Annotated in this window: 57 protein-coding genes (1 of these 57 running past the window's edge); 30 read left to right on the top strand and 27 right to left on the bottom strand. The window is 41.9% G+C overall.

The genetic code is table 11. The features are described from left to right. The first annotated feature begins 520 nt into the window (after window positions 1-520). On the top strand, window positions 521-1519 hold the full coding sequence (gene ilvC, locus NKMY2_RS07620; protein ID WP_042686653.1) for a ketol-acid reductoisomerase: 999 nt from the start codon (window positions 521-523) through the stop codon (window positions 1517-1519). Here ilvC and NKMY2_RS07615 read toward each other — a convergent pair whose 3' ends face one another. After that, complete coding sequence (locus tag NKMY2_RS07615) at window positions 1520-1942, bottom strand: cobalamin B12-binding domain-containing protein (RefSeq protein WP_042686651.1); 423 nt, start codon at window positions 1940-1942, stop codon at window positions 1520-1522. It abuts the gene before it with no gap. Between the two features lie 33 nt (window positions 1943-1975). Then, the gene (locus tag NKMY2_RS07610) at window positions 1976-2317 is read right to left on the bottom strand and encodes a P-II family nitrogen regulator (protein ID WP_042686649.1); all 342 of its coding nucleotides are present in this window, start codon (window positions 2315-2317) and stop codon (window positions 1976-1978) included. 99 nt (window positions 2318-2416) lie between these two features. Here NKMY2_RS07610 and NKMY2_RS07605 point away from each other — a divergent pair, with 99 nt between their 5' ends. The 5 genes from NKMY2_RS07605 (at window position 2417) to mce (ending at window position 8299) form a co-directional block, all read left to right on the top strand. Further along, window positions 2417-4906: a M1 family metallopeptidase gene (locus tag NKMY2_RS07605; RefSeq protein ID WP_042686764.1), complete on the top strand. Its 2490-nt coding sequence runs from the start codon at window positions 2417-2419 to the stop codon at window positions 4904-4906. A gap of 5 nt (window positions 4907-4911) precedes the next feature. Continuing rightward, window positions 4912-5319: a hypothetical protein gene (locus tag NKMY2_RS07600; protein ID WP_052347605.1), complete on the top strand. Its 408-nt coding sequence runs from the start codon at window positions 4912-4914 to the stop codon at window positions 5317-5319. A 68-nt stretch (window positions 5320-5387) separates the two neighbouring features. Then, a complete protein-coding gene (gene meaB, locus NKMY2_RS07595) occupies window positions 5388-6308 on the top strand; it encodes a methylmalonyl Co-A mutase-associated GTPase MeaB (RefSeq protein WP_042686760.1) in 921 nt (306 codons plus the stop codon). Window positions 6309-6313: 5 nt separating this feature from the next. Further along, window positions 6314-7897: an acyl-CoA mutase large subunit family protein gene (locus NKMY2_RS07590; RefSeq protein WP_042686647.1), complete on the top strand. Its 1584-nt coding sequence runs from the start codon at window positions 6314-6316 to the stop codon at window positions 7895-7897. Further along, complete coding sequence (mce, locus tag NKMY2_RS07585; protein ID WP_042686645.1) at window positions 7898-8299, top strand: methylmalonyl-CoA epimerase; 402 nt, start codon at window positions 7898-7900, stop codon at window positions 8297-8299. A gap of 47 nt (window positions 8300-8346) precedes the next feature. Here the strand turns inward: mce and NKMY2_RS07580 are convergent, their stop codons facing one another. Continuing rightward, entirely contained in the window at window positions 8347-8775 is a 429-nt protein-coding gene (locus NKMY2_RS07580) for a universal stress protein (RefSeq protein WP_042686644.1), read from the bottom strand. 338 nt (window positions 8776-9113) lie between these two features. Between NKMY2_RS07580 and NKMY2_RS07575 the strand changes: the two genes are divergently transcribed. Beyond that, window positions 9114-9395 carry a hypothetical protein gene (locus NKMY2_RS07575; protein WP_042686643.1) on the top strand — a complete coding sequence of 94 codons (282 nt, stop codon included), beginning with the start codon at window positions 9114-9116 and terminating at the stop codon, window positions 9393-9395. Between the two features lie 33 nt (window positions 9396-9428). Here NKMY2_RS07575 and NKMY2_RS07570 read toward each other — a convergent pair whose 3' ends face one another. After that, window positions 9429-9752 (bottom strand): hypothetical protein, encoded by a 324-nt coding sequence (locus NKMY2_RS07570; protein WP_042686642.1) that lies wholly within the window; start codon window positions 9750-9752, stop codon window positions 9429-9431. Window positions 9753-10093: 341 nt separating this feature from the next. Between NKMY2_RS07570 and NKMY2_RS07560 the strand changes: the two genes are divergently transcribed. Then, entirely contained in the window at window positions 10094-10618 is a 525-nt protein-coding gene (locus NKMY2_RS07560) for a hypothetical protein (protein WP_042686639.1), read from the top strand. Window positions 10619-10744: 126 nt separating this feature from the next. Continuing rightward, window positions 10745-11224, top strand: a complete 480-nt coding sequence (locus tag NKMY2_RS10785; RefSeq protein WP_157832491.1) for a hypothetical protein — start codon at window positions 10745-10747, stop codon at window positions 11222-11224. Between the two features lie 14 nt (window positions 11225-11238). Here NKMY2_RS10785 and NKMY2_RS07545 read toward each other — a convergent pair whose 3' ends face one another. Next, window positions 11239-11796 (bottom strand): CBS domain-containing protein, encoded by a 558-nt coding sequence (locus NKMY2_RS07545; RefSeq protein WP_042686633.1) that lies wholly within the window; start codon window positions 11794-11796, stop codon window positions 11239-11241. Between the two features lie 88 nt (window positions 11797-11884). After that, window positions 11885-13177, bottom strand: coding sequence for an ergothioneine biosynthesis protein EgtB (gene egtB / locus NKMY2_RS07540; RefSeq protein ID WP_042686631.1), 1293 nt, complete (start codon window positions 13175-13177; stop codon window positions 11885-11887). Window positions 13178-13355: 178 nt separating this feature from the next. Here egtB and egtD point away from each other — a divergent pair, with 178 nt between their 5' ends. From egtD to NKMY2_RS07525, 3 genes are all read left to right on the top strand, one after another. Beyond that, window positions 13356-14375, top strand: coding sequence for an L-histidine N(alpha)-methyltransferase (gene egtD, locus NKMY2_RS07535; RefSeq protein WP_076613414.1), 1020 nt, complete (start codon window positions 13356-13358; stop codon window positions 14373-14375). Window positions 14376-14471: 96 nt separating this feature from the next. Beyond that, window positions 14472-14753, top strand: a complete 282-nt coding sequence (locus tag NKMY2_RS07530) for a DUF427 domain-containing protein (RefSeq protein ID WP_042686629.1) — start codon at window positions 14472-14474, stop codon at window positions 14751-14753. Window positions 14754-15015: 262 nt separating this feature from the next. Further along, window positions 15016-15405, top strand: coding sequence for a response regulator (locus tag NKMY2_RS07525; protein WP_042686627.1), 390 nt, complete (start codon window positions 15016-15018; stop codon window positions 15403-15405). Here NKMY2_RS07525 and ppdK read toward each other — a convergent pair. The 6 genes from ppdK to NKMY2_RS07495 all read right to left on the bottom strand — a co-directional run bounded on the left by ppdK (window position 15394) and on the right by NKMY2_RS07495 (window position 23390). Then, a complete protein-coding gene (gene ppdK / locus NKMY2_RS07520) occupies window positions 15394-18111 on the bottom strand; it encodes a pyruvate, phosphate dikinase (RefSeq protein WP_042686626.1) in 2718 nt (905 codons plus the stop codon). The genes NKMY2_RS07525 and ppdK overlap by 12 nt on opposite strands. Window positions 18112-18131: 20 nt before the next feature. Beyond that, window positions 18132-18806, bottom strand: a complete 675-nt coding sequence (gene tpiA, locus NKMY2_RS07515; protein WP_042686624.1) for a triose-phosphate isomerase — start codon at window positions 18804-18806, stop codon at window positions 18132-18134. Between the two features lie 44 nt (window positions 18807-18850). Then, on the bottom strand, window positions 18851-19774 hold the full coding sequence (locus NKMY2_RS07510) for a TrmB family transcriptional regulator (RefSeq protein ID WP_238549804.1): 924 nt from the start codon (window positions 19772-19774) through the stop codon (window positions 18851-18853). Window positions 19775-19864: 90 nt separating this feature from the next. Beyond that, on the bottom strand, window positions 19865-20776 hold the full coding sequence (locus tag NKMY2_RS07505; protein WP_042686622.1) for a type II secretion system F family protein: 912 nt from the start codon (window positions 20774-20776) through the stop codon (window positions 19865-19867). Window positions 20777-20778: 2 nt separating this feature from the next. Beyond that, window positions 20779-21699 (bottom strand): type II secretion system F family protein, encoded by a 921-nt coding sequence (locus NKMY2_RS07500; RefSeq protein ID WP_238549803.1) that lies wholly within the window; start codon window positions 21697-21699, stop codon window positions 20779-20781. Further along, window positions 21696-23390 (bottom strand): type II/IV secretion system ATPase subunit, encoded by a 1695-nt coding sequence (locus tag NKMY2_RS07495; RefSeq protein WP_238549802.1) that lies wholly within the window; start codon window positions 23388-23390, stop codon window positions 21696-21698. Before NKMY2_RS07495 ends, NKMY2_RS07500 begins: the two co-directional genes overlap by 4 nt. Window positions 23391-23568: 178 nt before the next feature. On the opposite strand from NKMY2_RS07495, the gene NKMY2_RS07490 reads away from it, so the two are divergent. The 5 genes from NKMY2_RS07490 to NKMY2_RS07470 all read left to right on the top strand — a co-directional run bounded on the left by NKMY2_RS07490 (window position 23569) and on the right by NKMY2_RS07470 (window position 28431). Further along, a complete protein-coding gene (locus NKMY2_RS07490) occupies window positions 23569-24645 on the top strand; it encodes a TackOD1 domain-containing metal-binding protein (protein ID WP_042686621.1) in 1077 nt (358 codons plus the stop codon). Continuing rightward, on the top strand, window positions 24642-25154 hold the full coding sequence (locus NKMY2_RS07485) for a hypothetical protein (protein ID WP_042686619.1): 513 nt from the start codon (window positions 24642-24644) through the stop codon (window positions 25152-25154). Before NKMY2_RS07490 ends, NKMY2_RS07485 begins: the two co-directional genes overlap by 4 nt. Further along, a complete protein-coding gene (locus NKMY2_RS07480) occupies window positions 25151-25822 on the top strand; it encodes an archaellin/type IV pilin N-terminal domain-containing protein (protein ID WP_042686616.1) in 672 nt (223 codons plus the stop codon). Before NKMY2_RS07485 ends, NKMY2_RS07480 begins: the two co-directional genes overlap by 4 nt. Window positions 25823-25829: 7 nt before the next feature. Next, entirely contained in the window at window positions 25830-27563 is a 1734-nt protein-coding gene (locus NKMY2_RS07475; protein WP_042686615.1) for a hypothetical protein, read from the top strand. A 508-nt stretch (window positions 27564-28071) separates the two neighbouring features. Continuing rightward, a complete protein-coding gene (locus NKMY2_RS07470) occupies window positions 28072-28431 on the top strand; it encodes a hypothetical protein (protein ID WP_157832490.1) in 360 nt (119 codons plus the stop codon). Between the two features lie 114 nt (window positions 28432-28545). Here the strand turns inward: NKMY2_RS07470 and NKMY2_RS07465 are convergent, their stop codons facing one another. From NKMY2_RS07465 to NKMY2_RS07450, 4 genes are all read right to left on the bottom strand, one after another. Continuing rightward, a complete protein-coding gene (locus tag NKMY2_RS07465) occupies window positions 28546-31071 on the bottom strand; it encodes a hypothetical protein (protein ID WP_042686610.1) in 2526 nt (841 codons plus the stop codon). A 30-nt stretch (window positions 31072-31101) separates the two neighbouring features. Continuing rightward, window positions 31102-31728 carry an archaellin/type IV pilin N-terminal domain-containing protein gene (locus NKMY2_RS07460; RefSeq protein ID WP_052347603.1) on the bottom strand — a complete coding sequence of 209 codons (627 nt, stop codon included), beginning with the start codon at window positions 31726-31728 and terminating at the stop codon, window positions 31102-31104. Between the two features lie 78 nt (window positions 31729-31806). Then, entirely contained in the window at window positions 31807-34353 is a 2547-nt protein-coding gene (locus NKMY2_RS07455; protein ID WP_042686609.1) for a DNA-directed DNA polymerase I, read from the bottom strand. Between the two features lie 6 nt (window positions 34354-34359). Next, complete coding sequence (locus NKMY2_RS07450) at window positions 34360-34872, bottom strand: deoxycytidylate deaminase (RefSeq protein ID WP_042686607.1); 513 nt, start codon at window positions 34870-34872, stop codon at window positions 34360-34362. Window positions 34873-35018: 146 nt separating this feature from the next. Here NKMY2_RS07450 and NKMY2_RS07445 point away from each other — a divergent pair, with 146 nt between their 5' ends. Next, window positions 35019-36521 carry a DEAD/DEAH box helicase gene (locus tag NKMY2_RS07445; protein WP_042686605.1) on the top strand — a complete coding sequence of 501 codons (1503 nt, stop codon included), beginning with the start codon at window positions 35019-35021 and terminating at the stop codon, window positions 36519-36521. Between the two features lie 2 nt (window positions 36522-36523). On the opposite strand, the gene NKMY2_RS07440 is transcribed toward NKMY2_RS07445, so the two are convergent. From NKMY2_RS07440 to NKMY2_RS07430, 3 genes are read right to left on the bottom strand one after another with little or no spacing between them, the layout of a single operon-like run. After that, window positions 36524-36802, bottom strand: a complete 279-nt coding sequence (locus NKMY2_RS07440; RefSeq protein ID WP_042686603.1) for a peptidylprolyl isomerase — start codon at window positions 36800-36802, stop codon at window positions 36524-36526. 31 nt (window positions 36803-36833) lie between these two features. Beyond that, the gene (locus tag NKMY2_RS07435) at window positions 36834-37232 is read right to left on the bottom strand and encodes a pyridoxamine 5'-phosphate oxidase family protein (RefSeq protein WP_042686601.1); all 399 of its coding nucleotides are present in this window, start codon (window positions 37230-37232) and stop codon (window positions 36834-36836) included. Continuing rightward, on the bottom strand, window positions 37229-37513 hold the full coding sequence (locus NKMY2_RS07430; protein WP_042686599.1) for a hypothetical protein: 285 nt from the start codon (window positions 37511-37513) through the stop codon (window positions 37229-37231). Before NKMY2_RS07430 ends, NKMY2_RS07435 begins: the two co-directional genes overlap by 4 nt. A gap of 84 nt (window positions 37514-37597) precedes the next feature. Here NKMY2_RS07430 and NKMY2_RS07425 point away from each other — a divergent pair, with 84 nt between their 5' ends. Genes NKMY2_RS07425 through NKMY2_RS07415 form a run of 3 tightly spaced genes read left to right on the top strand, consistent with a single transcriptional unit; the run spans window position 37598 to window position 40046 of the window. Continuing rightward, window positions 37598-37999 carry a DUF2203 domain-containing protein gene (locus NKMY2_RS07425; RefSeq protein ID WP_042686745.1) on the top strand — a complete coding sequence of 134 codons (402 nt, stop codon included), beginning with the start codon at window positions 37598-37600 and terminating at the stop codon, window positions 37997-37999. A gap of 19 nt (window positions 38000-38018) precedes the next feature. Then, complete coding sequence (locus NKMY2_RS07420) at window positions 38019-38921, top strand: prenyltransferase (protein WP_076613409.1); 903 nt, start codon at window positions 38019-38021, stop codon at window positions 38919-38921. Window positions 38922-38945: 24 nt separating this feature from the next. Then, complete coding sequence (locus NKMY2_RS07415) at window positions 38946-40046, top strand: aldo/keto reductase (protein ID WP_042686596.1); 1101 nt, start codon at window positions 38946-38948, stop codon at window positions 40044-40046. Here the strand turns inward: NKMY2_RS07415 and NKMY2_RS07410 are convergent. Further along, window positions 40043-40738 carry a hypothetical protein gene (locus NKMY2_RS07410; RefSeq protein ID WP_157832489.1) on the bottom strand — a complete coding sequence of 232 codons (696 nt, stop codon included), beginning with the start codon at window positions 40736-40738 and terminating at the stop codon, window positions 40043-40045. The genes NKMY2_RS07415 and NKMY2_RS07410 overlap by 4 nt on opposite strands. A 143-nt stretch (window positions 40739-40881) precedes the next feature. Between NKMY2_RS07410 and NKMY2_RS07405 the strand changes: the two genes are divergently transcribed. Further along, window positions 40882-41793, top strand: a complete 912-nt coding sequence (locus tag NKMY2_RS07405) for a tRNA dihydrouridine synthase (protein ID WP_052347612.1) — start codon at window positions 40882-40884, stop codon at window positions 41791-41793. Between the two features lie 48 nt (window positions 41794-41841). After that, on the top strand, window positions 41842-41988 hold the full coding sequence (locus NKMY2_RS07400; RefSeq protein ID WP_042686592.1) for a YHS domain-containing protein: 147 nt from the start codon (window positions 41842-41844) through the stop codon (window positions 41986-41988). Here the strand turns inward: NKMY2_RS07400 and NKMY2_RS07395 are convergent. Then, window positions 41985-42929: an asparagine synthase-related protein gene (locus tag NKMY2_RS07395; protein WP_238549801.1), complete on the bottom strand. Its 945-nt coding sequence runs from the start codon at window positions 42927-42929 to the stop codon at window positions 41985-41987. The genes NKMY2_RS07400 and NKMY2_RS07395 overlap by 4 nt on opposite strands. Before the next feature lie 142 nt (window positions 42930-43071). On the opposite strand from NKMY2_RS07395, the gene NKMY2_RS07390 reads away from it, so the two are divergent. Next, the gene (locus NKMY2_RS07390; protein WP_042686590.1) at window positions 43072-43488 is read left to right on the top strand and encodes a transcriptional regulator; all 417 of its coding nucleotides are present in this window, start codon (window positions 43072-43074) and stop codon (window positions 43486-43488) included. Here NKMY2_RS07390 and NKMY2_RS07385 read toward each other — a convergent pair. Together NKMY2_RS07385 and NKMY2_RS07380 are read right to left on the bottom strand one after the other, a co-directional pair. Continuing rightward, on the bottom strand, window positions 43485-43793 hold the full coding sequence (locus NKMY2_RS07385) for an AlbA family DNA/RNA-binding protein (protein WP_042686735.1): 309 nt from the start codon (window positions 43791-43793) through the stop codon (window positions 43485-43487). The genes NKMY2_RS07390 and NKMY2_RS07385 overlap by 4 nt on opposite strands. Window positions 43794-43854: 61 nt before the next feature. Beyond that, window positions 43855-44358, bottom strand: a complete 504-nt coding sequence (locus tag NKMY2_RS07380; protein WP_042686588.1) for a DNA-directed RNA polymerase subunit K — start codon at window positions 44356-44358, stop codon at window positions 43855-43857. A 51-nt stretch (window positions 44359-44409) separates the two neighbouring features. On the opposite strand from NKMY2_RS07380, the gene NKMY2_RS07375 reads away from it, so the two are divergent. Continuing rightward, complete coding sequence (locus NKMY2_RS07375) at window positions 44410-44796, top strand: cyclophilin-like fold protein (RefSeq protein ID WP_042686586.1); 387 nt, start codon at window positions 44410-44412, stop codon at window positions 44794-44796. Here the strand turns inward: NKMY2_RS07375 and NKMY2_RS07370 are convergent. Continuing rightward, window positions 44781-45095, bottom strand: a complete 315-nt coding sequence (locus NKMY2_RS07370) for a winged helix-turn-helix transcriptional regulator (protein WP_042686584.1) — start codon at window positions 45093-45095, stop codon at window positions 44781-44783. The two genes, NKMY2_RS07375 and NKMY2_RS07370, sit on opposite strands and share 16 nt — an antisense overlap. A gap of 144 nt (window positions 45096-45239) precedes the next feature. Between NKMY2_RS07370 and NKMY2_RS07365 the strand changes: the two genes are divergently transcribed. Then, the gene (locus NKMY2_RS07365) at window positions 45240-45611 is read left to right on the top strand and encodes a hypothetical protein (RefSeq protein WP_042686582.1); all 372 of its coding nucleotides are present in this window, start codon (window positions 45240-45242) and stop codon (window positions 45609-45611) included. Window positions 45612-45641: 30 nt separating this feature from the next. On the opposite strand, the gene NKMY2_RS07360 is transcribed toward NKMY2_RS07365, so the two are convergent. Continuing rightward, a complete protein-coding gene (locus tag NKMY2_RS07360; protein ID WP_042686580.1) occupies window positions 45642-46025 on the bottom strand; it encodes a response regulator in 384 nt (127 codons plus the stop codon). 107 nt (window positions 46026-46132) lie between these two features. Next, on the bottom strand, window positions 46133-47005 hold the full coding sequence (locus NKMY2_RS07355) for a CBS domain-containing protein (protein ID WP_042686578.1): 873 nt from the start codon (window positions 47003-47005) through the stop codon (window positions 46133-46135). Between the two features lie 161 nt (window positions 47006-47166). Between NKMY2_RS07355 and NKMY2_RS07350 the strand changes: the two genes are divergently transcribed. Continuing rightward, window positions 47167-47379, top strand: a complete 213-nt coding sequence (locus tag NKMY2_RS07350) for a hypothetical protein (protein WP_042686577.1) — start codon at window positions 47167-47169, stop codon at window positions 47377-47379. A gap of 410 nt (window positions 47380-47789) precedes the next feature. On the opposite strand, the gene NKMY2_RS10900 is transcribed toward NKMY2_RS07350, so the two are convergent. After that, entirely contained in the window at window positions 47790-47954 is a 165-nt protein-coding gene (locus NKMY2_RS10900; protein ID WP_177316530.1) for a hypothetical protein, read from the bottom strand. A 638-nt stretch (window positions 47955-48592) separates the two neighbouring features. Here NKMY2_RS10900 and NKMY2_RS07345 point away from each other — a divergent pair. The 3 genes from NKMY2_RS07345 to NKMY2_RS07335 form a co-directional block, all read left to right on the top strand. Next, a complete protein-coding gene (locus tag NKMY2_RS07345; RefSeq protein WP_042686733.1) occupies window positions 48593-48928 on the top strand; it encodes a hypothetical protein in 336 nt (111 codons plus the stop codon). 98 nt (window positions 48929-49026) lie between these two features. Then, window positions 49027-49968, top strand: coding sequence for a sensor histidine kinase (locus tag NKMY2_RS07340; protein ID WP_052347597.1), 942 nt, complete (start codon window positions 49027-49029; stop codon window positions 49966-49968). A gap of 134 nt (window positions 49969-50102) precedes the next feature. Next, window positions 50103-50957, top strand: partial view of a threonine--tRNA ligase gene (locus tag NKMY2_RS07335; protein WP_042686728.1) — the 5' end (the start) only. The gene runs 1032 nt beyond the window's last position; the window shows 855 of its 1887 coding nt (coding positions 1-855); it begins with the start codon at window positions 50103-50105; the stop codon falls past the right edge of the window.

Here is a 50957-nt window from a genome sequence, read left to right as displayed (position 1 = left end):
ATTTTTGTCGTCAACTCGACATGATCCGTTTTTCCCTGCTCTAGCATCAGCCACCCAATTTCAGAATGCCACTCTACGGCATTTTGAGCATTATCTGTAATGCCATACGCTAACGATGTATTAACGAACATGACAGCTGCAAGCGATGCAGCCGTGACCCCAAACGCCTTCATTACGGACTGAGATAGCTAAAACTATTTATGAATATCTGCTCGTTTTAGTCAGACAATTGTCAAATTGATCCTTGTTCGGTGTTTTCATCTTGCTTACAAAGGCAAAGCCTGACAAATTAATCAAAAAGCCTCAACGACAATTCGTGCAAAAATAAGCAGACAAGATCCTATAATTATCAGTCCGTCTATTCTTTTTCATGAAAGGCCTCAGAGCGTGTCCTATTTGCCCAAAATGCGGCTCAAAAAAGTTTGAACGACTAGTCGGAGAAGACGTGCAGGTAAGATGCCTTGGATGCAACAAGGTTATTTCGATTTAGTTTTTATTTCGAGTGTTTTTAGGTCTAGATATGGCAAAAACATGGAAGGATTCAGATATCAATTTAGATCCTATAAAAAATCAAACAATTGCAGTAATCGGCTACGGCATTCAAGGCGATGCCCAGGCAAATAACCTCAAAGACTCTGGATTAAAGGTAATAGTCGGGCTAAAGGAAGGCAGCCCGACTTGGAACAAGGCCAAAAATGACGGCCACCAAGTAATGTCAGTCGCGGAGGCTACAAAAAAAGCAGACATTGTTCACGTCCTGATTCCTGACATGATTCAGGCCAAAGTTTACAGAGATGAGATTGAACCAAACCTTTCGGCAGGAAAGGCATTATCGTTTTCACACGCAGCTGCAATCCACTGGGAGTGGATAAAAGCACCAGATAACGTGGACATCATCATGGTTGCACCAAAGGGCCCCGGCTCAAAGGTCCGCGAAACATATCTTGATGGATTTGGAACTCCTGCAATTGTCGCAGTGTACCAGGACAAAACAGGCTCCGCATGGAACAGAACACTTGGATTGGCAAAAGGAATCGGCTCTGCAAGAGCTGGATTGATCCAGACGACATTCAAAGAAGAGGTGGAGACTGACTGGTTTGGGGAGCAGGCTGATCTCTGCGGAGGATGTGCATCGATGGTTACAAACGCATTTGAGACGCTAGTAGAAGCAGGATACCAGCCAGAAATCGCATACTTTGAGGTACTGCACGAACTAAAACTAATTGTAGACATGATCCAGCGATACGGAATCAACGGCATGTGGAGACGTGTCAGCGAGACTGCAAGATATGGCGGACTGACAAGAGGCCCGATGGTCATGGACAAAGACGTCAAGGCAAAGATGAAAAAAGTCCTAGACATGATTCAGGACGGAACGTTCAACGAGGAATGGATCTCAGAATACCACAAGAACGGCAAGAACGCATTTGACAGATACATGAAACAACTTGACTCGCACCAAATAGAACAAGTCGGCAAAAAGATGCGACAAATGATGTGGCCTGACTCTAAAGAATAATCACAGCTTTCTTAGTTTTGCAACGCCTGCATTGATGTGATCAATTATTGTAGCTAGTGGCGTTCCAGGACCAAACACGCCTGAGACTCCTGATTTTTCCAGTCCCTGTCTGTCCTCTTCTGGGATTACCCCTCCACCCAATACGAGCACGTCCTTGATTCCCTTTTTGTGCAATTCCTTGACAACCCTTGGGAACAGCGTATTATGAGCACCGTTTAGAAGGCTTAGGGCCACTGCGTCAACGTCCTCATCCTCTGCAATCTGTGCAACGCGTTCAGGCGTGGCAAAAAGACCAGAATAAATGACCTCCATTCCTGCGTCTCTAAACGCCCTGCACAGAACTAGCGCACCCCTATCGTGCCCGTCAAGGCCTAGCTTGGCAACTAAAATCTTGATTCTCCTTGGCGCTAGTTTCTGCTTCATTGATTGGTTAACGTAGGTGTGTATTTTAAAACTTTATACTGCCTGCTCGTTTGTCTTGCCGTTTTTTATTTTGATTAGATGCGCTAGCGGATACACATAGACTATGCCGTCTCCGACCTGACCCGTTCTTGCTCCCTTGGATATTGCCTCGGTTATGGCGTCTTTGTCCTTGTCCCTGCAAATTATTTCTATTTTCGTTTTAGGAATTAGCGCACTTGTCTTGAATGTTCCCGGCCTTCCGCCAGATGTCTGCCCGTGAGACAGTCCTGACATTTCAACTTTAAATGTGGAAAACGCCGTAATCCCAATCTGCTCCAGCTCGTTTTTTACTTGCTGCAGTTTGGTGCTTCTGATTACTGCCTCGATTTTTAGCATGTGATATGTAATTTTCAGATCATACTAATTAAAACTGATCCTGTTCTCGGGAAAAAATCAATCCTAAATATACATAAAGGCAGTCAATTTACCAAACTCATGCAGGTATCCCCAGTACACTATGACCTGACATTTGAGCCAAACCTTGACGACTTTACGTTTTCTGGAAAAGAAATAATCGATGTCAAAATATCAAAACCTACAAATACAATTTTACTTGATTCAGCGGAGCTCAAAATAAAATCCTGCCACGTAATATCAAACAACCAAAAATTCAGCGCAAAAACAAGGCTGGATGAAAAAAACGAATCCCTCACAATCCTAATTCCAAAGAAAATCTCAGGTGCTGCAAGAATCTTTATCGATTACACTGGAATCCTAAATGACAGGCTTGTCGGCTTTTATCGAAGCCAGTACAAGGACAAAAGCGGAAACACCAAGTACTTGGCCACGACCCAGTTTGAGGCAGCAGACGCGCGACGCGCGTTTCCTTGCTGGGATGAGCCTGCGGCAAAGGCAACATTTGGGATAACACTGGTCACAGAAAAAAACTACACCGCAGTCTCCAACATGAATATCATATCAAAGAAAACACTGGGCAAAAAAACAGCCTATGCGTTTGCAAAAACACCCGTCATGTCAACATACCTCCTGTATCTCGGAGTGGGAGAATTCGAATACCTCTCAAGCAAGCAAGGCAAGGTCCAATATAGGATAATCACGACAAAGGGCAACAGCAAAAAGGGAAAGTTTGCACTAGACCTGTGCAAAAAACTTGTCACATCGTATGAAAATTATTTTGGAATCAAATATCCGCTACCAAAGCTTGACCTGATTGCAGTGCCCGACTTTGCGTCTGGGGCAATGGAGAACTGGGGGGCAATCACGTTTCGCGAGACCATACTGCTGTATGACCCAAAGACGTCATCGACGCAAACAAAGCAATACATCGCAGAGGTGGTCTCACACGAAGTGGCACACCAGTGGTTTGGCAATCTTGTCACCATGGAGTGGTGGAACGACCTGTGGTTAAACGAATCGTTTGCGACATTTATGGCAACAAAGTTTGTTGACAAGTTCTATCCGTCGTGGAAGCTTTGGGACCAATTCCTAGAGGACACGATGAACGTTGCAATGGGGCTTGACTCACTGCATTCTTCGCATCCAATAGATGTCAAGGTAAACAAGCCTTCTGAAATCCGCGAAATCTTTGACGCGATATCCTATGACAAGGGCGGGTGCGTCCTGAGGATGCTTGAGGGCTTTGTCACGGAAAAAAACTTCCGCGCAGGCCTGAGGGTGTACCTGAAGAAGTTTTCGTACAAGAATGCAAAGGGTGATGACTTGTGGAACGAGATAGGCACGGCTGCAAGGATGCCTGTCAGAACCATGATAAATTCCTGGATAAAGCAGGTCGGATTCCCGATGGTTGATGTAAAGCGGCAAAACTCCAAACTCGTTTTGGCGCAAAAGCGATTTGTCCTAGAGCAAAAGGGAAGAGAAAAAGGACTCTGGCACATCCCCGTATCTGTCACGCAGGACAGGACAACAAGAAACAAGCTTGTGACAAAACAATGTGATGTCATCCCAGTCGGTCCCTCTGATGTTATGATAAATTCCGGAAGACATGGATTCTACAGGGTCAAGTACTCGCCTGATCTCCTCGATTACCTAAAGGGATTGGTCTTGCAAAAATCCATCTCGCATGTGGACAGGTGGGCACTACAAAACGATCTCTTCGCACTATGCGTGTCTGGGGATGACACTGCAAAAAACTATCTTGACTTTTCAAAGTCATATGAAAACGAAGACGACTATATCACACAGTCAAACGTTGCAGGAAACCTGTACGCTCTGTACAATAGAACCGTTGAAGAACGGTTCAACTATGAAATCAAGGAAATCACCCATGATTTTCTAAAAACAGTTTTTGCAAAAATTGGATGGGATGCAAAAAAAGGAGAGCCATACACAAACGCATTGCTCCGGGGATTTGTAATTGGCGCACTTGGCAAGCTTGACGATGAGGAAATAACCGTTGAAGCGCAAAAAAGATTTGCCGCATATCTGAAAAACCCCCTGTCGTTAAACCCTGACCTGCAAGACGCCGTATTTTCGGTAGTGGCGTGGAGCGGAGACTCTAAGACATATCAAAAGATGCTTGACTTGTACAAAAAAGTAAAAACCCAGGAAGAAAAGCTTCGATTCCTTGGGGCGCTTTGCAACTTTAAGGACGAAAAACTGCTGCTAAGGACGCTTAATTTCTCGCAAACAAAGGACGTCCGCTCGCAAAACATGCACGTTCCAATAATCCGCGTGGCCGGAAACCGCTATGGGAAAAAGATTTTCTGGCCGTGGCTCAAAAAGAACTGGAAGCCGTTGCACAAGAAGGTGGGCGTTGGAAGCCCTCTTCTAAACAGAATAGTTGCAAGCATATCTACAGTGGCCGACTCTTCTATGGAAAAAGAAATAAAACAATTCTTCAAGAAAAACCCGACCCCTGGAACGGAAAGAACGCTTGACCAAACCCTTGAGAGAATCCGAATTCACACAAATCTTTTGCAAAGACTGCGACTGGAATTTGCCTGATCCTGATGAACAAAAAAACCACACTTGCAGTAGTTTTTACAATTATCGCATTTGGGATTGTGCTCTCCGTCGTACAAAACATGCAGAACTCTGAAAAGTATTCCGGAGTATTTTACCTTGATGCGACATTTTACAATGACAAAAAATATGTTGAGATAAAATTCGATGACTTGACACAAAAAACCACGTCCTCTGTTTTGGAAATTCAAGGAATGGAGACAAGCTTTCAAAAGACTTTTGCCGGATCTAACTTTACAATCCAGGTTCCATTTGACAGTGTTCCAAAGTATGGCTGGAAGACGATGCCTGTTACGCTGATAGTGGAGCATTCCGAATTTGGCAAGGTTGGAGTAAAGGTAGACATTCATGATTTCGGTGAGCCGTCAGGCAACCTGATATTTAGTGAACCATGATTGTGTAGTATGGTGCAATGTAGATTGCTTATTGCAACAAGAATTTATTGCAGAATAAAGGCTTGATTTTGTTGGAACTTTTATCTGATCTAAAAAAAGGCAAGCGGGGCGCGATTGCAAAGGCAATATCGATAATAGAAAATGACGAAAAAGAGGCACGAAAACTAGTCAAGAAAATATTCAAACAGTCAGGACATTCAACCATAATTGGCATCACCGGCCCTGCAGGCGCAGGAAAAAGCTCGCTTATCAACAAGACATCCATTGCATTAAAAAAACTAAAACTAAAACCGGCAGTACTTGCAATCGACCCAACAAGCCACGTGACAGGCGGCGCTATTCTGGGCGACAGGGTCAGGATGACTGAATCAACTGACTCTGGAACGTACATTCGAAGCATAGCGTCCCGTGGGGCAACAGGCGCAGTATCTCACTCCATTCGAAACAGCATCAGGGTTCTGGAATATGCCGGATTCAATCCGATAATAATCGAAAGCGTAGGCGCCGGCCAAACCGAAGTGGAAATTGCAAACATTGCAGACATCACAGTAGTGGTGTTTAATCCAAACACCGGGGACAGCATCCAGACAATAAAGGCAGGATTAACGGAAATTGGCGACATCTATTTGGTAAACAAGTCAGACCTTGACGGCGCATCCCAGCTATACCAAGCTGTACTTGAGTTCATCGGCATGACTGAACGAAACCCAGTCGTACTTCAGACGTCAACTACGAAAAACAAGGGAATTGACGAATTTGCAAAAAAACTAAAGGATCTGATGGCTGATAAGAAAAAATCCAAAAAAGAACACGACGTGGCGCGACTTGAAATTGAGCTAAAGGATATTATTTTAAATAATGTACGGCACAAACTTGATTCGGTCTTGGAATCTGACAAAAATTATTCAAAATACCTAAAAAAACTCCAATTAAGACAAATCGACCCGTTCGAGGCAGCAGACAAGATATCTAGCTCAATACTAAAGTGATACACATGGAAAAAAAAGAGAAAAAACCAGAAATTCTAACCGATTCTAACTTCCCAGTAAAGCGCGTTTATCATCAGACTAAAAAACTAGCAAAAGAAGAGCCCGGCAAGTATCCATACACCCGGGGAATCCACTCAGAGATGTACCGGGAAAGACTGTGGACCATGCGCCAGTATTCGGGGTTTGGCGACGCAAAGCAAACCAACGAGCGATTCAAGTTCATGCTTGAAAAAGGACAAACAGGGCTATCTATGGCATTTGACCTGCCAACGCAGATAGGCCACGACCCGGATTCGCAGCAAGCCGAAGGTGAGGTTGGCAAAGTCGGCGTGTCAATTGCGTCCCTCAAAGACATGATGACTGCATTTGACGGAATACCGCTGGGCAAAGTAAGCACGTCTATGACAATTAATTCTACGGCATCTACGCTTCTGGCCTACTATATCGCGGTAGGCGAGTCCCAGGGATTCAAAAGCGTGGATCTTAGGGGAACGACCCAAAACGACATTCTCAAAGAATACATTGCAAGAAACACCTACATCTATCCGCCAATCCCGTCAATGAGACTGATCGGCGACATGATTGCATACTGTGCAAAGCACGTTCCGCAATGGTACCCGATTTCAATATCTGGATACCACATGAGGGAGGCAGGATCTACTGCAACGCAGGAAGTCGCATTTACTATTGCAAACGCAATTGCGTACATTCAGACCTGTCTTGACAGGGGACTGAAGATTGATGACTTTGCGCCACGACTGTCGTTCTTTTTCTGCTGTACCATAGAATTCTTTGAGGAGATTGCCAAGTTCAGAGTGGCAAGGAAAGTCTATGCAAAAATTCTAAAAGAAAAGTTCCACGCAAAGGATCCCAAGTCAATCCAGCTAAAATTCCACACCCAGACAAGCGGCGAATCGCTAACTGCACAACAGCCAGACAACAACATCGTCCGAGTGTCGATACAGACGATGGCAGCAGTGCTGGGTGGAACCCAATCGCTTCACACCAATTCCCGTGATGAGGCACTTGCATTGCCAACTGCAGAGTCTGCCAAAATTGCGCTTAGAACACAGCAAATTGTCGCATACGAGTCAGGCGTTACAAAAACCGTTGACCCGCTTGCCGGCTCTCATTACCTGGAATATCTGTGCGACGAGATAGAGGCTGGCGTCTGGAAATACCTAAAGCAGGTTGAAAAAATGGGCGGCGCGCTAAAGGCAATCGAAAAGGGATTCTTCCAGTCAGAAATCAGGCAAAACGCTTACCGGCTCAAAAAAGAGGTTGACTCTAGCCAGAGGGTCCTAGTCGGCGTAAACAAGTTTTCAGAGGAGGCAAAGTCAAAGCAGGACCTTTTGCGAATCGACGACACTGTGGAAATAAAGCAAAAACAGGCGCTAAAGAAATTGCGCTCAGAGCGTGACAACAAAAAAGTTGAGCAGGCCTTGTCAAAAATGAAATCAGCTGCAGAAAAAGACGAGAACCTGATGCCGTTCATTTTGGATTCTGTAAAATCATACGCCACAACTGGCGAAATAAGCAATACATTCCGTGAGGTGTTTGGAGTGTATCGTCCAAAGGAAGTGTTCTAGTTGAAAATTGATCACATTGCCATTGCGGTAAATGACGTAGAGTCTGCAGCAAAACAGTACCAGCAGGCACTTGGAGTTGACAATGTAGTCTTTGAGACCGTGGAATCAGAAGGAGTAAAGCTTGCCATATTGAAACTAGAAAATGGAAGAATCGAACTGATGGAACCGACCCGTGATGACTCGCCGATTAGAAAGTTTTTGGACAAAAAAGGCGAAGGACTACACCACATGGCACTTGCAACTGATGACATAGAAAACGAATTTCAAAGAATGGAAGGGTGCGGAGTCCAGTTCTTGGGAAAAATTCGCAACGGCTCTGAGGGAACAAAAATCGCGTTCATTCACCCAAAATCACTTTTCGGCGTTCTGGCAGAGCTCTGCTCGCATCCAAAAAGCCACTAAAGCCTAGTCGAAATATAAAAAACGGAATTGGTAAATTACAAAATAATTTACTTTACCACAACAACTGGAACGTTTGTTTTGTGCAGTACGTGATTTGATGTGCTTCCTAGGAAGATCTCTTTTGCCGCACCTCTTCCCCTGGAGCCGATTACTACCAAATCAAAGTGTCCCGTGTTTGCGGTTCTGACGATTTTGTCTCCGGGATCGCCCGTTTCTATTTTTGGCTTGAATGCAACTCCGTGCCTTGTAGCTATTTTTGTGGCCTCGTCAATTATTGATTCTGCATATCTGATCTCTTTTTTTCTCGTCTCTGGACTGATTCTGATTGCAGCGGCCGCTGGGATGTTGACCACATACAAGCCTGTAATCTCTGCATCAAACTGCTTTGCAAACATGATTGCGTTTTGCAAACCTCTCAGTGAATTTGTTGATCCGTCAAGAGGGGCCAGAATTTTGTTGATTTTTTTAGCAACCATGTATGGTTAGGACCTAAATCAAGTTATAATTAGTTTGCAAATTATCATGGCTGAGAATAACTGCTGTGAATTGAAATTATTTGTAATTGATACTGCAGAAAAATAATTCATAGGATCAGGATGCCTGCCAAAAATAATCTCTCTTTCTTCCTAATCTGGATTCTTGACTTTGTAATTTTTTATAAAATTATTATGGCTATTTTATAATTGAACTCAGTTGACAATCAAAGAATTGGTAGATTTGATAAATCTAAGTTGGTTTGCATAAAACCAAATATGATTCTTAATCTTGAATATTGTGTTACCATGATATATAATTAAATTCTGAAGAACTATCAATGGTAAGCCAAACTACCGTATTCATCACTCTACTGATTGGTTTTGCTGTAACGATAATGGGCGTGTTTGTCTGGCCGTTCTGGAATCTAATTCCTGAATACGTAACTGAAGAAGTCAAGGTAGTATACGTAGATGATCAAGGCAGGTGCGTTGTACAAACAATGCCGGATAACTTCCTTATACCAATTGGAAAATGTAACGCAAATCCGGGCGATGTGATATCTGCAGAATATGATGTCAAAGTCAAAGAAAGAATGATACAGTCAATCAGACGACTGTGATTTTTTTATTTTTTTAAGCATAAAAAAACAAGCTCAGGGTGTAACCAAATCTACTTTTTCCTGAACTTTTTGGAAATATCCGCTTTGGTAGATGGCCGGTACGTTGTAGGAGAATTCAATCACATCTCCAGACTTTGCGCTGCATGGGCTCACAGTTATCGGGTATCCGAAACTAGAGTCAACTACACAGCCTGCCTCTACGTTTGCAATGACCACGGCATTTTCGGTAACACTGACTGGAAACCAATATCCTATTGGATATATCGTAGTCAGTATGAGGACTGAAAGCACTGTCAGCGCCAGCCCTGTATACCAAATCCATGGTGTTTTTGTGTCTTTTTGTATTTGTTCTTGCATGTTAGCTCGATTAGTATGTGGTCGAAATTGCATATAATCAACAGGAATCTAGTGCAAGCGTTTGCAATTTAGCTTCTACTTCTTGGCTTTGTGCGCATGATGGTCCTGCAACAGGGGCATCTTGTTTCCTGCCAGTTCAAAAATAAGCCGCAATGTGAGCATCTCTTTTGCCCGCTTTGGTATTTCCTACCGTTTTCTGTCCCCTGGCTTTTGTACCGTATGCAGATCCCCTTGCATGAAAATGCCATGCTTGATGTTGTACTGATGGAAGATTAAACAAGGACGAATGCTTTGCACTCAATTGCAGTTAAACTGATAAGATACAGTGCCTGCACCAATACGTGAGCGGTAAAAAGACATCCAGTATTACTTTTAGAATAGACGAAAAGTATGACAAGATTTTACGAAAATTGGCCGAAGAAAAACGAGTCAGTCTAAACACCCTGGCAAACCAGATTTTTGGCAATTTCACCGAATTTGATTTCTATACTCGGAAATTTGGAACCTTGCTGATGAGCAATGATACTTTTAGAAGAATACTGTCTGTGATTCCGGAAAAAGACCTGATCCTGACTGCTTCGAACTGTGGAAGCGAGGAGGCAAAGGAGTTCATTTTGTTCAAGTGGAAGGAACTGAACCTGAGTAATGTTCTTGATTTTATTCGAATGTATTTTGATTATTGCGGCTATGGGCGATGCGATATAGAAACAACGGAAAGCAAATACAAGATAAGCGTTCATCACGACTTTGGGGCAAAAGGCTCTACATTCCTAAAACACTTTTTGGAGGGATTGATAATGTCTGCGTTGAACAAGACCTGTAAGACAATCACTACAAAAGACAGCGTGTCATTGAGCTTTTCTTAATCAGTTTATTGAGAACCAGTACTTGAAGCTGGGATCGGTATTTTTAATTTGTTTTTTAGAAAAGATTTTGTGGAAAAATGTCTCTCCTTTAGCAAGTGTTTTATCTCAGCTTTATACTGTTCTTGTGTGACATTTTGCCCTTCTTGTGGGAAAGAGTTTGCGGCAGATGAGAATTTCTGCTCAGGATGCGGCAAGCCCAGATTCTCACAAACTCTGAAGACTGGAACCCCTACTGGCATAATCGTACTTGGAATGCTCCAAATAATTTTAGGAATAATCCTAGCCGTCTTTGCCGTAATGGTTATGGTGATGTCAAGTATGATGGGAAATTATTCGTATTTTGGTGATATGACGTCGATAATAGGAGGTGCGGTTACCGTAGTACTGATGGTGCTTGCGGCATTTTCGTTTTTGATTGCAAGTGCCTTGTTTTCAGGCAAAAAATGGGGGCGAACAATAGTAATTGTGTTTTCTATAGTAAACCTAGTAATGGATGCTGCATCCATGATGGTGGGCAACGTGTTTGGAATCGGCGGAATGATCCTAAACGGAATTGTCTTGTACTATATGTGGCGACCGCATGTGATTGCATATTTTAGCAAATAATTTCATACTTGATGTCATTCTAACATCTTTAGCGTATCGGATGCGGTGATTATTCCGACTATTTTTCCCGCCTTTGCCACAAGAATGCATTTTGAGTATCTGATGAGCGGAACTAGCGTTTTAGCTGGGGTCTGCTGATCAACTATTGGCGGTCGCGCCTCCATCACATCTGCAAGCCTTATCTTTTTCCACGATGACTCGTCACTGTCTGCCAGGTGTTTTACTACTCCGTCTTCTGTTATTATCCCAACTGGCTCGGTTTTGTTGAAAATCGGAATCTGACTAATTGACATTTTTTGCATCTTTGTTATGGCATCGTGCAGCGAATCTGTGGGTTTTAGTTTGACTATTTCTTTACTGCATATGTCCCCTGCCTTGTTTGGGTCTGCCCTTCCCTCAAGTGTTGCCAAACTGTCGAACATTCTCTTTGCAGTCTCATAGCTTGGCTGGCTCCGCCCAGACTCTATCTGGTTTATCATAGATGTGCTGACCCCCGTCATCCTTGCAAGCTCTTTTTGGGTTATTCCAAGCTTGGTTCGCTGTTGCTTGATGTTGTCTAGGCGCGGTAACATGACATGTGTAATCTGGGATGTGCTATGAATTTTACTCAAATCTTGCAACAATTTGCTGTGACTGCGTATGTTCCGTCCTTTCTGCCTTCTAAATGTCTTCGACACATCTAAAGCCTGAAAACATCCATCTTTCATCTAGGCGAAAGAAATTCCTGTAGCTTGCACGGATTGATCTTTTCGGAGTAGCAAAGGAACCACCACGTAGAACTTTTTGGTTTGTAAACCACTTGTCGTTATACTCTTGGAATCCGGACTTGAATCCCGGATATCCTACAAATTCAGACGATGTCCACTCCCATACGTCTCCGATCATCTGATAGCATCCGTAATGACTCCTTCCCATCGGATAGGAGCCTATCTCGCTTGCACTCCACATGTGTGATTCCAATAGATTTGCATGTTCGACAGTGGGCCTGTCGTTTCCCCACGGGAAAACCGTCTTTGCCTTTTTTTCTTCGTTCCAACAAGCCGCCTTTTCCCACTCTGCTTCCGTTGGGAGTCTTTTTCCAGCCCACTTGCAATATGCGTCAGATTCGTAAAAGCTAACGTTGCAAACAGGCTCGTTTGGATTTATTTTCCGCATTCCTATGAAGTCGATCACGTGCCACGCATCATCGATTTTTTGCCAGTACATTGGCGCCTTCCAGTTGTTTTGCTTGACTGTCTTCCATCCATCCGAAAGCCAGTATTTGTATTCAGAATATCCTCCCGACTCGACAAATTCAAGATATTGGCCTGCAGTAACAGGGTGCGAGTCAATTTTAAAATCCTTCAGGTACACTTTGTGCTCTGGCATCTCTACGTCATAGCAAAAGTCTTTTCCCCCATATCCTAAATCGTATAATCCGCCGTCGACGCGGATCTGTTCCTGTCTTGTGTGCTCTTTTTTTGGAGGATGGTTTTTTGTTTTAGGTTTGTACTGGTCTGCAAGGATGTGCTGTAAATCGTACACCAAAAGCTCCTGATGCTGGTATTCGTGATTAATTCCAAGCTCAAAACGCTTTCGGTCCTCCTCTGAGAGCGTGTTTCTTTGAATTAAATCGGTAATCCTCTTGGTGATTATTTCGTAATATTCTAAAATTTGTTTTACTGTTGGCCTTGAGACTGTGCCCCTGCTTGCCTTGTCCATCTGCTCGCCAAATCTGTTGTAATACGAGTTAAGATAGCGCAAAAATTCTTCTGAATAATACTCGTATTTCTCGTCTGCCTGCTTTAGGAGCATCTCGAAAAGCCAGCTAACGTGGCCCAGGTGCCATTTTGGAGGGCTTACATATGGCGCCGTTTGAACAACAAAGTCGTCATACTCTAATGTTTCTACCAAATCCAATGTGTGCTTTCGCATTTCTCTAAATTCGTCAACAAGTGAAACAGTGGATAGCATTTTTGTGTAATTTCTTCACGCTCTAATCATTTATTCTTATCCTTGACCCTACAAATCAATTTCAAAAACGTGATGACTTGACATGTTTGTTGGTGTGATCATCAATTTACAAACGAGTTCTGATGCGAAGCATTCAAAAGTCATCGTGACATGGGGTATAGCAATAGAATCATTGAACATGAAAGACACGATTAGCATTAATTCCAATAGTTATGAGAAAAAGTCTGTTGGTCCAAACTGCGTTCTGATAAAATCATTAAACCCGCAGCAAGACGATTTTGCCTCTGAAATCTCATTTGGCCTCACAAGAAAGAAAAAATTTATCCCATCCAAGTACTTCTATGATGCCAACGGCTCTAGGCTTTTTGAGGAAATATGTGATCTTGACGAATACTATCTGACAAAAAAAGAGCTTGAAATACTATCTGCAATTAAATCTGAAATGCCAAAGTATTTCTCTCAACATGGCTCTGTCGTGGAGCTGGGAAGCGGCTCTTCAATTAAGACTAGGCACCTGTTTGAGTCATTGCTGGAAAATCACAGTCATGTGAAGTACTATCCTATAGACATTTCTGACATTGTACAGGAAAGCTCCGAGCGACTTCAAGATGAATTTACAAATCTTCACATCACTGGAATAATTGATCAATACGAGGCCGGGTTGCAACTACTAAAAAACCTGGATGACAAGAAAATCATTGTATTTTTTGGTTCAAGCTTTGGCAATTTTGATCACATTGCGGGGCTGGAATTTCTAAACAGCATAAGAAATTGCATGAAAAAAGATGATTTGTTCCTACTCGGAATAGACTTGGTAAAAGACGTACGGGTCCTAGAAAAGGCATACGATGATTCAAAAGGCGTCACAAAAAACTTCAATCTCAACCTGCTAGCAAGAATAAATGCCGAGCTGGGTGGCAATTTTAATTTAGAAAAATTTGAACACCGTGCGTTTTTTAATGCACAAGAAAACCGAATTGAAATGCACTTGGAATCAAAAGTTCGACAACAGGTGTATCTTGAGGGGGTGGATTTGCAAATAAAACTTGAAAAGGGAGAATCGATTCGCACCGAATACTCGCACAAATACACGTTGCGTCAGATAAAAAAGATTGCAAGCAAGAGCGGGTTTAAAATAAACAAGATCTGGCAGGACAAGCAAAAATACTTTGCATTGATCTTGTTTTCTACGCGATGACTCGGCTCTGAGTGTGAAAATTTGGCTAATTGCACTACGGTGTATCGCCAGGTTGCGAAACGATAGGGATTTACCCTTCAAATCCTAAATTGATTCATGAAGGCGGTGTGGAATGATGCGGTCCTGGCAGAGAGCGAAGATACCGTAGTTGTTGAAGGAAATCAGTACTTTCCTCACGACGCAATAAAGATGGAATTTTTTAAAAAATCCAGTACAAAGACAACCTGCAGTTGGAAGGGGGTTGCAAGCTATTATTCTGTAACCGTAAATGGAAAGACCAATCCTGACTGTGCCTGGTATTATCCTGAGCCGTCTGACGCTGCAAAACAAATTAAAAACTATGTGGCGTTTTGGAACGGCGTAAGGATTGTTAAATAACATTTCTTGCTTTGCTATACATTCTGAATGTTTGTGATTCAAACTCCGTGTAATTAGAAAAGTGAGGATACCTGAGACATGGCCGACTTGATATCCTCACTGATTTGGTGTGGTCTTAGTGGTCCTATCTCGGCATTGTTACCGACTGAACCTGAAATACAATCAACTTTTAGTAAAAAAAGGCTTGCGTAGGATTCATCAGTATGTTGTTCGAATAAAACACACTAGTCTTCAAGCATAACAAGAAATCATACTAGCTAAATTGATAATACTAGTTGCTGAAGACAACAAGTTTGTTGCAAATCAGTACAAGATAGTGCTTGAAAAAAAAGGCCACACGGTAATCACTACCCAAGACGGAGTGGAGTGCATAAAAAAATACAAAGAACAGCTCAAAAAAACAGAATTTGACTCACTTGACGAATCGCCGTTTGACCTGGTGCTCTTGGACCATAACATGCCAAAAAAGACGGGAGCAAAGGCAGCAAAGGAGATTTTGGCAAAAAACCCAAAACAAAAAATTCTATTCATTACGGGATATCAGAGATGGGCACTAGAGGATGAAACAGATGATCTTGTGGATAAGATTGCTGTTTTGGAGAAGCCCTTTACGCTATCACAACTTGAACGAAAAATAGAATCACTTGCGTGATTTTTTCTTAAGTGCCTTTTTCTTGGTCTGAGTTTTTTTCTTTTTTGGATGCCTTGGTGTGCTTTTGTCTAGGATCTCGGCTTGGGCTGCTGCGACAATTGCAATGGGGATTCTGTGCGGTGATGCGCTGACATATGATACCCCAATTCCATGGAAGAACTTGACCGAGTTTGGATCTCCGCCGTGCTCTCCGCAAACTCCGATTTCGATGTTTGGCTTTACTGTTTTTCCGTTTGCAATTGCGATTTTCACAAGGCTTCCTACTCCGTTTACGTCGATTGTCTGGAACGGATTTCTCTCAAGGACCTCTTTTTCTATATATTCTGGAAGGAACTTGCCCTCTGCATCCTCCCTTGAAAAGCTAAACACTGCCTGCGTCAGGTCGTTTGTTCCAAAGCTGAAAAACTCCGCCGTACTTGCAAGCTCATTTGATGTAAGGCAGCCCCGAACAACCTCTAGCATGGTTCCAAAGTTTATTGTGAGTTTGACTCCGTGCTTTGATTCGGATTCTGCCTTGACTCTGTCATAGATTCTCTTGATGTAGTTTAGCTCTGCAATGCTGCCTACCTGCGGGATCATGATTTGTGGGTATGCGTTTACCTTTTGCTTTGCAAGTTCTGCCGCTGCCTCGAAGACTGATCTGATCTGCATTTCATATATCTCTGGATATGTTATGCCTACTCGAACTCCCCTGTGGCCCATCATCGGGTTTATTTCTGCCAGTTCGCGTGCTCGGGCCAAAATCACCCTTGTCTCTTCAAGTTCTGGCGAATTTCCAAGTTTTTCCAATTTGTGGATTCTGTTGATCAGTTCTTCTGGGTTTGGGAGGAATTCGTGGAGTGGTGGGTCAAGCAGCCTGATTGTCACCTTGTAGCCTTCCATGGTTTTTAGAATTTGCATGAAATCGCTTTTCTGTAACTCTTGCAGTTTGAGCAAGTGTTCTTTTCTCTCCTCGACTGATTTTGCCATGATTAGTTTTACAAATAATCCTAGTCTGTCTGCTGCGTTGAACATTCTTTCTGTTCTGCACAGTCCTATCCCCTTTGCCCCGTACTTTCTTGCAAGCTGTGCGCCTTCCGGAGTGTCTGCGTTTGCGCGAATTCCGATTCTCTTTGTATTTTGCGCCCACTCGAGAACTACCCTGAAATCATTTGTGATTTGCGGCTCAATTGTTGGTACCTCTCCAAGATAGACGTCCCCGATACTTCCGTCAATTGTAATTGCATCACCGTCATGTATTACCAAATTGCCAACAGTTGCCTGCTTTGTTTCCAAGTTAATTTTCAAATCCGAGCAGCCTACGATGCATGGCTTTCCCATTCCTCGTGCTACTACTGCAGCATGTGACGTCTTTCCTCCCCTGCTTGTCAAAATTCCAACCGATGCAAAAAATGCCGGAACGTCCTCTGGCTTTGTTTCCTCTCTGACTAGGATTACCTTGGCGCCGTTCTCGCCCATTGCAACTGCGTGCTTTACGTCAAATACTGCAATGCCACTTGCCGCACCAGGAGACGCTGCAATTCCTCTGACTACTTTTTTGAATTCTTTTGCCTTTTCGTAATTGATTGTCTTGTGGAGAAGCTGCTCTAATTGATCAGGATGTAATCGTAATAATGCTCTGTCTTTGTTGATTAGTTTTTCTTTTACCATGTCTACTGATGTCTTGATCATTCCGGCGGCGTTCATCTTTGCAGACCTTGTCTGAAGCAAGTAGAACTTGCCCTGCTCTATTGTAAACTCGATGTCCTGCGGCTCTTTGTAGTGTTTTTCTAGCTTTTTGCAAGTGTCAGCCAGCAGTTTGTAGCTTTTTGTCATTTCAATCCTCATTTCGTCAACTGGCTTTGGAGTCCTGACGCCTGCTACGACGTCTTCGCCTTGCGCGTTTACCAAGTAGTCGCCAAAAATCTTGTTTGTGCCGTCGCCTGGGTTTCTAGTAAATACGACACCTGTAGCACTGTCATTTCCCATGTTCCCAAATACCATTGTGACTACATTTACTGCAGTTCCATCTGCAATGTCTCGGGTGATGTGGTTTTTTTCACGGTAAACTATCGCGCGCTCACCCATCCAGCTGTTAAAGACTGCCTTTACTGATAACTCCAATTGCTCGTCTGCACTTGTCGGGAATGGCCTTCCAGTATGTTTTTGGCAAGTCTCCTTGTACTGTGAAACAATCTGTCTTAGTGACTGTTCGTTTAGGTCGCTGTCAAGATGAACTCCTTGCTTTTTCTTTGCCTCTTCCAGGATTTCGTCAAACTTTTTGTCATTTACGCCAAACACTACTTTGCCAAATAACTGGATGAATCTGCGATACGAGTCCCATGCAAATCTCGGGTTGTTTGTCTTTTTTGCAAGCGCCTCGACTGCGGCATCGTTTAGTCCTAGGTTTAAAATGGTATCCATCATGCCCGGCATCGACAGTGCTGCACCTGAGCGGACTGATACCAGTAGTGGGTTGGTACTAGAGTTCCATTTTTTTCCAGTCTTTTTTTCCAATCTTGAAATGTTCTTTTTAATCTCTGCCCAAAGACTCTTTGGAAGGGTCTTGTTGTTTTGATAGTATAATTTGCAAACATCTGTGGTGATTGTGAATCCTGGTGGGACTGGCAGCTTTAGTCTTGTCATTTCCGCTAGGCCTGCGCCTTTTCCGCCAAGAAGTTTCTTGTTCTTGCCGTCTCCCTCGTCAAAGAAATAAACCATTTTCATTATTTTATCACCGGATTTTCCTATCCATTTGAACGTGTTTTAAGCATTCCCTTTGCAAATTCCTCGACGATCACATTCCAGTTCTTTGCCTTTACTATGCCGCTTGCCACAAGTATCCCCTTTGAGCCAAGATCCATTGCCTTTCTGACATCCTGGCCGCTGACAATACCTGCGCCGCACAGTAGCTTTGTGCTGTTTTTTGCATCCCTTACTGCCTGCGCTGCCTTTGTGATGAGTTCTGGCTTTTCGGTTGATACTGCCTTTCCTGATCCAATTAGTTCTGGTGGCTCTATTGCGATGTATGTTGGATTTAGCTTTGCGTATTTTGCAGCCTCTGCCACATCTTTGACGCAGACGACTGTGATCATTTTCAGTTTTTTCAGCCTCTCTACTAGTTCAATGATGTCCTTGCCTGGGATCCTGTGCTCGCTGTGATTGATCAGAGAGCCGCTTATGTTTGATTTTTTCAACAGTTCTGGAACGACAAACCCAGTCGTGCTGCCCACCTTGGCATTATCAACATGCTGGGATAACAGTGGGCCTGAATAGTTTTTGACTGCAGATAATAGGTGATGCGGTGGTGCAATTGCAATTTTGATTTTGTATTTTTTTGCTATGCCTGATGCAACTGAGGCTAGTTTTACTGCCTTGTCGCCTGCGATCTCTTCATAATTTTTGTAATTTATTATAAACACGGCTTATGTGAAAGTGTTTTCTGCATTATTTAATTTTTTTAAAACTACATCTTTATGACATCTGCGCCTCTCCAAATGAAAGTGCACAGTGTAAAGATGCTGTTTGTCATTTCTTCAGAGTTTGTAAACAGTGCGCATTCTGAATCGACGTTCTCATGCAAAGTTCCCCTCACCGCGGAATCCGACATCAAGAGTTTGCCTGTCATCGGACAGTTTTTGGATACAACTATTCTGCCTTTTGATGGGAGTTTTCCAAGTCTTACCTCCCTTGCCCCAAACCTCTTTACAAAGGGAAGCATTTTTGGCGAGACCTCGTCTACTATCAATCGCACAGTGCCTCCTGCCTTTTCGGCAAGTTTGATCTTCTCAGGTATTTCTGAATGATATAGTCTTGAAATGTCTTCAAGTGTGGTTACAAAATAAACAATGTCCGTTGTGGTTTCAAGCATGCGCTCTACTTGCGAGGATATGTTGTCCAGCCCCTGGATTATGCGGAATGTCGGAACGTTTGATTTGGTGTCGCTGGCGCTTACCTCTTTAATTTTATCTATGATCTTCTTGCCGTCCTTTTTTATTTTGAAAATCTCTTCTTCCTTTTTCTTTAATGTCAGCGATAATATTTCATCAGGATCTGCCGCAATGCAAAGCTTTGGCGATGAAAACGAGATCGAAACTATTCCGTTGCTCGAGAGTTTGTCGATTGTGCGATATGTCTTTGCGCGGTCTACGTTGATCTCTTTTGACAGTGCACTTGCAGTGATTGGCCCTGTTCGCAGCAAATTCAAATAAATTCTTGTTTCTAAATTATCCAGACCTAAAATTAACGAAAGCTCCGCTGATAGATCGTTATAGTATGGCATCTGTGTCTTCTCAAACTGAATATCCTCAGATGCGTCAAGTCCTGCATCCATGACATTGTTGGCTTCATTGTGTATTAACGATGTTCTTTGTTTTTTTTGAACAGACATTTTCTTCTCATTGTCGTTCTTGAGTGTCTGCGTAATTAAGCCGTGGAAGGATTCTGACGATGAATTTAAAAATAACAAACCAACCTCCTCCTAAATTACCGTAAATGCGATAACTGCGATTATTATCATGACTATCACGTGCTTTATTCCTGAAACATACGATCCGCTGCCAATTTTACCTGCCGCGAGGCCTCCAAAGATGGACTCTATTATCGACATGTTGAACATGATCGCATCCAAGTCGTTGATCTTTACACCTGATAATGCTGCAAAGATGTTGCTTGTCCCCCCCATGTTGGATTCCTCAAGCATGTTCTTTACTGACTCGATCTGCGTAAAGAACTGTGATGATAGAATCACCGTTATGGCAATGAATACCACGTATGCGATGTATATTGTATACGTATAGGGTTGCAGCGCCGACTTGCGCTCTTTTTCCAAGTTTCTTAGCTCAGTTACGTGTTTTTGTATGGTCTCAAGGTTTTCTGATATGTTTCCGCCGTTTTTGAATGCTATCTCAAGTAGAACTGTTACTCTTTTTGCCATGCGGGTTCCTGCCTTTTTTGAAAAATTTGTAAACCCATCTTCAAGTGACATACCCCAACTGATGTTTGCCTTCAAATTTTGAAGCAATGGGCCCAAATTTCCCATGTTTCGTTCAGGTACTGCTAGGATTGCCTGAATTAGGTTAGAGCCGCTCTGGATGGAGCTTACCAATGATAGTAAAAACAACGGGAGATGTCTGTCGATGCTTTCTCTTCGCTGTACCTCCTTTAGCTGTAGCAGTGCGAGTGGTATTATTCCTGCAAGTATGGCAAAGATAATTCCTACATCTTGAGTAATCTGGCTAGTCGAGCCTGACAAATACAATGTGCTAAAGACGATCACAAGCAAGCTGGCAATGCCTGAAATTACTGCTACGCGAAACTTTTCGGTTCGAATCCGTGGTATTTTTGGAAGTTCGTCACTGAGTTCTTTTTGTATTGTCCTTGTTTTTTTCATGCTTATCTCTTTGGCACCATTGAGTTCATCATTAAGAGCAAAACTATCCCAAAAAGAGGTACGAGAATGTATGTGAGCATGTTCATTAGTGTAATCAGGTCAAAGCCGCCTAGATTTGGGTTCATTATTGCCATGATTGACAGCATGATTACTGCCATTAGCGGAAACACGATTAGTAAAATAGTGTACAATTCTGCCATTATGCCAAGTGATTCCGTTGATCTTTTTACGCTGATCTTCTTTTCCTCGAGATGGACTTTTGCCGTTGCAAGAAAATACTCTCTCAAATTTCCGCCTGATCTAAATGTGATTATTGCGCCCTCTAGTAATTCCGAATATGGCCCGTTTGGCGTTCTCTTGATTAAATCATTAATCGCAGTTACGACGTCCATCCCAAAAATCTCTATGTTTCGCGTCACAAATTTGGCGTCCCTTACGACCTCTTCTGCCGCATTCTCTTTGGCAATTGATTTGAATATTCCTTCAAGTGACAGCCCGCTTGCGCAAAGCGTCGCCATGTATCCTATGTAGTGCGGTATTTCTTCGCTTAGCTTTGCAGCCCTTGTCTTTACGTTGATGGCAGGTATTACCTGCATGATAGCAAACGTGCCTCCTGAACAACCAATACTTCCAACAAGAATTAGGATTATTGTTGCAACCGGCGTGAAGTTAAACATGATTGATGCAGATATTGTGGCAACAAGCCCAACAATTGCCGCAATTATGCTAGATAGAACCATGTTTGCCACAAAAACCTCAAAAGGAACTGGCATCATTGACTGCCTGATGTTTTCTCTCAGCCCCGGTAGTCTTGGATAAAGAAAATGAAGATAGCGGTTTAGAAGTCTGTAGCTGAAGACCTGAAATGATGATGGTTGTCGTTTTTTCCCATCAAGTTCTCTTGATTTTAAAACCCCGATCAACTTTCAATCACAAGTCTTTTGCTTTCGTAGAACCTGTCAGAATTTGAATAAAATTCCAGGATGTTTTTCATTACTTCTTTGTGATCTCTTATGTTGTTCTCTGTAAGCCACTCAAGTGCTGTCTCTCGCTTTTTTAATTCGTAATTGATTTGATCATCGCTAATGCCTGTTCTTTCTTTGATCTTGTTCACTACAATGCTGTTGCCTGAGAATTCATGTCTGTCATCATTTGGGTCCCACTTGAATATTTCATTGGTCTTTATTTCGCCTGTTTTTTCATCTAGCCCGGCAATCTCTGAAATCTGCATGACTCGTCTCACTGACTTGTCCTTGAATCGCATCTTTAGCTGAAGTGTTATGATGTCTAGCGTGTTTGCAATAAGTGCCTTTGGAACATCCATCGGGGATGACACGAGTCTTGTTAGCGTTGCCTCCACAGAGTCTGCATGAATTGACGAGTATCCGCCGTGCCCTGTGGCCATTGCCTGAAACAGCGTGTATGCCTCGCGACCTCTCGTTTCCCCCACAATTAGTATGTCAGGTCTTTGCCTTAGTGCAGCCCTGAGCAAGTCGTACTGAGTTATTTCGCCAATTTGACCGTCGGTAAAATTCTGGCGAGATACCGCTGGAATCCAATTTTCGTGCAACATATTAAGTTCATGCGTGTCTTCAATGCTCACTATTTTCTGGCCAGGTCGAATAAACGATGATAATGAGTTAAGCAGGGTGGTTTTTCCACTAGCTGTGCCTCCTGCCACTAGCATTGTAGAATTGTTTTCCACTGCAAGCCAAAGATACGCTGCAGCGTGTACTGATATTGTTCCAAATTTGATCAAATCAATTATTGTAATTGGATCTGCCCTAAATCGACGAATGGTAAACGTGCTTCCTCGTTTTGTTATCTCGTGCCCCAATGTCATATTTATTCTGCTTCCATCAGGGAGTGACGCATCAACGATTGGATTTGCAAGCGAGGCATGTTTGCCTCCTATATATGATAGCTTTTGGACAAAGTTGTCAAGATCTTCACCGTTTTCAAATATCACGTTTGTTGGGACTGACTCAAACTCCCTGTGCCAGACATACAGGGGTACATGAGTCCCATCACAGCTTATTTCCTCAATCATGTGATCACGCATGAGTGGCTCGATTCGTCCAAGATATACGAAATCCCTTATGGCGTAATATGATATCTTTGAGAGGCTTTTTGTTTGGATTTCAATATTGTATTTTTTTATCAGCAGTAAAATTTTGTTTTTTAGTTCTTTAGCTGCCTCTTTTTTCGTTTTAATGTTGTTCAGTGATATGTCTAGTTCTGATATCAAAAGCTTTTTGATCACTCTGAAGTTTATCACGTCGTGCTTGTTTAACTGAGGCTCAATTATCACGTACCGTAGGCCGTTCTTCGATGTAGGATCAGCTATCAATCCAGTGTAAATTTCAGCGTCATCAAAGTCTATCTTGTTTAGCGTTTTGAATTTTGGGACAAGTGTATTTTCAATTTCGGTTAGATTGGCGTCGTTTTGGCTGGCGAGTTTTACCAAATTTGTCTCTGCAGTATTTAGGATCTGTTTTGAGGCTGCAAATTCGGGTGTTTGATTTTTTTCCGAGATGAATTTTGCAAAATTAAATGGGTTGCTCTTTTTGATTCTAATGAAAAGCGAATCCGTCTGTGTTTTGTTAATGCTCAATACTGGGTAGTGATTGTGAACATCTCATAAGGAATTGTTAGTGCAAATGAACAGCATCCGATTTACATTTTTGGTTTTTAGACTAACTATCAGGCAGTAGTTATGGCTAGAAAAAGGTCGGAGAGCATTGTTTCAGTTTAATAGAAATTCGTTAAGGAAATTGCCAAATAATGCCAAGTTGCCTGACGATTCTGTCCAAAAAGCGCCAAAACTGGCTCAAAAACAGGCCCTGATTCATGACTCTGTGACAGAAGTCAAGGAAATTCTACGCTGGCAGGAAGAAAACAGTCAGAAAATCTCAAAAATACTTGGCAAGATCAAGCAGAATTCCAACGGCGTGCTCCTACCTGAAATCGATCACTACCAAGGCACACTGCAATATCCAATTTTGAATGAAATTGGAGAATCTGTCCTGAACATGGGTTTTCTTGAAAAACTCTCACACAAAAAACTAAACCTGCTTGAAAGATTTGTTTACAATCAGTTTTTGATTTGTCCCGATCACAAATCGTCTTTTCTGGTCAATGTCAGGCTATGCTGCCCCAAATGCAGTTCACTCGATGTCAATAAACTGCATCTCTTTGAGCACAAAATTTGTGGGTGTATAATGGAAAAAACAAAGTTTGTGGACTTGCAGAAATCTGACAGTCTAAAATGCCCATCTTGTGGCAGAATGATAAAACAACCTGAAAAAGAGCTGCGCGTACCCGCCACTTGGTATTTTTGTAATGACTGTAAGGGCAAATTCGATAACGCGCTAATTAATTTTCATTGCAAGGAGTTTGATCATGACTTTACCATACATGATGCTCAGGTGGTAACAGCATATGGATATGCACTAACTAATGGTGCATCTCATATGCCGCTTGATAATCAAAAATTAAAAAGTGAAATTTCCAAAGTTCTAATAAAACTCGGCTTTACAGTAGATGAAAATCACCTCATAAAGGGAAAAAGCGGCCATGATCACAACATTGACATCTATGGGAACAATGTCAAGGATCAAACTGTATTCATTCTAATAAATGAGACGACTGATTCTGAGGTTGACTCTAAAATAATTCAAATATTTGACACCTCGCCAAAAATTGCACTAATCATTGGCCTTGCATCTATAACTGAAAAAACAAAAGCGATTGCAGCAAAATACAATGTTTCAATAATATCGTCACAGAACATCAGTGAAATAATATCAGAAACTGAGAAAATACTTTCCAACAGAATTCAAAAGCTGGACGGCGCACAAAGTAAATGAATCTCAGACAGCGCAATGTTTCTACTTTTTCAAAAAAACGGGGAATAAGCCAAATCATGGGATCCATGTTCATGCTTGCATTGGTAGTTCCAGTTGGAGTGGTAATAGTAACCAAGGGGCTTAACGAGGCTGGCGAGATAAGCAATCGCCTGTCAAGCGGCATTACTTTTCAAAATGAGGGGGGTCAAGAAGATATTGTATTTGAGCATGTGCGATTTGATCCTACGGGAAACCAAGTTATGATTTCGCTGCGAAACGTAGGAACTGTAGAATCCACCATTGCCAAGATCACAATGGTGAAAACAGATACGCAAGAAGTACTCATCAACAACAAAGATCTTGCAGTAGTGGCCCAGCCAAGGGTCGGGACAAGTGTTCTTGAAACTGCAAATCTTCAATTTTCGGCAAAATGGGATGACCCGAACTATGTCAATTCTGAATACAAAATTTCGATCATGACTGATAGGGGAAATTTTTACGGCGTGGTGGCGAGGCCGTTTAACACTTGAATACGTATTTGACAAAAAAACGCGGACTCTCTGAAATTATTGCCACACTGTTATTACTTGTGATAACAATAACTGGTTCTGCTTTTTTGGCATTAATAGTTCAGGGTGGCGGTTTTAGTGCATCTGCATCAAACCCGTTGGCATCTGCATACCCGGCATACTCAATCAAAATGATGGGTTATGATACCAGAGATGCGGCAAATCTGCTTGAAATTTCTAGCATTGATAACAAATTTGATGAAAAGATTTGCACTGCAAGCTGCCAAGGTTCTGCAGATAACATTCCAACAGATGTGGCTCCAGGAACTGAATTCATTGTCCTGCAAATTAAAAATGTCAGCCCAAGTCTGGTTTACATAAAAAGTATTCAGATAAACGGGATACTGCATTTGTGGGATGAGCAAACCGGTGGAAAGTTATTTGATGCAAGTGCCAGTGATTTGTCAGGCAACTATCCTCTCAATGGAAAATTCAGCATTCTTCAAATGTCGAATCTAGTGCAAAAATCCGACAACAAATTATCTGAAGATGAAGAAATACGCCTAGTCATAAAACTAAGCAAGAGCATCAGTACAGATATTTCGCTCTCAAAACCAATCCAAGTTCTCATTAATTTTGGCAGTACGCGGGCAACCGAACTTGTAATTGTGAGTGGGGACACAAGGTGATTTTTCAATGACTGGAAGATTCCACAAGAGGGCAGTCTCAACCGTTGTGGGCTCTGTTTTCTTTTTGGTGCTGATGACTACCGGTCTTTCAGTATCCTATCTTGTAATTGAGACCCAGTCAGACATGATACAGGCGCAGCAAACAATAGCAGATGGTGAAATTAAGAAAATCCAAGAAAAATTCTACACGTCTGCATCCACGGGTGATGGAAATAGACTTGCATTATATGTCAAAAATGATGGATCTAACACTTTGGAAATTGATAACGTTTGGATTGTCAACGAAACTGATTCAACACATGCTGCAAAAAAATATGAAATTAGCTATTCTGATGCAGTTCTTGCACCGGGTTATGGCGCTGATGTACTACAAAACACTCCGTTGTTCATGAGCCCTGGAACTTATAACATTAAGGTGGTATCTTCACTTGGCACCATAAAAACAGCTGAGCAGCTGAACGTGGGTGGATCAAACAAACTCAAAGTCAAGCTTGTAATTAATCCGCCTGATGTGCGACTTGGAGAAAACGCAACTGCGTTATTGTTTGTGACAAATACTGGAAATTCCAGAATACTAAATGTTACATCTGGGCCAATTGTAGTGACGCCATCCTCAAATGTGCTATCTGTTTCACCGATAACTCAGATGAAGTCTGATTTAGCACCTGCGGAATCTACCATACTTTCATGGAAATATCGTTTGATGGGCGCTGCTGGAACCAATGTCACATTTTCAACATTTGCGCAAGGAGTAGATCAACCATCAAATGTGATTGTACAAAGTAATGTTGACAAAAGTTTAGTCTTGCTTCGTGATAACTCTGAGCTTGGTTCTGTGGTGTCCTCAGACCTTTTTTCAAGGCCTGAAATATTTATGGTAATACCTAACACGTTTGGCGATACTGCAGACAAGGGTTTGTGGGGGGTCAATATCGTAAATCCAACGGATCAACCCATTTACGTCAGCAAAGTAGTGATTAGCGCACAAACTGCGCCAGCAAACAGCAACGACGAAATATTTGATACTGCTTGTGGCACTCAATCCGTACCTCCAACGACAAACAATTGGTCGTGTCCTACATCTAATCAGCTAATGTGGAAAAATACAGGTACGCCGCAACTAATCCACCCAAAATCCGTCTTTCCGTTTTTAGTCAAAGTCAATCCTGGAAATCTAGGAGGTAGCAGTCCTGAGCCTGAAACCGTTGTTGTTCAAACAAATGTCTTTACAACTCTTGGACAGTTCGGCAAGGCTGCTTATGGGACATCTATGCGAACATCTTCTGCAATGCCAAACGTATACCTCTCAAAAGTTGTAGATTCTACTTCCGATAACGACATATTTGCAAACAAGACCGGGATTTTGCCTGGTTCCACTCAAACATTTAACGTGGTTCTTGCAGACTTGGAAACTGGAACCGGAAACAAGATTAATGCAGGTTCAAGATTGATAATAAACATACCAAAAGGCTGGTCTGATCCAACAATAATTGGCAATACGGGATTCAATATGCAGCCAATTCAACAGTTTCCTGATGGCTCATCGCAAATAGTTGGGCAGTTAGTTTCCGACTTGACTGGTGCCGGGGGAACAGGAAAAACCATAACATTTACTGTGACTGCACCATCCATAACGGATACTAGGATGTATGTCATGTATGTTCTTGGGGATGGTTACGTCAACAATAGTGTTGTCATGGGTCCTCTTGCAGAAATTGTCCTACGTGTTTCACCAAACTAAAGTTAAGCACATAATAATTTCATGATTTTTCTATTATTGTAGAACGATAACTTGCTGTTTTTCTTATATGATCAATTAGCTTCTAATTGTTCTCAACTGGAGTTCTTGGGAGACTTGGTCATATTTTTTATGAATTTAGGATACAAAAGTCGTTTAGGCTATTTTGTTTTTGATTTGCACAACTCAAAGTCATCATTATTGTCGCTTGATACTAAATAGAAAATTTACAAATGGAATTAGTATTAAATCTGCTACAAAGCAGTCAAAGTAATTTCTAATTTTTTCTTAAATCTATTAAAAAATAAATTAGATCTTTATACAAAAGCAACTAATTTTTGTTGTCATGAATCATCATAATCCAACATTTTGTCTAACTGGAAACTGATTTTTTATAGAATCAGGGTTATATGATACAAATCAATTTGTCTTTTAATTCTCTTACAATAGTTTTATTACAATGAACGTGTGATCAGTAATACTGAATAAAAAATATATCATTGCAACAATTGTGCTTATTGGAATTTTAATCAGTGTAACTTTACTTTATTTTCCATTTCCTGCCAGATTGTCGATAGAAGGACTACAAGATAGTTACAAAGTTAAAGAACCAATCAAGTTTACATTGATTGCAAATGGGTGTGGACTAAAATGCGACAATATTAAAATCAATGTTATGCTAAAAGAAAAAAATCAAGTGCTATATTCTACTGCCATAGTAGCTGATGGATTACCTCTTTTCCCACTTTTGACAAATACTAGAGAGCGCATTCCAGCTGATGGTGTGATAACAATTGATGAACCTGGAAGTTATACCATAGTTATTGATTTCAATGGTTCAATAATTGAAAAACAAGTTACTATAACCTAAAACATGTAGTAATATAGACAAGTTAAACGAGACTTGGACATTATTTTTTGGAAAGAGTTATGCCCAAGGCCTTTTAATTCTGTCTCAAATTACAAAATCTGCTTTTACTAAAAATTATTCATATTCTTCGTCTTCTAGACGCAGTTTGGGTTTTCGTAAAAAGATTACCATTCCAACAACAACTGTTGCGACAACGCCAATTCCGGCATAGATTAGCCACTCTGGCAACTCTGTTTGTTTTACTTCCGTATTTGGCTGCACGACAAACTCGAAAGTTTTCTGCTCCTCCGTATAACCCTCAGCTGAGGCTAAAATCTGCAATGATGTCTTGGGGGCACTATGCGCATTAAACTGGATTATCGCGCTTCCATCTGCCTTGGTCGTAACTGTGTTTGGAGTAACTGCAGAATTATCTGAGATTATCCTGATTGTCGCCCCGCCGATAGAGTTTTCTTGTTCGTCATCAACATAGATCTTCAAGTCCATTGGCTGGTCAGCTGGAATCGGCTCGTTTACACTACCTATGCTTATCTTCAGCTTTGTGACTATCGACTCTACCTTAATTTCTGCAAGTGCACCAACGATTCCTTTTGAGCTGGCATCTAGGATTATAGTCTCAGTCTTGCCCTTCGTTTCTATTGGAAACTCTGCAAAAGACTTGCCGCTTGGTATAGTAACATGGTCGGGCACCCCTATCACCCCGATACTCGATGGTGAAATCTTGACTCGAAGGTCTCCAGATAACGTAATTGGGTCTCCTCTAAAGTCTAAAATCTGCACAACACCCACATATTTTCCCTCATTAGAGTTTAGTACTTCGAACGGCATGTCAAATTGCAGCTTTGCAGTCGGTCTTATTGCAAAATTATTTTGAATTTCAAGGCCAACATCTGCAGATTCCCCTATTGGAACTGTCTTTATCAATATGGCATCTTGGTTTTCTGATTGGATCATGTTTCCCTGGAAGTTGACATGAGAAAACGTCTTGTTCTTCTCTATGGTTAAAATCTCATTAATTGGCGTCAGCAGATACCTTATTTCATTTTCAACAAGGGTCGGCCTGCCCTTCATGTCAAGGGATATCACAAACAAGTCAAAGTAGCCGTTTTTGTCAAACAGTATGGCGGTATTTCCGGTAGGCGAGAAAACCATCGTCTTTTCCTGCTTTAGAGTGTTGATGACCTCAGTTTGAATGGATGCGGAGCCGATTCCCTTGATGGTTGATGAGAGGACTACGGTTCCTGTTTCTTGGCCGCTTTCAATTATCGCAGTGCCGTACGATGATGTCACATCGATGTTGCCAATTTCTTTTATCTTTAGCAGTAGATCATTGCTTGATATCAGGTTGATTTTCTTGTCGCTGCCATCTGAGGCATAGTTTTCATTTATGATGAGTGGATAGAATTCTTTCTCTGTTTGTTCTGTAGTTTGCTCTAATGACTCGTCTGGGTCTGCCTGCTTTGGCAAAAGCATGCCTATCTGAAACACGGCAATGGTTTGTGACTTGGTTGGTATCTTGCTTAGTGTCAAGAGCTGCATTGTCTTGTTTTCGGCAAGTGGGTTACCTGTGGTATATGGCTTGACGGTGTAAAATGTGTCAGATGCCACTCCAAGACCCTTGGTTGTGGCGCCAATTGTAATTGTTTTATTTTCTTTGGCAAGGTCTAATCTGTGGCTGAAGTGATAACTGAACTGGCCTTTTTTTATGACCGGCTTGCTTTGAGATTCTTTAAATCCCCTGTCAATTTGGTTCCCAATCGAGTCGTCGTCTGAGAAAAACTGTAAAGTGATGTCTTCCTGGGTAAGTGTTGGCTGCCCGTCGGAATCCAATAGACTAACAACTACATCTATGTCTCTTTTCAGAGTAGCCGGGACTTTTTCTGGAAAAATGTTAACTGATAATGATGATGGTAAGGATGAAGATATTCGAATTTCTTTTGCCTCGTCGATTCCAAGCTGGTCAGATGTTGCCCTGATGAATGCGTTTCCTACCTTGTCATGGGATTTTATGGTGCCCCACACGTAGCTGTTTCCTTTCATAATTGTGAGATCGTTTGCAGCAATCCCAATTAGGCTATCTTCATAATCAAGTGAAACGCTTATGTCAAAAGGCGCCTGTGTTATTTCTCCTTCAGAACTTTGCAGGTATAGTGAAAACGGCATCTCCGAGTTTACGTTCATCTCACTTGTTGGCAAGTTTATGACTAGTCTGATGTCGTTTGCAAGGTCCGATGATGCGCCAACAGATATGGTGGCATACACCTTTTCGTCGTTGTATGACGCAAAAATGTTCGCAGAACCCGTGGTATTTGTAGTCTTTATGCCAAATGATGCAAATTCTGAATATGCTAAAATGGTGATTTTGGATGGAACTGACGCAACTTCCTCATTACTTGACTCTAACTGGATAGTTGTGTCTTTTGGGAACTTTATCATGCTACCGTATTTGTTGGCAAATCCAACATGACCGATGTTGTGTGTTTGGTCTCCTGCTTCCACACTCGAGGGGGAGATTCTTAGTGTTAGTGATACATTGGCAGAATCGTCAGTTTGAGAATAAACTAGGATGGTGTTTCCTGAAATTAATGTAAATATCAATCCGAATACAACGAGGGCTTTTTGCGAGACAGTTTTGTTCATTTTTCTGTCTCCATAAAAAGAAAAGAGGGGTTAACCACTCTGCTGACCTACAACAACAGTGCCAACAAATACCGCACCGTTGGTGGTGGTTATCTTGAATTGCGTGTCTCTACCGGACTTCATGTCTTCACTTAGTGCTAAAACGATGCTTCCAGTTTGACCGGGTTGGATTTCTGCAACGGAGCTCACAGTAATAAGATCAGGTACTGTGCCACCCACAACACCTGCAATCGTATAGGCACCATTAGCAAGTACTGATAATGTGGCTGGAGCTGGATTAGCGAATTGGTATATTGATCCGCCGAATCTTAGTTCGCTCAAGGTTATTGCCTGAACGCTATCGTTTTTGACAAATACGGATATTCTTTCACCAGCTTCCTTCTGTGCATCGTTATCTCCACCAGAACCTGCTCCTGCAAATTGAGCTCCGTTTTGGTTAAAGATGTCTGATACTGCTCTTGCATCATATCCTACAATCTTTACTGCCTCAATTGTTGGTTTTCCGCTAAGTTGTGAAGAGCTGAAAAAGCCTTGCGCATATGCAAATACGATTGCCCCTCCAACAACTGCTATTGCAACAAGCAACAGTGTAGCTATTACTGGTGCCACCGCTCTACGTGATTTGTGAAGTCGTAGTATGTCGATGTTTGTATTCATTGATGAATTGTAGCCTCAGATGTTGTTAAGACGGATGCTGTGCATCAAACACAACATTTTACTATAAAAATAAGTAACTTAGCTCCAGAAGAACTGATCAAGGCCGGTTTGCTTTGGCTTGCCGATCATTGTGTCAAAGTCAAGGTCCATTGACGATGTTATCTGGTCTAGTGTGCTTTCCATAAACTCCATGTACTTTGCAGAATCAATCTCGTCTGGACGCGCCATCTCGACTGGCTTTACTCCCGGCTTGTTGATTGTCTTTACATATGATATGATGTCGCCCCGCTTTATCTCCCGGGTCTGTTCCAGTAGTTTCGCTGCGCGAATGTGCTGAGGGATGGTCTTGTCATACTCTGATAGCGATTTGCTTATCATTACATTAAATGCAAGCTCTGCAATTGGAATTTTCTTTTCCTTTACCTTGGTTGCACATGCTGTGATTTTATCGCTGATTTGCTTTTTTGCATTTTCGAAATCAGATGCAGTCTGGACCTTGGATAGTACATCAAGTAGTTCGTAGAACAGGTTTCTGATAAATGGCGGCGTATGTGATTTCTTTCCGGTTAGGCCCTTGACGTCTACTTTGCCGTCTTTTGTTACTCCAAGATAGTTCTTTTTCCTGTTGCTCAATACGACATATCGATAGTCCTTGTCTACCTCCAAGTCTACTCCTTGTTCAATTTTTGTATCATCGATTACTCTCTGAATCTGTTCTGGGGTAGTTTTTCTGACAAATACTGAATCAGTATCGCCATACAAAACCTCAATTCCGTTAGCTTGAAATTTTTTGATTGTCTCCATGATGATGTATCTGCCGATTGCAGTTGTTGCCTCTGCTGCAGGAAGAAAATAGAGCGGGAAGATTTCGGCACCCATTACACCATAGCTTGCATTCAAAATGACCTTGAGCGCTTGGCTGACTACTGTGTATAGTTGTCTTTGTTCCTCAGTCTTTGCCTTTTTTGACAGGCTCTTGTAATAGTTTACTCGAAGATCCCTTAACGAGCCAATCAATAATGATGTGATTCCGTTGTATTTTGTGCAGACCCAGTGGTTTGTATCTGGGATTGTATTTTTCTTGCACTCTTCGTGCGGACATCGTACAGTTTCATACGAAAGATTTCTTACTTTTATGATACTTGGATACAGGCTTGCAAAGTCCATAACAGTGACGTTAAAGTGGATTCCTTCCGTTGGGTCAACCACCAATCCGCCACGGTATTTTTTGTCTTTGATTACTGCGTCGTTTAAAACCCCCTGTGATTTCGCATCGATCTCCTCTCTCCTTGGAATTAGCGCATTTCTGTGTCTGTGTTCGTAATACAGGAGGCTCCTTATCCACTGGGATACCCCCATCCTTGCTATGTCATCAATTGGCATCCTTGCGATTCTTGATATTACTACTAGCAATTTCATCAGCAAATCGTTGTTAAAGCTTGTAAGGTTGTACGTGAGCCTTGCATCATTGTAGCAGTAATGTGCAAGCTGATAGTTTTCCAGTCTGTCTAGTTCTACCCCGTAATCAATTTTTGACTCGCCAAGCAATGCAAGTGAGACACTGTTCAATGAAAAGTCAGTGTACTTGTGGCTAAATGCGTAAATCTGAAATGATCTATTTGACATGGTGCGGTACAAGTCGATGTGGACTCCCTGCTTTAACGTGGCAGAGTCACGCATCATGTAAAACGGGTTTTCAGAGTTTTTTATTCCAAGCCGTTCTGCGCGGTTGTACAGGTACGGCATGTCAAAATCATCGCCGTTGTACGTTATCACAAAAGGATATTCTGCGATGAATCGAAACGAGTCTTCTATCATCTTTTTTTCCTCGTTTTCTGCGTAAAATACGACCTTTACGTCACTTGGAATGTCGCTCTTCCCGTCAATTGAGCCGTTCTTCCTCAACACAAACACCTGCTTTAGGCCGTCCGAGTCCTCAAACCCCACTGCAGTTACTTTTTTTTCTGCAATCTTTGGGTCTGGGATTCTTCCTATTTCGGATTCAACTTCGATGTCAAAGCTGACTCGTTTTATTTTTGGGACTGGCTGGTTTAGAAGCTCTGCCCACTGTGTCACATATTCTTGAAACTCTTTTGAGTTTACGATTCCCTTTGTAGTGCTTGCATCAAGCAGCAGGCTCTTCAGTGCCAGGTTTACGTCGTCTGCAAGCTCAAAGTTATGCGGAGTTATTTTTCCGCCTTCTGCCTTGTAATATCTCCCTACGATTAATTCTCTATCATACAAATAATTTTCATAATACTTGATGTCTGATTCCCAAGATTCAATGATGTTTCTGATGCTCTTATCTGTCTGCGTTCCGCCTATTGCCAGTGGATCATCTACTATTATTTTTGAGACCAATACTTCCTGGTCGCGCAGCAAGTCTTTGCGTTTTATCTGATCAATTTTCAGTACGTCCTTTCTTGATGAGATAAACCCAAGTTCTTCTGGATCTAGTTTTGAATAACAGTATGGCTTGTGGCCAGTCTCGTCTGCCCACAAAATTATTTTTTGGGATTCCGGATTGTAAAATTTTAGAACAGCTGCTTTTTTTTGACTGTCATATGTCGCAGAAACAAGAAGCGATGGTGGAAACGATGTTACTTGAGGCTCTTGAGATGACATTTTGCATTATTTGTCCAAAAGTGCGCCAGCCCATCGCTTTATGGCGTTTTTGTCTAGTGTTACAACCTCGACTCCTGCTTCTTTGATTAGGTCGTAATCCGTTTCAGGATAAGTGTCAAGGCAAATTATTTTCTTAATTCCAATTGTTATTGCCATTTTGGTGCATTCTAGGCACGGAACAAACGTGGTATACAGTATGGCGCCCTTTGAGCCTGCCTCTATTCCCATTATGGCACAGTGCATGATTGCGTTTGCCTCGGCGTGATTGCAGAGACATCTGTCAAGTGCCGCACCTGACTCTATTTTTCCCTCCATTCGAAGCGTGCATCTCTTGCATCCTCCCTCAAAGCAGTTTTTTACACCGGGCGGCGTTCCGTTGTACCCTGTGGCAATCTGCCTGTTGTTTCGTACTATTACTGCTCCAACCTGTCGCGTCATGCAGTTTGAGCGAAGCTTGGCAAGCTCTGCCTGCAGCATGAAATACTCATCCCAGCTTGGACGCTCAAAGTTTTTGTCCATGTTGGGATCAGCGATTATTTCCTATTTAGATGGTTCTGTGTATGGCGGGATCTATATCACATCACTTAATCAAGAATTAAGCAACAAGCTACTATTCGCTACTCGAAAGTATCAAATTAACAGATCATGCCTTACTAAAACAGCCATTGTCAGATTACATTCAACATAGATACATCAAGCCCAACATCGTTGAAGCACGCGAATACCAAATATCGCTTGCAAAACAGGCCGCATCAGAAAACTGCCTCGTTGTTTTGCCAACAGGTCTTGGCAAGACGACTGTCGCACTGCAAGTAATAGCCGAATATCTGTCAAAGGGAACTGGAGGAATCTTGTTTATGGCGCCTACCCGAGTCCTAGCAAACCAGCACTATGAGTTTTTAAAAAATAATCTTACCATTGAAGACATTGCGTTACTAACTGGCGAAGACACTGTTACAAAAAGGAAAAAGCTCTGGGCAAACAGTGTAATCTGTGCAACGCCTGAAATAACAAAAAATGATCTGGATCGTGGAATCGTGTCTACAGACCAGTTTGTCTTGGTGATATTTGATGAGGCGCACAGGACTGTCGGCGATTACGCGTATTCCTCAATCGCTCACAGATTTGCAGTTTCAAACGCCAGAATAATGGGCATGACTGCCACACTCCCAAGCGAAAAGGAAAAGGCAACTGAGATCATCACCACGCTCCGAGTCGCAAGCGTTGCAGAACGAAACGAATCAAGCCCGGACGTAATGCCATACATCCAAAAGACAGACACCGAGTGGATAAAAGTAGAATTGCCGCACGAACTAAAAGAAGTTCAGTTCTATTTGAGAAAGGCACTTGCGGTGAGGCACAACGAACTGCAAAGGTGCGGTCTGAGGCTGTCTGGAAACGTATCACTGTCACAGCTTTTAAGAGCACGTGATTTCGTCCTGCGTCAAAACCAAAGGGCAGCCATGCCACTCTTTACTGCAATCCGACTGCATTATGCACTAAACATTTTGGAATCACACGGAATAACATCATTTCTAAGGTTCTGTGAGAGAACCAAGGAGAAAAAAGGCGCTGGAATAAAAGATCTTTTTGAAAACGACTCGAACTTTTTGAGGGCACTAGCACATGCAAAGGATGCGCAGGAAAAAGGAATCGAGCACAGCAAAATAGTAAAGCTTGCCGAATTAATCAAGATAATCAAAGGAAAGGCAATTGTGTTTACAAGCTATCGGGACTCGGTTGACATCATCCACCAAAAGCTAGTCGAGATGGGAATCGCCGCAGGGTTTCTTATCGGAAAGGCAGGCGAGACTGGGCTAAAACAAAAAAAGCAAATCGAAACGGTGCAAAAATTCCGAGAAGGGACATACCAGGTATTAATTGCAACGCGCGTCGGCGAAGAAGGACTTGACATATCCGAAGTAAATAATGTGATATTTTTTGATAACGTTCCAAGCTCAATTCGATTTGTGCAACGAAAGGGAAGAACGGGGCGCAAGTCTGTTGGAAAACTGTTTGTCTTGATAGCAAAGGACACAATAGATGAAGCCTATTACTGGGTGGGGCAGCGAAAAATTAAGGCAGCGCAAGGCATGGGCGACAAGCTAACAAGAGACTTGCAAAAACAAAACGGCGTACCAAAGTCAGCACTTGATGCATATTTCTGATATTACGAATACCTTTTGATTATGTGATATCCGTATTCTGTCTTTACGGGCTCTGAGATTTCTCCAACTGCAAGCTTAAACGCCGCTGTCTCAAAGGGTTTTACCATCTTTCCTCGCCCAAAATATCCCAGTTCTCCGCCCCTCTTGCCGCTTCCAGAGTCAAGCGATAATTCCTTTGCAAGTTCTGCAAACTTTTCTCCTTTCTTTAGCCTCTCCAAGATTGCAAGCGCTTGGCCTTGTTTTTCTACCAAAATGTGTGAGCACTTTATTTTATCTGCCATGATTTCTCCAAAACTAGCCGTTTGAAAAATCTTATGCCAGGCCCCACGAAGCCTTGTGCTTTGGAACAAGCCTTAGAAACGGTGCCTCTTTTTCTTTCCACGGGTCTTTTCTGACCCACGCGAATTTTTCAAAAAATTTGGCATAGATTTTTTTAAATTCTGGCCCGTCTTCGATTATCTTTACTTCTCCCTGCGCAAGTACTGCCTTGTGCTTGCCTGGGTCGTAAATGTCAACTGTGATGGCAGCATGCTGGTTTTTCTTGATGTTTTTGTACGTTACAGTGGTATAATCAGTTGCAATGTAAAACGAATTGTCCTGAAAAATAAATGACACTGGTTTTACGTGCGGCATTGACTTGTTTGCCGTGGCAAATCTTGCTTCCTCAATTGATGCTAGAAACTTTTTTTCTTTTTCTGTAAACTGTATCAACTGAAGATCCTTTCTCTTATTTGCGGAATTTTAGAATACACCATGTCTCGAACCTTGACTTGATCCTCTTCTGAGGGCATTCCGTTTCTTATGGCTGCAATTGCAGCGCCTGCCATTCCAAGCGCCATTCCCATTATCACCCCATAGGCAAACTCTTTTGTATTTTCGACTTGCAGTTCTGATTTGTTTTGCTCAATCTCTGCCATATAGATTGGAATTGTCTGCAGTGCACCGTCAAGTGTCTGCGTGATTAGCTGTTCTACTAGTTCCTCTTCGCTCATGTTTTTCAGTAAATCTGACAGGTAATAAAATTTGCATCTGAAATGACAAAAATGCTTTTAATGGCATCGATTTACAGTCAAATCATGTTCTCGTATTTTACCATAGCAACTGCTAACGCTGTACTGCCTCAAGTAATTGAAAAATTCAAGAACCTTCAAAAGAAAAAACAAGAAATCCTAAAACTGGAGGCTGAAATGAACGCGCAAATGTCCGCATCGTTTAACTTTGCAGACTATGTGGTCCTGAAGCAAAATCTCAATTCTGCAATTACAAGATTTTACGAGGCAATCGAAGATCTGGAAAACACGGGCGTCGTCCTAAAGAGCGTCGAGGAGGGACTGCTTGACTTTCCATCAAAGAGGTTCGATGAGGAGGTCTGGCTCTGCTGGAAGGAGGGTGAAAAGGAGATAAAGTTCTGGCACGAAAAGGACGTTGGCTTTATGGGCCGCAAGCCGCTTGATGTAAGCGATGAATCTTTAGTATAGGCGCCTGCAATAATTTGATATGAACATATCTGTCTGGCTTCGCGTAATTCGAATCAAATTTCTTTTGGCGTCTGTAATTGCAGTGTCACTCGGGCTTGCCATGTCATACTGGCACACTGGGAGACTGGATGTGATGCATTCTGTCATCACAATGGCCGGTGTAATCTCCTTGCACGCAAGTGTTGATCTTCTAAATGACTTTTGGGACTACAAACGAGGAATCGACACCATTACAAAACGAACAAAATTCAGCGGTGGAACCGGTGTCCTACCAGAAGGATTGCTCAAGCCGTCTCACGTGTATATGGCAGGTATTGCGTTTTTAATTCTCGGCTCGCTTGCCGGACTGTACTTTATTGTCATTTACGGCTGGATTATTGCAGTAATACTTGGCTTTGCAATTTTGTCAATCTACTTTTACTCTACAAAAATAGTTGACTCTGGCCTTGGAGAAATATTTGTTGGAATAAAGGGCACCATGATAGTACTTGGCACGTATTTCATACAGACGCAGCAAATCACTCCGTCAAGCATGTTAGGCGGGATAGTCGTCGGCGCTTTATCCTCACTAGTCCTGTACATTACGTCATTTCCCGACCTTGATGCGGACAAGCAAAAGGGAAGAAAAACACTTGTCATAATGCTTGGCAAAAAAAGAGCATCAAATGTTTTTTGGGCATTTCCATTTGTCAGTTACGGAATAATCGTATCTGGAGTCATACTGCACTTGTTTCCTGTTTTTTGCCTGATGTCCCTTGCAACAATCCCACTCATGATGAAATCTGGACTGAATTTACGAAGGCATTTTGACGATTCCGACAAGTTTGTCTCCGTAATGAAATCTGCCCTGCTCTTTAGCAGAATAACTGGTGCGCTTTTTGTAATCGGGTTTTTGGTTGGCATCATAGCAAACAACAATTAAATCGCACAATCTTAGATTTATCACATGATTTCTGGATGTGCCACGCCCGAGGGAACGAAAAAGTTTGCCGCAAAATATGGCGCGGTATCTGACAATTATGTGCTTGCGCAAGGCCTTGCTTTATCGAACGTCGGAATCGGCACGTACCTTGGAACTCCTGACTCCCAGACAGATCTTTTGGTAATTGACGCAATAAAAAAATCCGTCCTTGCAGGAATCAACGTAATTGACACTGCCATAAACTACCGGGCGCAAAAGGCAGAGCGCGCAGTGGGAACCGCAATATCTGATTTAATTCAAGATGGAAAAATTACGCGCGACTCGATATTTGTAAGCACAAAAAACGGTTATGTGACAAACGACGGCGACATCAAAGAAGACTTTTGGGCATACGTGCAAAGAGAATACGCAAAGCCTGGAATCGTAAAGCCAAACGACATCTCGTCTGGATATCACTGTATGACTATACCCTACCTTGAGGACCAGCTAAACCGTAGCCTCAAAAACCTTGGACTGGAATGCGTCGACCTGATTTACCTGCACAACTCAATTGAAGGGCAAATCCAAGACATTTCAAAAGAACAATTCATGAAAAACCTGAAAGACGTGATTAGTCTATACGAGCAGAAACGAAAAGAAGGGAAAATCAAATACTATGGAATGGCAACATGGGAGTGCTTTAGGGTTCCAAAGGAAAACCCCCAACATCTTTCCATTTTAGACGTGTTGCAAATTGCCAAGGAGATAGGTGGGGAGAATCACGGATTCAGATTCATCCAGCTCCCGTACAATCTGTATCTTGATCAGGCGCTCATGCTAAAAAATCAACCATCAAACGGGGCAGATGTTTCGATTCTTGAAGCAGCGCAAAGCAACGGGATTGGTGTTTTTACAAGCGTTCCGCTAATGCAGGGCAAGCTGCTTTCGCCCGGCGTGCTTCCCGATTACATTGATCTCAAGCCGTCCCTCAAATGCCTTCAGTTTATACGCTCCACTCCCGGCGTTTTAGCTCCGCTCGTCGGGCAAAAAACCCCATCACATGTTGAGGAAAATTTGGAAATTATGAAAATTCCGCCGCTTAAACAAGACGAGTTTTACTCATTGTTAAAAAAACTGACGTCCTAAGTCTTCACCTTTACCTTTCCACCCAAGTCAAGAATTGAGCTTGAGATATTTGGAATGGTTCTCTCCAATTCTAAAATGACGCCTTCCCTATCAAAGACCTGAACTTTTATGTATTCACTAGTTGCCGGCCTGTCCTTATCTGCATAAACCACAACAAGATTTGCAATTTCGTTATTCTGCAAGAATTTATTCGAGTCTTGATTGATCACCCAGTAAAAGAAGGCGCTAGTCGTATCTGGTTTTTCAGAATCAGTCAATGGGTTTACCTTGATGAGGCCTTTTTCTTTTGCAGCCTTCATCGCCTCATTTACCGAGTTGTAGGATTCCCCAATTAATGCCCCAGAATAGATGTTGTCATACGTGATTATGTGGCTTGAGTCCTTGATTATCTTGTATGTCACGTGGAGGAATTCCGGATCCAGGTTGACAAAACTGTCTGCTGTGACAGTAACTGGGGTTGCAGTGGTGGTGACCCTGTTTTCTGTTATCTGGGTGGTTCCAATCATTTTCCCAATTACTTTTACCGCAACTGATGACTTTGTCACTGATTTTTCCAAGACGTCCTTTACTGCCTCACTTGATGAAAAACCCGCACTCATAATGGTACCTGTCAGAGCTATCGTAATTAGCGCAAAAGTAGCTAGCGCGGCATGGTGCCAAAATACCATGCCCCTATGTTTTGTAAAGTTCAATGTTTTTTCTGCAAATGATCTGACTATCTTTTATAGTATGTTTGAGCTGAACGAATAACCTGATTTCTTTTATATATTATTGAAATTTTTCACACTCTGTGAGTGACCTGCCAAAATTCTCTAGCCGAGTATTTCTGGCTCCGATGGCAGGAGTCAGCGATCCTGCACTGCGACTGTTGTGCAAGGAAATGGGCGCAGGCCTAGTTGTGAGCGAGCTGACAAGCATACATGCCATAATCGCAAAGGAAAAACAACTACAGGTGGAAAATAAAAAGATAAGCGAATTCATCGAATTTTCGGAAAAAGAGCGACCCTTGTCGGTGCAGCTCTTTGGCTCGGATCTTGAGGCGTTGGCAAAAGCCGCAAAAATAGTCGAGCCGTTTTTTGACATAATTGATTACAATATGGGGTGCCCAGCACCGCACATCACACAACAAATGGCAGGAGGGGCACTACTCCAAAACATAGACTTGACGCAAAAGATCTTCAAAACGCTGGTCTCATCTGTAAAAAAACCGGTGACACTCAAGATGCGCGCAGGCGTAAATGACCAGTATCTGTTTAAGGATATTGCAAGCGTGGCACAAAAGGAGGGAATTAAAATGATAACCCTTCACGCTAGAACTGTACGTCAGGGATATTCTGGAAAATCAGACTGGACTTTAATTAAGGAATTAAAGGAAATGGTTGACATCCCAATTGTTGGCAATGGTGACGTCACAAGCCCGGAGCTTGCAAAGGCAATGATTGATGAAACCGGCTGTGACTATGTGATGGTTGGCAGGGGTGCAATGGGAAATCCGTTTCTGTTCAGACAGATAAACGACTATCTGAAATCCGGAAGTTATCAGGAATATTCTGCAAAGCATCGGCTTGAAATGTTTTTGAAATATGCTGATTTTGCGATAAACTATAACATAAAATTTTCAAATATTCGGCAGCAGGCAATGCGCTTTACCAAGGGAATAATGCACGCGGCAAAACTGCGACCACAAATCATGCTTGCAAAAACAGTCGATGATCTAAAATCCATAATTGTCGAAGCATCCTACTGATCACCTGATCTGCATTATGTATAAATAGAAAAATTGTTAGGCCTAGTTATGCCAGTGGATCCCGTCTGCGGAATTGAAATGGATGAAAGCCTAGCGGTGGTATATGAATATGAAGAAAAGAAATATTTTTTCTGCTGTAACGGGTGCAGGCGCATCTTCAAAAAGAAGCCAAAAAAATGGAAGAAAAATACCTAGAGTGGAAACCTTCCACACATTCTACAGAATTTTGAGTCTTCCTCAATACTGTGTCTGCAGTCAGGACACGTGATGCCTGAATCGCCGGTTTTAGGCTCGTTATACCTGCGATAAATTTCATAATACTGGAGAGATTCTTTGGTCCTAATTATCACGCCGTCTTTGTCTTTGATTTTTTTTGCCTTTTCATTAAATATGGGATCTGGAATCGCGCTATTGAAAAACTCAGTAAGGCTTTGGGTTCCAGCACCGTCCTGCATGGGAGATTTTTGCCTCCACGTGATCGCATTTGGTATTTTCCCCTCAAATGCCTTCCTTAGAATCCACTTGCCAAATTTCTTGCCGCCCTCTTCGTGCACTTTGAGATCTGCAGGTATTGTTTTTGCAAATTCTACTACCTCTTTGTTGCAAAACGGTGACACTACGTCTATTCCAAGCGCCTTTCCTATTTTCTGTGACGGAAAGTGCATGATTCTGCCAATCCTTTTCAGGTCTGATTCAAGTTCGTCTGCGCTTTTGTTTAGTAGGAAGTTATATCCTGCAAAGATCTCGTCTGCTCCGTCCCCAGTCATTACCTTGCTAAATCCAAGTTCTTTTGCAACAGACAATGCAAGGTACATTACAACGTTGTTCCGTATTTCGATATCGTTAAAGTTCTTTAGAATTTTTATGGTCTCTTCGATTCCAGAATAGATCTCGTCTGTCCCGCAGAATCTGATGTTTAGTGGGAGGTTGAACTTGCTTGCAGCAAGCTGGCAATACGTCAGATCGTTTGCAAGAAAGTCTTTTGCTATTATTGATACGGTGCCGATTTTTCTATCTCTAAGAAAGTATGCCAAAATGGTGCTATCCAGCCCGCCTGATAGCGACAAACAGTCTGTGCTGCTTTGCAAAACTGCTTTTTCTATGATTTGATAAGTTTGGCTGATGACTTGGCTCACATTTTTTTTTGTATGATAAACAAATTAAGCTTTGAGTAGCGAAATTAGCTTCAGCTATTTTTTGCATGAAATTAATTTGCCTGACGTGATTTGATTTTGTACATTGTTAACTTTAAATAGATTGTAGACCGATTTTCCATCGTTGTTACTTCCTGCAGAAATCGAATCAAAAACACTAATTCCAGCGTTACGTGCGATTTTGGCAAAAAAGCTTGCCGAAGAGCACCAAATCAGAGAGGACGAAATCTCAAAAATGCTAGGGGTAACGCAGGCTGCAATAAGCAACTACATTCGAGGAACACGCGGTGATCCAAAACTCATTCAGAAACTCATAGCCGACGAACAGGTGTCTCAACTGATAAACACCCTAAGTGATAGCCTTGCATCCGATATGGCGTACACCCCGTCCAGCCTTGCAAAATTCATCAGTCTTTGCAATTACATAAAATCAAGTCTTTTGATTTGTGAGATTCACCACAACTTGGAATCAAACATTGACGAAGCAGTGTGCAAAGAATGTGAAAACATGTTGCTAAAGGGGCCTGGCAGTATTTACTAGTTCTTGATAATAGAAATTTCTATTGTGGATAGCATTCTCTTTCCAAACGCATCTGTGTTTTCGCTGTCAAGTGTTATGCGCTCTATGGACGCTGCATTGTGAAGCATTTTTTCCACGATGATGTTTGCAATTGCAACTGCACTTGGGATTGTGTTTCCCTTTGCCTTTAGCAGTCCCTTTCCATGTTTGTTGATTAGCATAAAGACGTCAAGTGCGGCAGGCATTATCGGTTCGTTTCTTACATAGAACACGTGGGGCTGATCAGTTTGCTTTGCGGGCTCTGTGTTTTGCTTTGTCTCTTCCATGCTGATCATTCCATTTTTTCAAAAAATGTAGTTCTTTTAAGTTTTGTCGACGATTTGTCCATTAATTGAAAAAGTCAATTGGAATGTTTTGGTAATCGCCGTTTGGCAGTTTTCGTCTAATAACAATTGGAATTACTCGATCTTCGAGTTCTTTTAGTGCTATGTCAAGCGATGTTCTGGCATTTGCTGGGATTGTTATGAATGGCGGTGCTCCTAATGACAACTGTAATGCTCGCGCGCCTAGAATTCTTGCCTTCTCAAATCTTGTTAGTGTTGGTGGGCCGATTGCTATCTTGCCTTTTCCTGCAAGTGGAATTTCTATGGCATCGTGAACTGGATCTGTGTCAACTATTTCCCGCTGCTCCATCTCCTTTACCTTTTTGTCTAGCTCGACTCGTTCATCATCTGTTAGTTCTTTGGTCTCGAAGATTTTTTTGTATGCTGCCACCGCGTCTTCCATTGAGGTGTCTTCTGCAGCCTCTTCTACGCCAACTGGCCTTGCAAACTCTGGTTCCTCTTCAACCTCTTCGGTAATCTCAACTTCGGCTTCTTCAGGATCTGACAATTGAAAAAATTCTCTAATACGGTTATATATTCATACGCCAAAGCGACGGGGATGAGTGCTGGCTCTGTATCGAGTTTTCAGCTAATTATTGAGATTAGGGGCAAATCCAAGTTAACTTGTGATCTAAAGCGTCATCTGTCGCCAAAAACTGTCAGCTCAATACTGCGATCATTGCCGCTTGAAGGCAATGCTCACTTTCTTGGGCAAAACATTGTGTATTTTGAGACCATGATAAACTCAGGGGTGGAAAGACAAAGAAAGGAATTCAAAAAAGGCGACATTGCGTTTTCTCCAGCGGGTGGAAGCATCTGTTTTTTCTTATCTGATGTGATATTGACAAAATCCATGACTCCTATTGGGAAAATTACTTCTGATGTTGGGATGCTAAGTGATGTAAAATCAGGAGACGTGATTGCGGTTTCTCAGGCAGTTAGCTGATAAATCCAGTGTCCGCTAAATCCGCCAGCTCTTTTGAGTGTGCCTTTTTTTGTCAGACTCACAAGGCATGCGTTTGCGGCAGAAATTTTGACACCTGTTTGTTTTGCAAGCTCTTGAACTGTGATGTAGTTATTTGATTTGATTAATTTTAGCGCTTGATCCTCATTTACTATGACCGTGATCTCTGCTTTCTTTTCGGTCTTTTCCTGCTTTTTGTCTTTCTTGCCTTTGGACTCTTTCTTTTCGTCGGTTTGAGATTTGTCCATCTGCGCTGGAGATTTCTTCTTTGATCCGCCCATGTTTTACTGCAAAATTATTCCATTTATAAACGAATGACGTGTTGTGAATCTCAGTCTTGTGGGCAAGAAAACTGTTTGCGTTTATTTTACAAACGCCACTTAGTATATGACAATCATGTAATATCGATATTGGCCAGACGGTATTTGGATCGCAAAACAAAGGAGCGATTTAAACGGTTAGCTCGTGACAGTGAGTTTGACAAGTACATTACTGAAAAGGGTCCGAAAATCCCAGAATTTGAGGATACTCTGTCATCAAAGAGAATGATCTTCCTACAAGATCTGTATGCTGATCCAAAATCGGTTAGCGACGTTATCAATGAACAGATGAACGAATTGTGTCGTACTGCAGAAGAAACAAGTCAGTACATTAAACTTGTCAATGATCATCTTGGCAAGCAGCAGTTACGTGTAGATGATCTAAAGGAAATGCAAAAAACATTTGAGACTCAGATGCGGGATCTGGCATCAAAAGAACCGTCGGAAAAAAAGAAAAACACGTTAGAGGAACCTTAGAAAGGCCAGTATTTCACAATTGGGATTTGATTAAACTCTCGCATGTCTGCTAAGGATCACGTTCATTCTTGCGCTGTCAAATGGTTTTAAGACATAGTCTAACGCGCCAAGCTTCATTGCATCCTGAACTATGTGGTTCTTTGCACTTGACGAAACCATGATTACTTTGGCGTCTGGGTCTATTTTCTTTATGGCGCGCAACGCTTGTATCCCGTCTGCCTTTGGCATCAACACGTCCATGGTCACCAGATACGGTCGATACTCTTTGTATTTCATCACTGCCTCTATCCCATCTGCAGCCTCAATAATTTTGGTGGTGATTCTTGCGGATTCAATTATTTTTCTTAATGCTTTTCTCATAAATGACGCATCGTCTACTATCATTATGATGGGCTCGTCATCTTCTTCGCTCATTACTATGGATTTTCACTAATAAGCGGAATTATGCACTAGTGTGTTTGAAACAAACAAAAGGTCGTAAATCTGGTTCCTTGATTGCTATTTTATAATGCGCCTGCAAATCACGTGTCTTTTGCCAGTGCAAGCAGTATGTTTCTCTTGCTGATAATTCCAAGCAGCGTATTACTTTCATCGCTTATCCCAAGACTGTCTATTCTTTTTTCCAAGATTACCTTTGCCGCATCCACCATGTCAACAGACGGACCTGTTGTGATTATTCCGGGAGTCATTATTTCTCCTGCAATTTGGGAGCCGACAAAGCCAGTCTCTGACCACAATCCATCCTTTTCTAAATAATTGGCAATGCTTGACTGCACTATGCTTAGCTTGTTTGTCTCTATTGTCAAATTGAACAGGTCTCCAGCTGTAATCATTCCGACCGGTTTTTTATCATCATCTGTTATCACTACACGCGATATGTCAAAAGCTATCATCTTTTTAATCAGTTCGTACACCCTGTCGTTTATTCCAGCCGAAAAATAACTAATTGTCATATAATCTGACACTTTGCTAGTGTCATGCTGCCTTGTTATGTAGTATTTTATGAGGTCTGACTTTGTTATTATGCCTGCTAGATTTTCTTTACTCCCAACTCCGAGGGTGCCTATCTTGTTGAGAAGCATGAGCTGGGCAGCCTGTTGACATGTTAGTCCTTTATTCACAAAGCAGATGTTGTTCATCAATTCGGTGGCAAGAATTTGATTCAGGTTTCTGCCACTTTTATCAATGTACAAAAATCTTATGATGTCTTTGTCTGTAACTACTCCGACCGGTTTTGCATCATCGTAAATGAAAATCTTGCTTATCTTGTTCATTGAAAGGCAAGATATGATATCTTGAAGAGTATTGTCTTTTTGCAGTTTTATGATGTCAGTATTTGCAATGTCTGATACGCCGTCATCGCAGATTATCTGTGCACGTCTAGCTGTTTTCAATAAATTTTTAATAAAATTCGTAATTTTATCCAATAGTTAGTTTACTATGAACAAACATGGGGATTTGCTAGTATTGTGAAAGATAACCGTGCGGCAATTCAAGGTAAGGTTTGCCTCAAAATCGGTTTCAACTATAAATATCATTAATTGGGCATACCAGTATGGGAATTGTTTCAAAAGGAGCAAAATGTAATGTTGATGGCTGTAGCAACGACGGAGCTCGCTCAATTAACACCTCAAAAGTAGAAAGCGCAGGATTGCGAGTAGCGTCTTCTGGAAAACACACCGTACTTTGCAAAGAGCACTATAAAGAATGGAAAAAGGAAACTAAAGAAGACCGAGATATCGAACGAGCGAGATTTAGCAGGTTTTAGAGCCGCTTTATCTTGGCCTGTTTTTGTTTTTCTAATTTATGTTGAAAATATGATCTAGGCAACAGAGCTGTTTTTTTTAATCGCTCTATCTCTTTTACAGAAAGCGCAGTATTCATCTGACGAATTGCGGCTAATCGGAGTTAAACAATCATGACAGTACTTCATGCTCATCATAGGTCAAACCAAGTATATTAAGAAATTATGAGTTTAGGCGACAACTAAGTGTAAAAAGAGCGTTTTAGAATCTAACATCCTTTGATTCTTTGTTTTAATCTGATTTCTTCTCAGATTCGAGTGTGCTTGCGTCGTCAGGCGATTTCTTGCTACAAGAACAAGACTTCAGTTTTGCAATTATCTTACTTAGCATGTCTGATCCGGATTTTCACGTACATATAAGTCAGGTTTGATCTTTACCAGAGGCTTCCTTCGCTGTTGTTTGGATCCATTTTCTTAACGGGTAAGTTTCCGTGTGCTTTTTTCATGTGTCTTTTTAGACGTTCTGGGTCGGGCAGTTCTAGTCCACAATTTTTGCACTTTGTTTCATTTGCATCTGTCTTTTTTTTGAACAAGCCCATTTCCTATTGGTTGAAAACTTGGTGTTATTATTATTTCTGAAAGGTCGATAAGGGGGTTTTCAAACGGCTCAAAACAGGGCACGTGTCTTTTAAGCGATTAGGAGGCTAATTGGTAATTTCGAGTGCACATTGTATTGAGCAGACTCGTTTATTGAATATATTTTCATATTCCCTGCCGCAATGGATGCATTTTCGAAAACTCATGGAACCAATATGCGTTCATCGCTTATAAAATTAATTTAACCATGTTCTGCTAACTTGTCACGACCCAAGCACGACAAAGTTTTCACATTTTAAATAGCTCAGCGACCTATTTGGTCATGGAAAAAGACACGCTTGAAGAATATTCCAAGAAAAACTCCTAAGGATATTGAAAAGGTGCCCAAAATTATTTAGTGAATTTACTAAACTTTGGACTTGATTTTGTTTGTAAAGGCTAACGTTCTGTATGATGATTTGGGTATCGACAAGTAGCACCGCCTATTCAAGACCATAAATTTGAATCCTGACTACCTAGGTGGCATCATCAGGCAAAAGTCCTTTGGCAACGAATGCCTGAAAACAGATGTATCTATCAATACCGCTTAAACCAAACTGCCAATAGACTCTTAAAAATAAACGATCATGATCTTATAGGCTTGAAAATAACCGACAACGTAAACCCAAATAGAATCAATCGTCGACCAGATAAGACATTCAAACTTCTTTCGGGTATGTTTGTAGAACAAGGAATTACCATAAAACTAATCGAATTACGTCAATTTGTGGAAAAAACAGACGAGAAGTTAGGACCTTACTCCCTTATCACCTCATTCGTTGATACTGACAAAGGCCAAGTTGAGATGATATATGACGAGGGATTCCGTGGGGAAAACGCTTTGGAGAGGGCGGCAACCTTTATCTTAAATAACCTGGGCCTGTCGGGGATAATTCTGCGCTCTATCATTTATCTAAACCAAGAACTGGAAAAATAGGTAGTAATGCACGCGCTTCCTACTTGAAAAGTTAAGATTATTCGTTTGTAAAAAACAGACAAATCTTCATAGTTTTACCAATTGAAAGTATTTCTGTAATGTCTGGAGTTAATCCGTATTTTTTCATAAAAGAGGTCCCGACCGAGGATCTCGTAAAGATCTTGGCGCAAAAAATAAAGGAATTAAAGTCTGAAAAAGACACAACTGCAAATCTGAACTTACAATTGCAAAATACCGTAAAAGAGCTAAAAAACACGCAAGGCGAATTGCTTCGTAATAGAAAAATGCTACAAGACGAGGTCAAGCAAAAAACCGAGGATCTGCTAAACCTTGAGAGAGTATCATTGTTGGGAAACTTTACGGCAAGAGCGGCACATGATCTGAACAACCCACTGTCCATTATCAAGAACTCGTCACAAATTTTACGTATAAATCTGGACAAACACCTAGATGAGAAATCCAAGGCACAGTGGTCGCGGCTTGATCGTGCGGTTGCAAGAATGTCGCATCAAATTGACAATGTTCTCGGTTTTGTAAAACCGCCCACATTGGAAAGAAAAAAACACGTAATTGCAAGTATTTTATCAGACGTGCTGGAAAGAATGGAGATTCCAAGTAACATTGAGGTTCATCCGCCGCTTGTGGGCTCGACAATTTATTGTGATTATGAACAAATTGAGATAGTTTTTGTAAATCTGTTGACAAATGCTATTCAGGCAATTGGCAGCAATAACGGTTCAATTGATATCACAATATCTGACGACCCTGATCCGAAATACGTGCAAATCATGGTTCGGGATTCTGGATGCGGCGTGCCGCCAAACATGTCAGATAAACTGTTTGAGCCGTTTTTTACAATAAAACAAACTGGGACCGGATTGGGCTTGGTCAGCTGCAAGAGCATAGTCAAAGAACACGGTGGTTACATAGACATAGATAGCACTTTTGGCAAAGGAACTACGATCAAGATCAGGCTTCCAAAAGAATCCGAATTTGACAGTATGTATCTTGGCAGCCAAGAAAGGGCGTTAAAAAATTGAAACTCATAAAACATCCGCATCCAAAAGCCTTTTAGCAAAAAATATGGCGAAATCTCAGATATTTCCGATCCGTTCTGTTGATCTGCGATAATTTCACAAAACATTTAATTCAATAATGCCGTTTGTTTGAATTTGTGCGCATACTCCAATTACACTGTGACAGTATAGAATTTACCCCGACAAAAAAGGAAATCAAGTCCGCCGAGGATATCGTTCCAGAATCAAAAAAACTAGACGAAGTGGTAGTTGCCTTTGTTGCGATGGAGCAAGGAGATGATTCCCAGACTGCAAAAAAGGCAATTGTGGAAATAACTGCCTCAATGGACAAGGTCGGATGTAAGAAATTACTGCTATATCCATACGCGCACCTAAGCTCAAACCTTGCATCCCCGAGTCTGGCACTAAGCCTGCTAAAAGAAATGGAATCCCTTGCAGTGGGCTATGATGTGTCGCATGCCCCATTTGGATGGACCAAATCTTACAACGTCAAGGTAAAGGGACACCCGTTGGCAGAAAGCTCAAAGACCATCGTCAACGAATCTGTGGGGGAAATGCATTCCCACGAAGGCCACACGCACGATGAGGGCCATACGTCTGATGCGCTCAAGTCCGAGTCAAAAATCCAGTCCTTTTGGTACATCATGACACCAGAGGGGGAAATGCACGAAGTTGGCAAGTTTAATTTTGCAAAACATGAAAAATTAGAAATATTATCCAAGTACGAATCTGCAAAGAAGAGAGCAGTCGACGAACCCCCACCACATGTAAAGCTAATGAAAAAAATGGCAATTGCAGACTACGAACCCGCATCTGATTCTGGCAACATGCGATTTTATCCAAATGGCAGACTTATCAAATCACTTCTTGAGCGATTCGTAAATGATCAAGTAAAAGAGTATGGTGGCCTTGAGGTAGAAACCCCAATCATGTATGACTCACACCATCCAAGCATGGAGAGTTACTTTAACCGATTTCCCGCACGACAGTAC

It is taken from the genome of Candidatus Nitrosotenuis chungbukensis, assembly GCF_000685395.1.
Classification (GTDB): Archaea; Thermoproteota; Nitrososphaeria; order Nitrososphaerales; family Nitrosopumilaceae; genus Nitrosotenuis; species Nitrosotenuis chungbukensis.
Note: the sequence above shows the minus strand (reverse complement) of the source record. Positions and strands in the feature narration are given on the sequence as shown.

What these genes read in the sequence shown, in the direction of transcription:
- NKMY2_RS07605 (WP_042686764.1), top strand. Translation starts at nt 2,417, where the DNA reads ATGCAGGTATCCCCAGTACACTATGACCTGACATTTGAGCCAAACCTT.
- NKMY2_RS07385 (WP_042686735.1), bottom strand. Translation starts at nt 43,793, where the DNA reads ATGGAAGAGACAAAGCAAAACACAGAGCCCGCAAAGCAAACTGATCAG.
- NKMY2_RS07580 (WP_042686644.1), bottom strand. Translation starts at nt 8,775, where the DNA reads ATGGTTGCTAAAAAAATCAACAAAATTCTGGCCCCTCTTGACGGATCA.
- NKMY2_RS07510 (WP_238549804.1), bottom strand. Translation starts at nt 19,774, where the DNA reads ATGTCTGTTCAAAAAAAACAAAGAACATCGTTAATACACAATGAAGCC.
- egtB (WP_042686631.1), bottom strand. Translation starts at nt 13,177, where the DNA reads ATGCTATCCACTGTTTCACTTGTTGACGAATTTAGAGAAATGCGAAAG.
- ilvC (WP_042686653.1), top strand. Translation starts at nt 521, where the DNA reads ATGGCAAAAACATGGAAGGATTCAGATATCAATTTAGATCCTATAAAA.
- NKMY2_RS07530 (WP_042686629.1), top strand. Translation starts at nt 14,472, where the DNA reads ATGAAGGCGGTGTGGAATGATGCGGTCCTGGCAGAGAGCGAAGATACC.
- NKMY2_RS10900 (WP_177316530.1), bottom strand. Translation starts at nt 47,954, where the DNA reads ATGGGCTTGTTCAAAAAAAAGACAGATGCAAATGAAACAAAGTGCAAA.
- NKMY2_RS07485 (WP_042686619.1), top strand. Translation starts at nt 24,642, where the DNA reads ATGAATCTCAGACAGCGCAATGTTTCTACTTTTTCAAAAAAACGGGGA.
- NKMY2_RS07465 (WP_042686610.1), bottom strand. Translation starts at nt 31,071, where the DNA reads ATGAACAAAACTGTCTCGCAAAAAGCCCTCGTTGTATTCGGATTGATA.
- NKMY2_RS07370 (WP_042686584.1), bottom strand. Translation starts at nt 45,095, where the DNA reads ATGGGCGGATCAAAGAAGAAATCTCCAGCGCAGATGGACAAATCTCAA.
- NKMY2_RS07440 (WP_042686603.1), bottom strand. Translation starts at nt 36,802, where the DNA reads ATGGCAGATAAAATAAAGTGCTCACACATTTTGGTAGAAAAACAAGGC.
- NKMY2_RS07415 (WP_042686596.1), top strand. Translation starts at nt 38,946, where the DNA reads ATGATTTCTGGATGTGCCACGCCCGAGGGAACGAAAAAGTTTGCCGCA.
- NKMY2_RS07615 (WP_042686651.1), bottom strand. Translation starts at nt 1,942, where the DNA reads ATGAAGCAGAAACTAGCGCCAAGGAGAATCAAGATTTTAGTTGCCAAG.
- egtD (WP_076613414.1), top strand. Translation starts at nt 13,356, where the DNA reads ATGAAAGACACGATTAGCATTAATTCCAATAGTTATGAGAAAAAGTCT.
- NKMY2_RS07430 (WP_042686599.1), bottom strand. Translation starts at nt 37,513, where the DNA reads ATGAGCGAAGAGGAACTAGTAGAACAGCTAATCACGCAGACACTTGAC.
- NKMY2_RS07475 (WP_042686615.1), top strand. Translation starts at nt 25,830, where the DNA reads ATGACTGGAAGATTCCACAAGAGGGCAGTCTCAACCGTTGTGGGCTCT.
- NKMY2_RS07375 (WP_042686586.1), top strand. Translation starts at nt 44,410, where the DNA reads ATGAGTGCTGGCTCTGTATCGAGTTTTCAGCTAATTATTGAGATTAGG.
- NKMY2_RS07455 (WP_042686609.1), bottom strand. Translation starts at nt 34,353, where the DNA reads ATGTCATCTCAAGAGCCTCAAGTAACATCGTTTCCACCATCGCTTCTT.
- NKMY2_RS07425 (WP_042686745.1), top strand. Translation starts at nt 37,598, where the DNA reads ATGTTCTCGTATTTTACCATAGCAACTGCTAACGCTGTACTGCCTCAA.
- NKMY2_RS07420 (WP_076613409.1), top strand. Translation starts at nt 38,019, where the DNA reads ATGAACATATCTGTCTGGCTTCGCGTAATTCGAATCAAATTTCTTTTG.
- ppdK (WP_042686626.1), bottom strand. Translation starts at nt 18,111, where the DNA reads ATGAAAATGGTTTATTTCTTTGACGAGGGAGACGGCAAGAACAAGAAA.
- NKMY2_RS07590 (WP_042686647.1), top strand. Translation starts at nt 6,314, where the DNA reads ATGGAAAAAAAAGAGAAAAAACCAGAAATTCTAACCGATTCTAACTTC.
- NKMY2_RS07610 (WP_042686649.1), bottom strand. Translation starts at nt 2,317, where the DNA reads ATGCTAAAAATCGAGGCAGTAATCAGAAGCACCAAACTGCAGCAAGTA.
- NKMY2_RS07450 (WP_042686607.1), bottom strand. Translation starts at nt 34,872, where the DNA reads ATGGACAAAAACTTTGAGCGTCCAAGCTGGGATGAGTATTTCATGCTG.
- NKMY2_RS07600 (WP_052347605.1), top strand. Translation starts at nt 4,912, where the DNA reads ATGAACAAAAAAACCACACTTGCAGTAGTTTTTACAATTATCGCATTT.
- NKMY2_RS07575 (WP_042686643.1), top strand. Translation starts at nt 9,114, where the DNA reads ATGGTAAGCCAAACTACCGTATTCATCACTCTACTGATTGGTTTTGCT.
- NKMY2_RS07570 (WP_042686642.1), bottom strand. Translation starts at nt 9,752, where the DNA reads ATGCAAGAACAAATACAAAAAGACACAAAAACACCATGGATTTGGTAT.
- NKMY2_RS07350 (WP_042686577.1), top strand. Translation starts at nt 47,167, where the DNA reads ATGGGAATTGTTTCAAAAGGAGCAAAATGTAATGTTGATGGCTGTAGC.
- NKMY2_RS07460 (WP_052347603.1), bottom strand. Translation starts at nt 31,728, where the DNA reads ATGAATACAAACATCGACATACTACGACTTCACAAATCACGTAGAGCG.
- NKMY2_RS07340 (WP_052347597.1), top strand. Translation starts at nt 49,027, where the DNA reads ATGTCTGGAGTTAATCCGTATTTTTTCATAAAAGAGGTCCCGACCGAG.
- NKMY2_RS07400 (WP_042686592.1), top strand. Translation starts at nt 41,842, where the DNA reads ATGCCAGTGGATCCCGTCTGCGGAATTGAAATGGATGAAAGCCTAGCG.
- NKMY2_RS07405 (WP_052347612.1), top strand. Translation starts at nt 40,882, where the DNA reads ATGGCAGGAGTCAGCGATCCTGCACTGCGACTGTTGTGCAAGGAAATG.
- NKMY2_RS07505 (WP_042686622.1), bottom strand. Translation starts at nt 20,776, where the DNA reads ATGAAAAAAACAAGGACAATACAAAAAGAACTCAGTGACGAACTTCCA.
- NKMY2_RS07545 (WP_042686633.1), bottom strand. Translation starts at nt 11,796, where the DNA reads ATGTTACCGCGCCTAGACAACATCAAGCAACAGCGAACCAAGCTTGGA.
- NKMY2_RS07360 (WP_042686580.1), bottom strand. Translation starts at nt 46,025, where the DNA reads ATGAGCGAAGAAGATGACGAGCCCATCATAATGATAGTAGACGATGCG.